The organism is Mucilaginibacter boryungensis (assembly GCF_015221995.1).
GTDB classification, from domain to species: Bacteria; Bacteroidota; Bacteroidia; order Sphingobacteriales; family Sphingobacteriaceae; genus Mucilaginibacter; species Mucilaginibacter boryungensis.
Genome location: NZ_JADFFM010000001.1, coordinates 1,038,088 through 1,095,758 on the forward strand (window position 1 = coordinate 1,038,088; position 57,671 = coordinate 1,095,758).

Annotated in this window: 45 protein-coding genes and 1 other RNA gene (2 of these 46 only partly in view); 24 read left to right on the forward strand and 22 right to left on the reverse strand. The window is 43.8% G+C overall.

The window, feature by feature from the left end:
* A protein-coding gene (locus IRJ18_RS04475; RefSeq protein WP_194105003.1) for a response regulator transcription factor crosses the window boundary here: on the forward strand, positions 1-361 show its 3' portion. Its footprint begins 11 nt before the window's first position; 361 of the gene's 372 nt are visible here — the last part of the coding sequence; the start codon falls outside the window, past its left edge; it ends in the stop codon at positions 359-361.
* 262 nt (positions 362-623) lie between these two features.
* Positions 624-989 (forward strand): response regulator, encoded by a 366-nt coding sequence (locus IRJ18_RS04480; RefSeq protein ID WP_194105004.1) that lies wholly within the window; start codon positions 624-626, stop codon positions 987-989.
* An 84-nt stretch (positions 990-1,073) separates the two neighbouring features.
* Here the strand turns inward: IRJ18_RS04480 and IRJ18_RS04485 are convergent, their stop codons facing one another.
* From IRJ18_RS04485 to IRJ18_RS04510, 6 genes are all read right to left on the reverse strand, one after another.
* Positions 1,074-2,033 carry a YpdA family putative bacillithiol disulfide reductase gene (locus IRJ18_RS04485; RefSeq protein WP_194105005.1) on the reverse strand — a complete coding sequence of 320 codons (960 nt, stop codon included), beginning with the start codon at positions 2,031-2,033 and terminating at the stop codon, positions 1,074-1,076.
* Positions 2,034-2,123: 90 nt separating this feature from the next.
* An RNA gene (gene ffs, locus IRJ18_RS04490) (signal recognition particle sRNA small type) lies at positions 2,124-2,222 on the reverse strand.
* 167 nt (positions 2,223-2,389) lie between these two features.
* Complete coding sequence (locus tag IRJ18_RS04495; protein ID WP_194105006.1) at positions 2,390-2,641, reverse strand: hypothetical protein; 252 nt, start codon at positions 2,639-2,641, stop codon at positions 2,390-2,392.
* A gap of 107 nt (positions 2,642-2,748) precedes the next feature.
* Positions 2,749-3,498: an ABC transporter ATP-binding protein gene (locus IRJ18_RS04500; RefSeq protein ID WP_194105007.1), complete on the reverse strand. Its 750-nt coding sequence runs from the start codon at positions 3,496-3,498 to the stop codon at positions 2,749-2,751.
* Complete coding sequence (locus IRJ18_RS04505; RefSeq protein ID WP_194105008.1) at positions 3,495-4,361, reverse strand: ABC transporter permease; 867 nt, start codon at positions 4,359-4,361, stop codon at positions 3,495-3,497. The genes IRJ18_RS04500 and IRJ18_RS04505 overlap by 4 nt, the downstream gene beginning before the upstream one ends.
* On the reverse strand, positions 4,361-5,323 hold the full coding sequence (locus IRJ18_RS04510) for an ABC transporter substrate-binding protein (RefSeq protein WP_194105009.1): 963 nt from the start codon (positions 5,321-5,323) through the stop codon (positions 4,361-4,363). The genes IRJ18_RS04505 and IRJ18_RS04510 overlap by 1 nt, the downstream gene beginning before the upstream one ends.
* A 126-nt stretch (positions 5,324-5,449) precedes the next feature.
* Here IRJ18_RS04510 and IRJ18_RS04515 point away from each other — a divergent pair, with 126 nt between their 5' ends.
* The 3 genes from IRJ18_RS04515 to IRJ18_RS04525 all read left to right on the forward strand — a co-directional run bounded on the left by IRJ18_RS04515 (position 5,450) and on the right by IRJ18_RS04525 (position 9,827).
* Positions 5,450-6,595, forward strand: a complete 1,146-nt coding sequence (locus IRJ18_RS04515) for a methionine aminotransferase (protein ID WP_194105010.1) — start codon at positions 5,450-5,452, stop codon at positions 6,593-6,595.
* Between the two features lie 56 nt (positions 6,596-6,651).
* The gene (locus IRJ18_RS04520; RefSeq protein WP_194105011.1) at positions 6,652-7,431 is read left to right on the forward strand and encodes an amidohydrolase; all 780 of its coding nucleotides are present in this window, start codon (positions 6,652-6,654) and stop codon (positions 7,429-7,431) included.
* Between the two features lie 212 nt (positions 7,432-7,643).
* Positions 7,644-9,827 (forward strand): penicillin acylase family protein, encoded by a 2,184-nt coding sequence (locus tag IRJ18_RS04525; protein ID WP_194105012.1) that lies wholly within the window; start codon positions 7,644-7,646, stop codon positions 9,825-9,827.
* A 47-nt stretch (positions 9,828-9,874) separates the two neighbouring features.
* Here IRJ18_RS04525 and IRJ18_RS04530 read toward each other — a convergent pair whose 3' ends face one another.
* Positions 9,875-10,303, reverse strand: a complete 429-nt coding sequence (locus tag IRJ18_RS04530; RefSeq protein WP_194105013.1) for an SRPBCC family protein — start codon at positions 10,301-10,303, stop codon at positions 9,875-9,877.
* A gap of 229 nt (positions 10,304-10,532) precedes the next feature.
* On the opposite strand from IRJ18_RS04530, the gene IRJ18_RS04535 reads away from it, so the two are divergent.
* Both IRJ18_RS04535 and IRJ18_RS04540 read left to right on the forward strand, forming a co-directional pair.
* Positions 10,533-11,390, forward strand: a complete 858-nt coding sequence (locus IRJ18_RS04535) for a DUF4349 domain-containing protein (protein ID WP_194105014.1) — start codon at positions 10,533-10,535, stop codon at positions 11,388-11,390.
* Positions 11,391-11,456: 66 nt separating this feature from the next.
* Positions 11,457-11,645, forward strand: coding sequence for a hypothetical protein (locus IRJ18_RS04540; protein WP_194105015.1), 189 nt, complete (start codon positions 11,457-11,459; stop codon positions 11,643-11,645).
* Between the two features lie 84 nt (positions 11,646-11,729).
* On the opposite strand, the gene IRJ18_RS04545 is transcribed toward IRJ18_RS04540, so the two are convergent.
* A complete protein-coding gene (locus IRJ18_RS04545; protein WP_194105016.1) occupies positions 11,730-14,183 on the reverse strand; it encodes a carboxypeptidase-like regulatory domain-containing protein in 2,454 nt (817 codons plus the stop codon).
* Between the two features lie 113 nt (positions 14,184-14,296).
* Positions 14,297-15,334, reverse strand: coding sequence for a gliding motility lipoprotein GldB (gene gldB / locus IRJ18_RS04550; RefSeq protein WP_194106642.1), 1,038 nt, complete (start codon positions 15,332-15,334; stop codon positions 14,297-14,299).
* Between the two features lie 72 nt (positions 15,335-15,406).
* On the opposite strand from gldB, the gene IRJ18_RS04555 reads away from it, so the two are divergent.
* The 3 genes from IRJ18_RS04555 to IRJ18_RS04565 all read left to right on the forward strand — a co-directional run bounded on the left by IRJ18_RS04555 (position 15,407) and on the right by IRJ18_RS04565 (position 22,682).
* Positions 15,407-17,056, forward strand: coding sequence for an NAD+ synthase (locus IRJ18_RS04555; protein WP_194105017.1), 1,650 nt, complete (start codon positions 15,407-15,409; stop codon positions 17,054-17,056).
* A 90-nt stretch (positions 17,057-17,146) separates the two neighbouring features.
* A complete protein-coding gene (locus IRJ18_RS04560) occupies positions 17,147-17,746 on the forward strand; it encodes a DUF4136 domain-containing protein (protein ID WP_194105018.1) in 600 nt (199 codons plus the stop codon).
* A 241-nt stretch (positions 17,747-17,987) separates the two neighbouring features.
* Positions 17,988-22,682 (forward strand): T9SS type A sorting domain-containing protein, encoded by a 4,695-nt coding sequence (locus tag IRJ18_RS04565; RefSeq protein WP_194105019.1) that lies wholly within the window; start codon positions 17,988-17,990, stop codon positions 22,680-22,682.
* Positions 22,683-22,994: 312 nt separating this feature from the next.
* Here the strand turns inward: IRJ18_RS04565 and IRJ18_RS04570 are convergent, their stop codons facing one another.
* The 3 genes from IRJ18_RS04570 to IRJ18_RS04580 all read right to left on the reverse strand — a co-directional run bounded on the left by IRJ18_RS04570 (position 22,995) and on the right by IRJ18_RS04580 (position 28,266).
* The gene (locus IRJ18_RS04570) at positions 22,995-23,231 is read right to left on the reverse strand and encodes a hypothetical protein (protein WP_194105020.1); all 237 of its coding nucleotides are present in this window, start codon (positions 23,229-23,231) and stop codon (positions 22,995-22,997) included.
* A complete protein-coding gene (locus IRJ18_RS21200; RefSeq protein ID WP_194105021.1) occupies positions 23,231-27,598 on the reverse strand; it encodes a T9SS type A sorting domain-containing protein in 4,368 nt (1,455 codons plus the stop codon). The genes IRJ18_RS04570 and IRJ18_RS21200 overlap by 1 nt, the downstream gene beginning before the upstream one ends.
* A 218-nt stretch (positions 27,599-27,816) precedes the next feature.
* A complete protein-coding gene (locus IRJ18_RS04580; RefSeq protein ID WP_194105022.1) occupies positions 27,817-28,266 on the reverse strand; it encodes a hypothetical protein in 450 nt (149 codons plus the stop codon).
* Between the two features lie 112 nt (positions 28,267-28,378).
* Between IRJ18_RS04580 and IRJ18_RS04585 the strand changes: the two genes are divergently transcribed.
* From IRJ18_RS04585 to IRJ18_RS04595, 3 genes are read left to right on the forward strand one after another with little or no spacing between them, the layout of a single operon-like run.
* Positions 28,379-32,131, forward strand: a complete 3,753-nt coding sequence (locus tag IRJ18_RS04585; RefSeq protein WP_194105023.1) for a S8 family serine peptidase — start codon at positions 28,379-28,381, stop codon at positions 32,129-32,131.
* Positions 32,132-32,174: 43 nt separating this feature from the next.
* Positions 32,175-33,089: a TIGR01777 family oxidoreductase gene (locus IRJ18_RS04590; RefSeq protein WP_194105024.1), complete on the forward strand. Its 915-nt coding sequence runs from the start codon at positions 32,175-32,177 to the stop codon at positions 33,087-33,089.
* Positions 33,082-34,392 carry a cryptochrome/photolyase family protein gene (locus IRJ18_RS04595; protein ID WP_194105025.1) on the forward strand — a complete coding sequence of 437 codons (1,311 nt, stop codon included), beginning with the start codon at positions 33,082-33,084 and terminating at the stop codon, positions 34,390-34,392. Before IRJ18_RS04590 ends, IRJ18_RS04595 begins: the two co-directional genes overlap by 8 nt.
* Here the strand turns inward: IRJ18_RS04595 and IRJ18_RS04600 are convergent, their stop codons facing one another.
* The 4 genes from IRJ18_RS04600 to ggt form a co-directional block, all read right to left on the reverse strand.
* Positions 34,393-35,361, reverse strand: a complete 969-nt coding sequence (locus IRJ18_RS04600) for an FKBP-type peptidyl-prolyl cis-trans isomerase (RefSeq protein WP_194105026.1) — start codon at positions 35,359-35,361, stop codon at positions 34,393-34,395. It lies immediately after the preceding gene.
* Between the two features lie 7 nt (positions 35,362-35,368).
* On the reverse strand, positions 35,369-35,875 hold the full coding sequence (locus IRJ18_RS04605; RefSeq protein ID WP_194105027.1) for an FKBP-type peptidyl-prolyl cis-trans isomerase: 507 nt from the start codon (positions 35,873-35,875) through the stop codon (positions 35,369-35,371).
* Between the two features lie 179 nt (positions 35,876-36,054).
* Complete coding sequence (locus IRJ18_RS04610) at positions 36,055-36,489, reverse strand: MarR family winged helix-turn-helix transcriptional regulator (protein WP_194106643.1); 435 nt, start codon at positions 36,487-36,489, stop codon at positions 36,055-36,057.
* Between the two features lie 63 nt (positions 36,490-36,552).
* Positions 36,553-38,268 carry a gamma-glutamyltransferase gene (gene ggt, locus IRJ18_RS04615; RefSeq protein ID WP_194105028.1) on the reverse strand — a complete coding sequence of 572 codons (1,716 nt, stop codon included), beginning with the start codon at positions 38,266-38,268 and terminating at the stop codon, positions 36,553-36,555.
* Between the two features lie 135 nt (positions 38,269-38,403).
* On the opposite strand from ggt, the gene IRJ18_RS04620 reads away from it, so the two are divergent.
* Positions 38,404-38,874, forward strand: coding sequence for a hypothetical protein (locus IRJ18_RS04620; protein ID WP_194105029.1), 471 nt, complete (start codon positions 38,404-38,406; stop codon positions 38,872-38,874).
* A 125-nt stretch (positions 38,875-38,999) separates the two neighbouring features.
* Here IRJ18_RS04620 and IRJ18_RS04625 read toward each other — a convergent pair whose 3' ends face one another.
* Positions 39,000-39,467, reverse strand: coding sequence for a DUF4293 domain-containing protein (locus tag IRJ18_RS04625; RefSeq protein WP_194105030.1), 468 nt, complete (start codon positions 39,465-39,467; stop codon positions 39,000-39,002).
* 97 nt (positions 39,468-39,564) lie between these two features.
* Here IRJ18_RS04625 and truA point away from each other — a divergent pair, with 97 nt between their 5' ends.
* Together truA and IRJ18_RS04635 are read left to right on the forward strand one after the other, a co-directional pair.
* Positions 39,565-40,344: a tRNA pseudouridine(38-40) synthase TruA gene (truA, locus tag IRJ18_RS04630; RefSeq protein ID WP_194105031.1), complete on the forward strand. Its 780-nt coding sequence runs from the start codon at positions 39,565-39,567 to the stop codon at positions 40,342-40,344.
* 97 nt (positions 40,345-40,441) lie between these two features.
* On the forward strand, positions 40,442-42,238 hold the full coding sequence (locus IRJ18_RS04635; protein WP_194105032.1) for an ABC transporter ATP-binding protein: 1,797 nt from the start codon (positions 40,442-40,444) through the stop codon (positions 42,236-42,238).
* A gap of 121 nt (positions 42,239-42,359) precedes the next feature.
* On the opposite strand, the gene IRJ18_RS04640 is transcribed toward IRJ18_RS04635, so the two are convergent.
* Entirely contained in the window at positions 42,360-42,566 is a 207-nt protein-coding gene (locus tag IRJ18_RS04640; protein ID WP_194105033.1) for a hypothetical protein, read from the reverse strand.
* A gap of 128 nt (positions 42,567-42,694) precedes the next feature.
* Between IRJ18_RS04640 and IRJ18_RS04645 the strand changes: the two genes are divergently transcribed.
* The 3 genes from IRJ18_RS04645 (at position 42,695) to IRJ18_RS04655 (ending at position 46,247) form a co-directional block, all read left to right on the forward strand.
* Positions 42,695-43,093, forward strand: coding sequence for a BlaI/MecI/CopY family transcriptional regulator (locus IRJ18_RS04645; RefSeq protein ID WP_228072553.1), 399 nt, complete (start codon positions 42,695-42,697; stop codon positions 43,091-43,093).
* Positions 43,094-43,112: 19 nt separating this feature from the next.
* On the forward strand, positions 43,113-44,855 hold the full coding sequence (locus tag IRJ18_RS04650; protein WP_194105034.1) for a M56 family metallopeptidase: 1,743 nt from the start codon (positions 43,113-43,115) through the stop codon (positions 44,853-44,855).
* Between the two features lie 93 nt (positions 44,856-44,948).
* Entirely contained in the window at positions 44,949-46,247 is a 1,299-nt protein-coding gene (locus IRJ18_RS04655) for an amidohydrolase family protein (RefSeq protein ID WP_194105035.1), read from the forward strand.
* A gap of 113 nt (positions 46,248-46,360) precedes the next feature.
* On the opposite strand, the gene IRJ18_RS04660 is transcribed toward IRJ18_RS04655, so the two are convergent.
* Positions 46,361-47,356: a fumarylacetoacetate hydrolase family protein gene (locus IRJ18_RS04660; protein ID WP_194105036.1), complete on the reverse strand. Its 996-nt coding sequence runs from the start codon at positions 47,354-47,356 to the stop codon at positions 46,361-46,363.
* A 647-nt stretch (positions 47,357-48,003) separates the two neighbouring features.
* Between IRJ18_RS04660 and IRJ18_RS04665 the strand changes: the two genes are divergently transcribed.
* From IRJ18_RS04665 to IRJ18_RS04680, 4 genes are all read left to right on the forward strand, one after another.
* Positions 48,004-49,212, forward strand: coding sequence for a homogentisate 1,2-dioxygenase (locus IRJ18_RS04665; RefSeq protein ID WP_194105037.1), 1,209 nt, complete (start codon positions 48,004-48,006; stop codon positions 49,210-49,212).
* Between the two features lie 40 nt (positions 49,213-49,252).
* Positions 49,253-50,377 carry a 4-hydroxyphenylpyruvate dioxygenase gene (gene hppD / locus IRJ18_RS04670; protein ID WP_194105038.1) on the forward strand — a complete coding sequence of 375 codons (1,125 nt, stop codon included), beginning with the start codon at positions 49,253-49,255 and terminating at the stop codon, positions 50,375-50,377.
* A 140-nt stretch (positions 50,378-50,517) separates the two neighbouring features.
* A complete protein-coding gene (locus IRJ18_RS04675) occupies positions 50,518-51,156 on the forward strand; it encodes a hypothetical protein (protein WP_194105039.1) in 639 nt (212 codons plus the stop codon).
* A 15-nt stretch (positions 51,157-51,171) separates the two neighbouring features.
* Positions 51,172-51,825, forward strand: a complete 654-nt coding sequence (locus tag IRJ18_RS04680; RefSeq protein ID WP_194105040.1) for a DNA alkylation repair protein — start codon at positions 51,172-51,174, stop codon at positions 51,823-51,825.
* 32 nt (positions 51,826-51,857) lie between these two features.
* Here IRJ18_RS04680 and IRJ18_RS04685 read toward each other — a convergent pair whose 3' ends face one another.
* Entirely contained in the window at positions 51,858-52,559 is a 702-nt protein-coding gene (locus tag IRJ18_RS04685; RefSeq protein WP_194105041.1) for a 2-C-methyl-D-erythritol 4-phosphate cytidylyltransferase, read from the reverse strand.
* Between the two features lie 150 nt (positions 52,560-52,709).
* Positions 52,710-53,759, reverse strand: a complete 1,050-nt coding sequence (gene queA, locus IRJ18_RS04690; RefSeq protein ID WP_194105042.1) for a tRNA preQ1(34) S-adenosylmethionine ribosyltransferase-isomerase QueA — start codon at positions 53,757-53,759, stop codon at positions 52,710-52,712.
* Between the two features lie 161 nt (positions 53,760-53,920).
* On the opposite strand from queA, the gene IRJ18_RS04695 reads away from it, so the two are divergent.
* Positions 53,921-55,168 carry an ABC transporter permease gene (locus IRJ18_RS04695; protein ID WP_194105043.1) on the forward strand — a complete coding sequence of 416 codons (1,248 nt, stop codon included), beginning with the start codon at positions 53,921-53,923 and terminating at the stop codon, positions 55,166-55,168.
* Here IRJ18_RS04695 and IRJ18_RS04700 read toward each other — a convergent pair.
* Positions 55,165-57,671 carry the 3' portion of a PAS domain S-box protein gene (locus tag IRJ18_RS04700; RefSeq protein ID WP_194105044.1) on the reverse strand. 511 nt of this gene lie beyond the right edge of the window, so 2,507 of the gene's 3,018 nt are visible here — the last part of the coding sequence; its start codon lies off the right edge, out of view — the gene reads right to left on this strand; it ends in the stop codon at positions 55,165-55,167. The genes IRJ18_RS04695 and IRJ18_RS04700 overlap by 4 nt on opposite strands.

Below are 57,671 nucleotides of genomic sequence, written 5' to 3' on the forward strand. Positions count from 1 at the left end.
AAAAAGGATATTAGTGGTGGATGATGATCCGGGTATTCTGGAGATGCTTGGCGAAGTGCTTTCCTATTATGGCTACAAAGTAAGTACGCTATCCCGTGGCGACAAAATATTTGATCGTATTAATGAATATCACCCCGATTTAATTTTAATGGATATTATGCTGGCCGGAATGGATGGCCGGACAATATGCCGTGATATTAAATCGGTTGAAAACAGCGGTAATATTCCTATTATCCTTATCTCTGCCTCAGAGAATGATGCATCGTGGTTAAACAGAGAAGGTGCGCCCAACGATTTTCTACCCAAACCATTCGATCTGGACTTCCTTATGAAAAAAATTGAGCATCAACTGGCAGCTTAATAATTAATTGTACCTCCTTCAATATAGCATTAACCATTTCAGCCTTGTTTATGCTATCCCGATATTATATTGTATATTATTACACGAGTTTTTATTATAAGTTAATAAAATAAATTATTTTAACTTGAAATTGCATGATAATAAAATTATAATTATTATTGCGTTGCATTTTAAACTACACGGTTAAATATATTAACGCAGTTTTCCGATACTTCAAATAGCAAATAATCATTCAACACCTGCCTGTAGGCCATTGCAATAAATGTTAAAACGTATTTTGGTACTGGACGATAACCAGGACATATTAGAGGTTGTAAACGAGGTTTTGGCCTACGAAAATTTTGACGTGCATGCCACATCAAACAGTGAGGGTATTATAGCAGTAACCGAAGCCTACAACCCCGACCTGATTATTTTAGATTATCGCCTAAACAATGCCAACGGCGGCGAAATTTGCCACGAGTTGAAATCGCACCCTAAATTTAAACACATCCCAGTTATTATTTTCTCCGCTTATATTAACCTTAGTATTGATTATGCTAAATACGGCTGTGATGCTGTGATCTCTAAACCGTTCGACCTGTCGCAATTGATAGAAACCGTTAACGGGTTAATTACTAAGGTATAATCAGCTACCTACCTTATGCCCGACTTGCTTCGGCATCTCCCTTGCCAAATACCCCGAAAAATCTGAATGACGTTTGACAGATAATTATTGCTTTTGTACAATATTGTTGATGATCATATCCGCATGTACGCGCGAATTCTCGATGAACCACAGATGCGTATCCATGCCCCCGCAAACAACACCAGCCAGGTAAACGCCTTTCCGATTGGTTTCCATCGTTTCAGGATTATAATGGGGGATGAACTTTTGATCTTCAGACAGACTTATTCCCAGGTTATGCAGAAACTGGAAATTCGGTTTATAACCCGTCATAGCCATTACAAAATCATTGGCAAGGGTAATATTACCATCAGGGGTTTTAATCTCAACTTCATGCGGGCGTATAGCAACCACGCTCGAATTAAAATAGGCTTTAATACTGCCTTCTTTTATCCGGTTTAAAATATCAGGGCGCACCCAATATTTAACACGCTTACTCACCTCATCGCTGCGTATCACCAGCGTCACTTCGGCGCCTTTACGGTAAGTTTCCAGCGCTACATCAATAGCCGAATTGCTGGAACCAACTACCAGCACTTTTTGTAATGCGTAATAATGCGGGTCCTGGTAGTAATGCTTCACCTTAGGTAGGTCTTCACCGGGGATATCCATTGTTACCGGGATATCATAAAACCCGGTAGATATAATTACATTTTTAGCCTGATAGGTGGCTTTAGATGTGGTAATATCATAATGCCTGCCTTTGTGCTCCATCTTAATCACTTCCTCAAACAAATTAACAGGCAGGTTATAAGAGAAGGCTACGCGACGGTAATATTCAAGCGCTTCGGTACGGTTAGGGCGTTTGTTAATAGTTATAAAGGGTACGCCGCCAATCTCCAGTTTCTCGGAAGTAGAAAAAAAGGTCATGGTAGCCGGATAATTGTATAGCGAGTTGACCAGACAGCCTTTCTCTACAATAATAAAGCTCAATCCCGCTTTTTGCGCGGTCAATCCGCAAGCCAGGCCAATAGGGCCACCACCGATGATTAATATATCCAGCATAAAGCAAATGTAATGAAAACAGCAAAGCCTTCAATTACTGAAGGCTTTGCTATATTATTTTTGTCCCTTTCGGGAGTTAATTCCATAAAAAATGGGTAAGCTACTTTTATCGCACCGCTCAACCTTCTACCCTTGCTGTGTTCCCACCCTGGGGGAGTTCAAAAGGAGCTGGTCGTAAAAGACTTACCCGGGGCAAATATAGCAAAAAAGCCCGCGCGGGGAATAGTTTTTATGCAAAAACTATTCAATGTGCAAATATGCAGATGTGCAGATATGCAAATGATTAATTGTCAGGGTACTAAAAATCGAGATAATTTCATCTGCACATTTGCATATACACGCATCTGCACATTCATTTATGCTGCCTTCTGGAATGGGCTGGTCTGTACCGGCTCTATCATATAGTTATTCATCAGTTCCTTTTCGGTGATGATCATTTTAAAATCGGTATAGATCATGCCATCCTCAAAAGGATAAACAACGTAGCCGCGTTTATTAGCGTCGTATTCGCCTAATTCAAAAAGTTCGTCCTGCGTTTTGCCTTTTATTTTAGCGCCCTGCACTAACTGGTAGGCATCTTTTATATCGTTAAAAGTGATGTTCTTCATGGTACGCATACCTATACAATTACTTTGCCAATAGGCGGAAAGCAGAAGGCAAAAAGCCTAAAGCAGCATATTTATAGCTTTTAGCTCTATGCTTTCAGCTTTTCGCTTTAAGAGAACCACTCAAACAGGTCATTCTGCGATAAGGCTGCTTTCTTTTCCGAACTCAGGTCGTGCAAAACAACACCTTCACTCATTTGGATGATGCGGTTGCCGTAAGTAAAAGCATCCTTAAGGTTATGGGTGACCAGAATTGCGGTCAGGTTGAAGTCTTTAATTAACGTATCGGCCGTTTGCATCACCACCTGTGCCGATCGCGGGTCTAATGCTGCCGATGGCTCATCCAGCAAAAGTATTTTGCAATCGTCCATTACGCTCATCAGCAAAGTAAGGGCCTGCCGCTGCCCGCCAGAGAGGGTGCCCATCAGCTGTTCGGTTTTGTTTTCAAGGCCCATGTTCAACAGGCTGATCTTTTCTTTTACCTGCTTTTTAAAAGCTTCGGTAACGCCAATGCCAAAACCTTTGGGCTTAGTGCGTAATGCGGCCAAACGGAAATTATCCAGTATGCTTAGATCAGGAGCGGTGCCGCTTAGCGGGTTTTGAAACACCCGGGCTATCCATTTACTGCGGTTGTATTCGGCCAGTTTGGTAACATTAGTGCCATCAATACTAATGATGCCACTTGTAGGTAAAATACTACCCGATACTAAATTTAATAAGGTTGACTTACCCGAGCCATTCGACCCTACAATAATAACATACTCGCCACTGGCAATAGTCAGATTGACGCCGCTAATGGCATGTACCTGGTTAGGCTGACCTTTGTTAAAGGTTTTGTGGAGGTCGGTCAATTGTATCATGCGGCCCTCCGGGTTAAACGTGGTAAACCTACAATTAACAGCACAAATGCGGCGGTAACCAGCTTCAGCAGGTTAGCATCAACACCGGCGCTTAGTGTAAAGGCCAATACTAATTGAAAAACAATAGCGCCGCCCAGCACCCAGGCCAAACTGGCCCAAACAGAGGTAATATGCAACCAATTGATCATAGTTTCGGCAATAATAACCGAGCCTAAACCCGTTATGACCACACCAATCCCCATGCTGATGTCGGCAAAGCCCTGGTATTGGGTAATCAGGTAACCACTTACTGCCGTCAGCGCGTTAGCCAGCGCCAAACCTATAACTTTCATCCGGTCTGTATTTACCCCCAGCGCGCGGATCATACTTTCGCTATTGCCCGTGGCGCGCATGGCTATGCCAAAATCGGTTTTCAGTACGTAGCCAATAAATAAAGTAACTAAAACCACAAATAGGAGTAATATCCACAACGCGTTATGGTTAGGATCTGAACTGAAATTGATCAAAGTAAATAACGACGGCAGGTTTATCAACGGCAAATTTGATCGCCCCATAATGGTTAGGTTGACAGAGTATAACGCTGTCATTACCAAAATGCCCGCCAACAGTGCATTAATTTTCAATTTAGTGTGTATCAGTCCCGTTAAAGCTCCTGCCAGTGCACCGGCAATAATTACGGCGGGTAATATAATGTAGGCTGGTTGATGTTGTGCCATTAACACAGCAGTAACTGCGCCGCCCAGGGTGTAACTCCCATCGGTAGTAATATCAGGGATGTTAAATATTTTCATGGAAATAAATATCCCCAGCGCAAGGGTGCCGAAACACAAGCCTAATAATAACGCGGTGAGGTAAAATTCCATTATTTTACAGCCTGGAAGTTTGTGGGCACAGTAATATGATATTTGGCCACCATAGCTGGGTTGTATACGCGGCGCCTAACTTTCACCATAGTAGGGTGCAGGCCGGTAGTATCGCGGGTTTTCAGGTATTGCACGGCCTGTTCGCCCGCCTGGTAGCCCCACTGGTACATATCGGCACCAAAGGCAACCACCGCGCCGCGCTTAACCAAACCGGCCTCGCTGGTAAAAATGGGGACAAATTTCGCATCGCAGCCTTTCAAAATAGTTTCAAAAGAGGCAAAAACAATATTATCGGGCAAGGCAAAAAAGGCGTCGATGTTCTTATTCAATATAGATTGGGTAACCAACTGCGCATCGGCCGAGGTATATACCGGTGCAATAACCAGGTCAACATTTGATGCCGCGGCCTGTTTCTTTATTACTTCCAGCGCGTCTTTCGATTGCGGCTCCGATTCGTTATATATAACGCCGACCGTCAGCTTGCCCATTTTAGGTTTCAGCAATTGCGGTATCAGTTTAAACGAGGTATCAATATATTTCAAGTCTTCTACAGCGCCAAACAGGTTGGGCGGGTTACGGCCATAGTTATCCAGTACTTTCATACGCTCGGGCGTTGGCGATACCATTGCAAAAATTGGGATGGTTTTGGTTTTTTGCACACAGGCTAAAGTTGAAAGCGTGGTATTAGTGGCCAGTATATCAACCGGTTTATTAATAAAATAATTGGCAATTTGTACTACGGTAGGAATGCTGCCCTGGCCGTTGCGGTATTCAATTTTAACGGTATGCTCAGCTTCGCTGTAGCCGCCTTTTTTAAGCGCGTCGGTAAAGCCAACGCGGGCTTGCCCAACGGTAGCATCTTCAAAAGCATCAACAAAACCTACCACAGGCACTTTGCTGCCATTGCAGCCAGCTACTAAGTAAATTATAAAAACTACGGCGATGTATCTAAGGGGTTTCATAAGGGGCTAAGTTAAATATTTTTGCTAATGAAGTGCAAGAGTATCAGGGCGCTTACGTTGGTTTTACGCATGGCTGACCGACGATGCTAAATGGGTAAAATAAAAAATCCTTATTTTAGACCCTGCATGATACCTGTTACTTCTAAACTGCCCCAAACGGGCACTACTATTTTTACTGTGATGTCGGCCCTTGCGGCTGAAACCGGCGCTATTAACCTGTCGCAAGGTTTCCCGGATTACGATTGCCCGCCCGAATTAGTTGATCTGGTAACCCGGGCTATGAAAGATGGTTTTAACCAATATGCCCCCATGGCCGGATTGATGATCCTGCGCGAGCAGATTAGCATAAAAACGGAAAAGCTATATGGCGCTACTTATAACCCGGATACCGAAATAACCGTTACTGCCGGTGGTACGCAGGCTATTTTTACGGCTATTAGCGCTGTGATACACCCTAACGATGAGGTGATCATTTTTGAGCCGGCTTATGATAGTTATGCCTCGGCTATCAAACTAATGGGCGGCATTGTTAAATCGCTGGAACTGGAACCGCCCGATTACCGCATCCCATGGGATATGGTTAAACGGTTGATCACCAGTAAAACCCGGATGATCATCCTCAACTCGCCGCAAAACCCAACCGGCAGTATTTTAAGCAAAACCGATATTGATGAATTGATAGCCATTGTAAAAGGCCAGGATATCTTTATACTAAGTGATGAGGTGTACGAACATCTGGTTTACGACGGGCAGGAACACCAAAGCATGGCCCGCTACCCCGAATTGCGCAAGCGCAGTTTTATAGCCGTGTCGTTTGGTAAATTGTTCCACAGTACCGGCTGGAAAATTGGCTATTGCCTGGCCCCGGCCAACCTGATGCAGGAGTTTAGAAAAGTACACCAGTTTTTGGTGTTCAGCGTTAATACGCCCATGCAAGCAGCTATTGCCGAATACCTGAAGGATGAAAACGTTTATGCGGGTTTGCCGGCATTCTTTCAGCAAAAGCGCGATTACTTTAGGAATGGGTTGAAAAACAGTCGTTTTAAGCTGCTGCCCTGCCAGGGATCGTACTTTCAATGTGTAAGTTATCAGGATATTACGGATGAAAAGGATGCCGACCTGGCTATACGTATCACCAGGGAATTTGGGGTGGCATCTATACCGGTTTCAGCTTTCTATAGTAAGGCGACAGATCATCATATTTTAAGATTTTGTTTCGCCAAAAGGCAAGAAACGCTGGATAAAGCCGTTGAAAGATTGATAAAGATTTAAAACATATACGAAGCTTTTACCGTAAAACATATAAGCCGGGCCTAAAAAATCAACCGATGGAAAACTTAAAGATCACTACTTATCAAGGCTATCTTTTTTGGGAAAATATTGATAAGAACCTGCAAAACATTACGTTGCGATTGGGCGGCATACGCGAAAAAACTGACCTCATTATTCTGCCGGAAATGTTTAACACCGGTTTTACTATGGATGCCGAACGCCTGGGCGAACCCATGGGTGGTAAAACCATGCAATGGATGAAAGCAACTGCCGAAAAATACAATTGCACCATTACCGGCAGCCTGATTATTAAAGAAAATAACAAATACTATAACCGCCTGATTTGGATGCGCGCCGACGGTACTTATGAGCATTATGATAAACGCCACCTGTTTGCCATGGGTAAAGAGCACCTGACCTACACTGCCGGAACTAAAAAACTGGTAGTAGAGTTAAAAGGCTGGAAAATTTGCCCGATGATATGTTACGACCTCCGTTTCCCCGTGTGGCTGCGTAATGTGAAAGAGCAATACGATATGCTGATCATTGTAGCCAACTGGCCCGAGAAACGCGCCTTGCATTGGCGCACCCTGATACCGGCCCGCGCTGTGGAGAACCAAAGTTATGTGATAGGCTTGAACCGTGTAGGCCACGATGGTAACGAGGTTTACCATTCGGGTGATAGTACCTGTATTAGCCCCAACGGCGATGTGGTTTATTACAAACGCGACGAGGAAGATGTATACACCTTCACTATTAACCCCGATGAATTAACACGGGTACGCCGTGCCATGCCGTTTTTGCGCGATGCAGATGAGTTTGTGATAAAAGATTAGTAGAACTCTTCACACAACGTCATCCCGAACTTGTTTCAGGACCTCGCATGTAAAGTGAAGCAGCTCCGCTATCGGGAAGAAAAAACATAATGTTTAAACTGCCGTAGTTTACACTTGCTTCACGGTGCTGTGAAACACTTGTGAAAAATGTTTGTGACCTTGAGTGTTTGATGAGGGCAAATACCTAAATTTCGTTTCTGTAATCCCATCGCATGAAAAAAATATTACTCCTGATATATGCTGTGTTGCCGTTAATGGTGTCGGCACAAAAATTTACCCCGCAGGAAATTAGCCGTTACAAACAGCAGGCAAAAGCAGTAACTATAATTCGCGACAACTGGGGCGTGCCGCATATTTATGCGCAGACCGATGCGCAGGTAGTTTTTGGGCTGATGTACAGCCAATGCGAGGATAACTTTAAGGGTATTGAACGTAATTATCTTTATCAGATAGGCCGCCAGGCCGAGGTTGACGGCGAAAGCAATCTCTATACCGATGTGCAGTTGCAAATGATTGCCGACAGCGCCGACGCGATAAAAGATTACAAAGCCAGTCCGCCATGGTTTAAAAAACTGATGGATGCCTTTGCCGATGGTATCAATTATTACCTGTATAAACATCCCGATGTTAAGCCGCTGGTGTTTAAACACTTTGAGCCCTGGTACGCGCTGATGTTTACCGATGGCAGCGTATCGGCTACCGTTACCGGCGGGTTAGGCTTAAGTGAGACAGCCCGCTTTTACGGTCAGCCGGGGATAGATTTGGGTAAGCTAAAGCAGCCCAAAACTTTGCAGGAAGAACTGGACGAGCGGGAGATCGGATCGAACGGGTTTGCCTTATCGCCTAAGTTAACGGCTTCGGGGCATGCCATGCTATATATCAACCCGCATGTGCCGTTCTATTTCCGCAGCGAAGTGCAACTGGTTAGTAATGAAGGTTTAAACGTTTATGGCGCGGTAACCTGGGGCCAGTTTTTTGTTTACCAGGGCTTTAACCAGCACTGCGGCTGGATGCACACCAGCAGTAACGCCGATGTAGGTGATCTGTATGCCGAAAAAGTAACTAAGAAGGACGGCAAATGGTATTACGAGTATAACGGCCAGCAAAAACCGGTAACCGAACGCAAACTGAACATAAATGTTAAGGAGGGTGATAAAGTGGTCTCAAAAACCTTCACGGGTTATTACACACACCATGGCCCGGTACTGGGTGCGCGCAATGGTAAATGGCTTTCGCTGAGGAACGATAACCGATCGTATCCGGCCTTACTGGAGTCATGGTTGATCACTAAAGCCAATACTTTTGCTGAGTATAAAAAAGCCATGGATATTGGGCATAATGCCACCAATAATACGGTATATGCTGATGACCAAGGCAACATCGCTTTCTGGTACGGCAACTTTACGCCAAAACGCGATCCTAAACTGGATTGGACACAGCCCGTAGACGGCACTACCCCAACTACCGAATGGCAGGGCCTGCACAAGCAGGATGAAATAGTACATGTATATAATCCATCAACCGGATGGATAGAGAACTGTAATTCTACCCCGTTTACTTCATCAGGCACGGCAAGTCCTGATAAAACGAAATACCCGGCCTATATGGCGCCCGACGGGCAGAATTATCGGGGTGTCAATGCTGTTAAATTATTCAATGGTGCTAAAAACATGACCATGGATGATCTAATAAAGAAGGGCTACGATAAATACCTGACGGCCTTTGATGTGATGCTGCCGCCGTTATTTAAAGCTTACGCCGATGCTCCGGATAGCATTAGAACATCGCTTAAGGAACCTATACAAGTATTACAGCAATGGGACAGACGGTCTGCGGTAAATTCGGTAGCTACTACCATAGCATTTGAGTGGGGCACGCGCATGATGCAATTGCTGCCACGGGCCAGATCGTCAGAGGAGGGCACTTATCAAACCAAACGTACAGAGGCCATGCTGGCCAATGCCCGGTCTGCTCAATTTTTAAATGAATTAACTAATACTATCCACAGCCTGCAAAGCCGTTACGGCGACTGGAAAGTACAATGGGGCGATATTAACCGCTACCAGCGACCGGCAAATGGTGTATTTGATGATAACGCGCCGAGCATCCCGGTAGGGCAGGTATCATCATTATTCGGGCAACTGCCATCATTTGTGAGCCGACCAATGAATGGCACCAAAAAGCGCTATGGCTACAGCGGCAATAGTTTTATTGCGGCTGTAGAGTTTGGGCCGAAGATAAAAGCTAAAAGTATTATGACCGGCGGGCAATCGTTCGATCCGCAATCGAAAAACTTTACCGATCAGGCCGAGGGGCATATTAACGGGCAATTTAAAGATGTGCTGTTTTACAAAGCTGATGTACTGAAGCATGCGGCAATGACGTATCATCCGTAATAACTACAACGGGATGTGTTACTGGTATGCATCCCGTTGCTACTGGTTTACGCTTCCAGCAGTTTCTTCATCGCATCCAGCACCATACCCCAGTTTTTCTTCATGTGTTCAACTCCATCTTCGTTCTCTATTCCCTCCTGGGTAATGGTAACTTTACTACCATCGCCATTGGGCTCAACTTCATAAAATACGTCTACGTAGTTTTCAGGTTTATCGGCTTTGCCGCTCATGCTGCTCCAATAGGTAGTGTGCAGGCGTTTAAAAGGGATCACATCCATAATCTGGCCCTTATCTTCATAGCTTTTACCTTCCCATTCGCCGGTATAAGTAATGCTGCTGCCCAGTTTCCAGTCGGATGTTACAGTAGTTCCAAACAGGTATTGTTTGATCATATCCGGATCGGTAAATGCCTGCCATACGCTGGCTACAGGGGCATTAATATTTTTAGTAACGGTAACTTTTAAGGGGCCTGCCATAATGTTGCGGTTTATAGTGAATTTATAGTATAACCACGATAGATGTTAATGGTTCTTGAAAACTGCAACTTAAAACCAGCAGTCAAACATTGTAACAACATATTTTACAATAGGGTAGGGTTACTATTATGCCTTGGCATGTATCAATTAAAAAAAGCAACCACATCCTCTGAATAAAGCCGGCCGGTATATTGAAAGGGTGACTTAGAAACCACTAAAAATTAACATCATGAAAACAAAAATTTTAATGGCGCTGCTGGCCGGCACCGTACTGCTTGCCGCATGCAAAGGCTCAGGATCATCTTCAAGCGCTGATAGTGCGAAGCGGGCTGCTGCACAAATGGATTCTGCTGAAAATACCAAGCTGGTAAAAACCGGAGAAATACGGTTTAAAGTAAAAGACGTAAGGCAGGCCACCCAACAGATATCAAAGCTAACTACACTTTGTGGGGGTATGGTGATGCATCACGATATGCATTCGAATATCATAAGCCAGCAAAGTATAGATATGCCTAACGATTCGGTAAAGAAACTAACCGTTTACAACAGCACGGCCGATATGACCATAAAAGTGCCGGTAGAATACGTAGAGGTCCTGATGGATTCGATAGCCCAAATGGGCGCTTATGTGGATAATAGAAAGATGGAGGTGGAAGACCGTTCGCTGGATTACCTTTCGGAAAAATTGAAGTCGCAAAACCGGATAGCCTCAGTCAACCAGAGGAGGCACATTAAATTAACCCAGCGTGGCGCGGATAGCATCTTACAACTAAAAGATGATGTGGTAGACCGTAAGATAAGCAACATGCGTACCGATGAAGCTGCGAAATTTAGTGTGCTGAATTTGAACCTTTACCAAAACAATACAATAGCAAAGGAAATTGTATTGAGCGATGACCTGTCGCATTACAACACACCCCTGGGCACGCGGGTGGGCATGGCATTTTCCAATGGCTGGCATTACTTCTCGGCCATGATAGTTGGTTTGCTTAATTTATGGGTGTTCCTGTTAATTGGCGCACTGATTTGGATAGGTATAGTTATTTACAAAAGGAAAAAGCAAAATAAGGCCGAAGCGACTACATAAAATATGAAATTGCTTACACTATTTTCATAAACATTTATATTTTTGCACAAACAAAACATCAATAAAATGAACACAGCAGAAAACGCAAATGCAACACACCATTATGTAATGTTAGTTATTGCCACAGTTATAGGCTTGGTAGGTGTATATCTGCGTTTCGCCGGTGATTCGGCTACACTAAGCGCTGTTTCAAACCTGATCATGGTTGTTGCAGTTATTTTATCGCTTAGAACGGTATTTGCCATAATGAAATAAGCAGAAGCGATTAGCATATAAAAAGAGCGGCCAGGTTTTCCGGCCGCTCTTTTTTTGTTATGTAGCTTTTTAATGTGTCATTTATTACTCCACGGTAAAACTCTTTACCACATGGGCGGGGCGGCCATCGGCCGTAATGCCCTCAATAGTTATTTGATAAGTCCCTTTATCATCAGTGGTATAAAACTTAAAGGTGGCGTTTCCGGCTTTATCGGTAACAATATCCGGTTTCCAATATATAGTAGTACGATGGTCGGGTATAGCGCTCGGGTTTACAGTATAGTTGGGGGCGTAAAATTCCCTGATAGCGTGGTAGCCGGTTATAATTAACGGTACAGTCCCCGGCGATGGTTTTGAAGGGTAATGCAGCTCACTCTTGCCGGTTTTTGTAGTGATAATAATAACCCCATTGTTACCACCGTATAAAGCACTGGTAGCGGCAGTGCGCAGTATTTCAATACTCGCTACATCTTCAACAGGTATCCAGTTTAATGGAGCATCACCATCTGAGTGTAATTCCACACCGTCCAGCATTATCGTCATTGGTTTAGGCGCGTTCTGTCCCGTTAAAAAATTATCTGCACGGTTAACAAACGCGCTATCATCAATAAACTTAACTCCCATAGCCCTGCCCTGTAAAAACTGTTTCAGCGTCATGCTGTATTTCATCTCATCGGCCAGGAAAATCTCGTCGGCATTACCCGCACCATTGCGGTTGGCCGAAAAAGCAGGCACCATTTTGCTTTTTGATCGGGTAGTGGTGATGTTAACTTCCTTTAAATTGATTGCGCCTAACCGCTGTTTTACCGAATCGGGCAATTGTTTGTAAGCAGTTTTCAGATACGCCTGGTAGGTAGCGTCATCTATAGGTTGCCCGTTATTCAAAGGTGTATAGCTGCTTACCCCGGGCTGAGGATCAACTTTTAAAATTAGGTTGCGCTTATCATCGTGCACGGTTACCGAGAAGCGGTTATTCTCGTTCAGCAACAAGTTATTAAACACATAACGCCCCTTAGCATCGGTAACCGTGTCAATACCCATGTACGATTTGACCGAAAGCAACGATACTTTCACATTTGCTGCGGGTGTACCGTTACGTGAAGTTACCGTACCGCTAATGGTAAACGATTTTTCGGGCTGGAAATTAACCATAGGCATTTTTCCGGCTTTTACATCTTCCCACACAATGCGCCGCCAGCCCTGGCACAAGATAAGGTTGTCCAGTTCGGTCATGCGGTCGTTATCAAACACCTCAAAATAATGATCGGGGTTTTCTACATAACCTTTCAATTCGGGGGTTAACAATAATCCCGGTAAAATGCCTGATTGGTTAGTTTTAAGCTGCGGCAAGCCGCCTAGGTTAACTACTGCTGCCGAAAAAGTACCGTTACGCAGGCTATCGGCATCCTCGCCGGCTTTAAGGGTTACCATAACTTGCTGACGGTTCTTATATTGCTGATTATCTAAACTGGCAGTAAGCGGTAGTGCGGTATGTGGGTTCAGGTTAAAGAACAGTCGCTCGCATAGTGGCTGCATATTTTCGTTAAACAAGGTTACCTGTATTATCCCCGACGGGAACTTATCCAGCGGCAGCCGGGTTAACGATTCAGGCGCATTAATAACTTTTTGCCCTGCATAAATAACTTTACCCTGCTTTTGCACCAGTATGGTTACATTTTGGTTTTTCACCAACGCCGGACTGGTCTTTATAGCCAGCAATACATTCACCGGCAGGTGGGGCAACAGCGTTAAAACAAAACCTTCGGGTAGTGCGGCAGGCAGGTTAGTAGTTTGGGTTGTTCCGTTGGTATAGGTCACTACAGCTTTGTAGGCCTTGCCAGCTTGCGGTGTCAGGAAAAAACTGCCCATGCCTGCATAACCTGCGGTAAATTCCGCCAGTTTTTCGCCCGTATCATCGGTAACATAACCACTTCCACCGGCTGCAAAACCATCTGGTTGCAACATTTTAAATGCTACCCGACTTTGCAGTCCCGCCACCATGTTACCGCCTTCGGGCATAAAACTAATGCTGTTGCTTTTTGCCTGTTTAGTGCCGTTAGTACCGGCAGGTTTATTTTGTGCCGTACCGGTAGCATCCTGTACACGGCCAATGGTAAATTCTTTATTAAAAAAAGTTTCCTCAGGCAGGTTACGCATCCAGTTGGTGTAAGCACGCAAATGGTAGGTGCCTTGTTTTAAGGTATCAACCAGGTGTAAATCGCCAATGGTCACACCGTGCAGTATCAGCAGTTTGGTTTGGTTTATTACTTTGTTAGATGGATCGATCAGATCGATATATAGTATTTTGCTTAAGGCCGATAACTGATTTTGAACGCCAAAGGTAACATAACCCTTAAGCCAAATATCATCGCCGGTAAGGTAATGGGGTTTATCTAAGTGCAGGTATACTTTTTCCTGCGGCATGGCCGCTCCGTATTGTTGCAGGTTATTTAAAAATTCAGTTTGCTGGGCAAGAATAGGTTTAGCAAATGCCAGTATGAGGCATAATAAAATGAAGGTTGTTTTTTTAGTGGCCATAGGTTAGGTAATAATTAAAGCAATATAACATTATTATCGCTATACAAATTACCTTAAATGAAATTGTTTATTGTCAGGAAAGTATGCGTATTCGCGTCTTCAAAAAATGAACATCATTTCGGCCGGTATTTCGATCCGTTCAGTATCTTCTGCGCATCATCGGTTGCCATTAATTGGGGCAGGGTAATATTGGGGTTCTTGTCCATATAGGCGCGTACTATTTGCCAACCGGTCCATACACCTAATTTTGGGGCCGATTCGTTATTTTCACCTAAACCCGGTGTGAATGGCGCTTCGCCCAAAAACTTTTGAATTTTTATCTCATCCGAATTATACAACAGGTTTTCTTCTAAAAAGTAACCCCATATATCAGCCTTGTATTGGTCGCACCATTTCATTTGTGCATTGGTAAAGCCAATTTTTGTACTATCGGGCACGTCCGGGATGATCTGATCCATAAAGTACATGATCTTGCCGGCGTATATCATCTTATCCAGCAGGTTTTTATCTTTATCCGGTTCGGGGAACATATCCTCGCGGGCAATGCCTTCAACCACCCGTGGTGTAATATTATCGGGTGTAAACCTGCGCGATACATAATGCGGTACAATTTGTATCAATGCGGGGTAAAAGCGGGAATTTTCACCTAAAAACATATCCAGACCGATAGCAAAATAGCCATCGCCAATACTTGTTTGCGCCTGGAAGCCAGATATATAGGCATATATTTTTGGCAGCTGTTTTTTAGGGAAATAATATTTGATATGTTTAAAAGCGTCGGTTAATTCGGCTTCCTGCTTATCAAGGTTAGGGTAAACGGAATCTACATCGTGTTTTACATCTTTATAGGCCTTGTTGGCCAGCATACCGCGCAGCGTTTTAAAATATGATGAATCGCGGATACTACCCATAGGTAAAATGCGTTCAATAAAGTCCTGATAAAAAGCGCCATATTTACGTTGAAGGAAAAGCGCCTGCGCAGCCATTGGTTTTTGGCGCATCTGGTCCAGGTCGTGGTCAAAGCGGTCTATCTTAACCTCAAGCTGTATATTACTTACGTCAATTTTTTTATGATTTGTACAGGATGCCAGCAGGATGCCGGTTATGAAAATTAAGTAAATTTGCTTTGCTTTGTTTTTAGCCGGTATCATATCAATGCTTTCGGCAAATTTATAGTTTTTGGACTGTATTTTGTGCAGTTCCAAATATCCATCAAACCAAATATGAAAATAGCATTAGCGCAACTGAACTACCATATTGGCAATTTTGAATCGAACACGGCCAAAATTATTGATAGTATAAAAAAAGCAAGACAAGAGGGCGCCGACCTGGTTGTGTTTGCCGAATTATGTGTATGCGGATACCCTTCGCGTGATTTTCTTGAATTTAAGGATTACATTAAAGCCGGGGAAGACGCCGCACTTAAAATTGCTGCCGAGTGTACCGATATTGCCTGTATTATTGGTATCCCGACTGAAAACAATAAGATTGAAGGAAAAGACCTGAACAATTCAGCCTATTTTATTGCCGACGGCAAGATAAGTGCCGTGGTAAACAAGGCGCTGCTGCCCAACTATGATGTGTTTGATGAATACCGCTATTTCGAGCCGTCCACCTCGTTTAAATGTATAGATTTTAAGGGGCACCGTATTGCGCTCACTATTTGCGAAGACTTATGGAACACTATTGAAAACCCGCTATACATTACCCGGCCAATGGACGAACTGATAAAGGAAAATCCGGATGTGATGATCAATATCGCTGCATCGCCGTTTGCTTACAACCACGATGAGGAGCGTATTGCTATATTGGGCGACAATGCCCGCCGCTATAATTTGCCACTGTTTTATGTGAACCATGTAGGGGCGCATACCGAGCTGATCTTTGACGGCGGATCGCTGGTGTTTGATAATAAAGGAGATGTGGTAGATGAGCTACCTTATTTTGAGGAAGCCATTACTTATTACAACCTGAAGGATAAGGCCGGGGTTGAGCTGTTGCAGCCGACCACCATGCGTGCCACCCGCCAAAGCGATATTGAACAGATACACGATGGCTTGATATTAGGTATCCGCGATTACTTTTATAAATCGGGCTTTAAAAGCGCTATCCTGGGCTTATCCGGGGGGATCGATTCGGCTGTGGTATGTGCGCTGGCCGCCGCGGCCCTGGGCCCGCAAAATGTGATGGCGGTGTTACTGCCATCGCGCTATTCAACAGATCACTCTATTACCGATGCCGAGATACTGGTGCGTAACCTGGGGTGTAAATCAGAGACCGTTCCTATCCGTCAAATTACCGATGCATTTGAATCGGCCCTGCAACCGCAATTTCAGGGGCTGCCATTTAACATCGCCGAAGAGAATATCCAATCGCGCAGCAGGGCAGTGGTGCTGATGGCTATGTGTAATAAGTTTGGCTATATCCTGTTGAATACATCAAACAAAAGTGAAGCAGCCGTGGGGTATGGCACCCTATATGGCGATATGTGCGGCGGGATATCCGTTTTAGGCGATGTTTATAAAACACAGGTATACCAGATGGCTAATTATATTAACCGCGATAAAGAGATCATCCCGGTAAACTCCATAATAAAACCACCATCGGCCGAGTTAAGGCCCGATCAAAAAGATAGCGATTCGCTGCCTGAATATGATATACTGGACAAGGTATTGAAGGAGTATCTTGAAAACAGGTTGTCGTCATCGCAAATTATTGAAAAAGGTTATGATGAAGCTGTTGTGCAGCGTGTAATTAAGCTGGTAAATATGGCCGAACATAAACGTTACCAAACGCCGCCTATTTTGCGGGTATCGCCAAAGGCATTTGGCATGGGGCGCAGGATGCCTATTGTTGGGAAGTACTTGTCGTAAGCTAAAAGCTTTATGCTTTGGTCTTTAGAAACTAAACCTTCTGCTTCTTGTTTAATCTAAGTATTAGATTTTTAGAGAGGAGTGGAGGATATGAAAAAATGGATCACCGGAGGGCTGTTAACTATAGTAACCCTCTTTTTCGTAGCTTGTTCAAGCTACACTTATTACTCGGTTGGCAACGCCAGCAAGGTAAGCAGATATAGTACCTTTGCCTGGTTGCCCCCAATAAATAATACCAAAAACCCTTATTTCGACAATGACCTGGCCGACCAAAAGATCAAAGACCAGGCTACGGCCGATCTGGAGAGTAAAGGTTTACGCCTGAAAGCCAACCGTCCCGATTTGCTGATACGTTATACCATTGTGGTTGATAACAGGATGAAAACCTATAACGAGCCGGTATATAGTTATAATTACGGTGGTTTTTATCCACGGTATGGTTATTATCGTGGCGGGCGTGCTTTTTATTATGGCTGGCGCGGTGCATACCCGGTATACCTGGGCGAGGAAATTTATCATGTACCTTATAAAGAGGGTACGCTAATATTAGATATTATTGATCGCACTACCCATAAGGTAATTTGGCGTGGGTATGGCGTTGGCGAAGTTACCAACCCCGAACGTGCCATAAACGATCTGCCACAAGTAGTTGACGGCATTTTAAACAAACTGCAGATCAATAAGATGTAACAATACTATTCCTAATATCAATAACAACCCTGTTGCTTAACTCATACGTAAGTAATAGGGTTGTTTTGTTTAAATATATTAATTAATATTATATTATTCATTATCATATCGGATTTAATAGCTGAAAACGCTAATAATATTTAAAAAAATATTATTTTTGGTAACCCTCCATATGAAAGACAGTAATAAAATTGTTTAAAATAATTTGCTGTTAGCTAATTAGCTAACTAACTGTATTTATATGAGTAAAACCCTGCTTATTAGATTTGCACTAAATTGCAGAAATATATTTAGCTGCATAGCGCTTTTGCTATCCATCTCTTTATGTTCAAGCGCTGCTACAAAAGCCTGGAAGGGTACAGGCACTACATCATGGACAACCGGATCAAATTGGGTAGGTGGTGTAGCACCGGCTGCGGGTGATGATGTAGTTATTGGCGATATTAATATGACTGGCAGTATCATGCCAACGCTTGCTTCAGCAATTTCCTTAACTTCATTAACATTAGGGCCTACCCAAAATGTTACGCTTACCATGTCTGCAAACCTTGTACTTACTATAACAGGTACTTTAACTATAAATTCAGGCAGTACTTTATCTTTTACATCTACCGGTACCACTGCTGCACTTGCAGGTGCATTTATCACAGGTGGTACAGGCCTGTTAAAAACCACCAGTACCAATACTACAGTTCCTTTACCTACAGGTAAAACCTGGAGTTTCGATGTAGAATATGCCGGTGCTACCCAGAAGGTTGTTGCCGGTACTTATAACGGCGATCTGACAATGTCTGGTACCAATAACAAAACTGCACTTGGCGATATTTCAGTTGGGGGTGTTTTAACCATAAACACAAGTCGTACTTTAGCAATGGGCACTAACCAGCTAATAACAGTAGGAAGTACAAGCGGGGCGGGTACCCTGACTACGGGAAGTACAGACACCGCACCAATACCTACCGGTGCAACATGGGCATTTAATGTAACTTATACTGGTACAACCCAAAATGTTTCGGGTGGCACTTATAATAACGATTTGACTTTATCTGCAGCATCAGGCACCAAAACCGTTGTTGGCGGCGATATAACCATAAGCTCAGGTAATTTATTAGCGCTTGGTGCCAATACACTTGATATGGGGGCCAATACATTATCCCTGGTTACTACACCAACAGGCACATCTGCAGCGGTATTAAAAACTGCCAGTACGGCCACTGCTCCAATTCCTGCCGGGATAACATGGCCATTTGAAATTGATTATACAGGCACAGGGCAAAATGTTGTTGCGGGTACGTATAGTGGCGACTTGAACATTGGCGGTAGTGGTACACAAACCGGCACAGGCACAATTGCCATGGGTACTACAGGTAATTTAACGGTTAATGGTACACTAAATATGGCAACATTTGCGTTGACAGGTACTTTACCAACTATTGCAGGTACGGGTTTATTACAAACCGCCAATACTTCAGCAACGCCTATTCCCACAGGTAAAACCTGGACCTTTGAGGTAGAATATAATGGCGCCGCGCAAACCGTTATGGCCGGCACTTATAATGGCGACCTGACAGTTTCTGGCACAGGTACGAGCGCAGCTTCGGGTGCAATAACCATGGGCACTGCTAAACTTACCATCAGCAGTACGCTAAATATGGGCACAAACCAGCTTATTGGCTCTGTCGGCATGACGACAGCTGGCAGTGGATTGCTTCAAACCTCAAACATATCAACTACTATTCCCATCCCCACAGCAATGACCTGGTCTTTTAATGTGGAATATAAGGGTGCTACTGTAGCTTTAGTAGCGGGTACATACAGCAGTGATCTGACTCTGAGCGGTACAGCTGCAATAACTATGAAAGGTGCGGTTACTGTAGGTGGCGATTTCCATTTTGGATTGAGCAATGCTGTCCTTTTTCATGTAAATAATGCAACTTCAAACGCACTAATCATAAACGGCGACCTTATCGCCACTGCAGGTGATTTTGATTTTAACGCTGGTGCGTCAGGAACATCAACGGTTACAGTTAAAGGTAATTTTTCAAATACTGCCGCTAAATTTGAAACAACGGGCAACGTTGCGAACGGAATTTTAAGTTTTGCCGGAACCGGTACAGTAGCCAGTCCGCAAACTTTTACCAATACTACCCCTGCAAATTTAGTGTTTGTAAACTACCAGGTACAAAGCGGCACGGTTTTGCAGCTAAATTCCGACCTTACGTTAGAGAGGGAAACCTCTGCAACCTTCCGGGGTACACTCACGGTTTTATTGGGCGGTACATTAAACGTGGTTAACCAAACGATAACGGCAACAGATTCCGACGCAAGCGGGGGGACATCTTCTGTAACTATCAGTTCAGGAGCTACGTTAATAACTTCGAATAGCTTAGGTATCCCCGGTTCAATCCCGGTAACCAATGCTACTATCTCCTATAATTCGGGCGCTAATTATGAGTTTGACGGAACTGCCGCATCTGTTACCGGTACTTTTACAACTACACCTACATTGTTAACTGTTAATAATTTAACCATTAATACTACAAATATAGTAACAGCAAGCCAGGCTTTTTCGGTGAGTAGTGCCTTAAATATAACAGGTACCTTAAATATGGGTACCAATTTGCTTAGTGGGGTTAGTAGTAACACTGGCACAGGTACGTTAGAAACGCAGGCCACTGCTACTGCCATCCCAACGGGCAAAGCCTGGACAGTAGGTTTACTATACGATGCTACAAGTACACAATCTATAGTAGCAACAACATCCTACAACGATATTTCATTTGCAGGTACAGGTAATAAAACCTTCCCTTCAGGTACAACAACAGTTAATGGCGATTGGAATTCAGCATCAGGTATTAAAATAGACCTTACCACCAATACCGCGACCGTTACATTTGGCGGCTCATCGGCACAAGCCCTGACCGATGTAGGCAGCGATAGTGGTACCGGTGTTGTATTTAAAAACGTAAATTTTTCAGGCGGCGGCACAAAAACCATGGGTGGTACGGGTAAGTTTTCGGTATCATCAACCGGTCTGTTAACCATGTCGGCCAGTACACAATTAGTTGCCGGTGGTTTGCTTTGGCTAAAATCAGACGCCAGCGGATCGGCAATGGTAGCAACCATGCCATCGGGGGCAAGTATAACAGGCGACGTGTATGCCGAGCGTTATTTGTATGGCAATAATGATAATACGCGTCGCGGCTACCGATTACTGTCGTCAACTACGCATGATGCCGCTACTTCTACTTATAATGTGTTTAACCTAAAGCAGAATATTTATATTACAGGTACAAGCGATGCATTGCCTTACGATGCTACTGATGCTACCAAGTTTGATAACTCGCCAAATCATGGCTCGACAATATACCATTACTACGAAGCAGCCCCTAAGTTTCAAACCAGTGCCGATTTTAAAGCTATCACCCTACCGCTTACAAACGATGAATTCCAGGTTGGCGAAGGCATATACCTGTTTTACCGTGGTTTAAGAACACTTACAGATTTAAGCGGCACCAGCAGGTTTGCCACCACAGTTAAGCCTGAAGATAATACACTTGTGTTTAAAGGTACGCTTAATCAGGGCACATATACTGTGCCGTTATCTTATACTTATTCAGGCGATTATAATGATGGCTACAATTTGGTCGGAAACCCGTATCCTGCAACATTAGATGTATCGAGCAGTATAACTTTTACCGGTACGGTCGATCCGTTTATTTATGAATTAGATCCTACTACAAAAGCGTTTTGTACCATCAACAAAAACTCGGTTACTACAAAAACCGGTAATGCATCGCAATATATTGCCAGCGGTCAGGGCTTTTTTGTGAAGGCGCAAGCTACCGGGGCCAGCATTACCTTTAACGAGAGCGGTAAAGTGATATCGCAGCAATTATCACAATTGAGTACTCCGCGCTTGTTAATGAGTACCGGGCCGGTAGCTGCTACACAAACACCACAGGTGTTAAAGCTAAAGATGATAAACCCGGCAGACAGTACCGCAGCCGACGATATTGCGATAGCTTTTGAAAGCAACGGCAAAACTACTTACGATGGGAGCGAGGATGCCTTTGATTTAGGCGGCAATGGTACAGTAGCCTTATCAAGTTTTTCGTCGGATAACATTAAACTGGCTATAAATACTTACCCTTCTATCACCCTGACTACTAAAATAAAACTGGGCGCTGTTAGCTTGTTAACCGGGAATTTTAATATGGTAGCCAGTAATTTAGCCAGCCTCGATTCGAAGTACCAGGCCAAACTAATTGATAATTATAAAACCGATACCATAAAATTATCAGCAAACAGTACCTATGCTTTTAGTGTAGACCGCACCATACCCGCCACCTATGCTGATGGCCGTTTTGAAATAGTATTCGCCGAAACACCGATAGCCATTAATCAGATATTAAGTTTCTCGGGCATCAGGGTTAAAAAGAATATTGATTTGACATGGAAAGTAAACGCAAACCCTGTCCCTGTTAAATTTACGCTTGAGAAATCGACCGACAATGTCAACTTTTCTGTTTTAACCAATATCCTTTCAGACAGTCGCGATACTTATTCTTTTAGCGATGACCAGCCTGTAAAAGGGGATAATTATTACAGGTTAGGGCAAACTGATATTAACAATCATTTTAAATATGCGGACACCATAAATGTTAAATATAAAGATGGTGATGATGACAACGATAAGCCGTTTAAAATATATCCGCAGCCTGTTTTAAGCACTTTGAATATTGCACTCGGTCAGAGTTACAATGGTGAGGTGAAGGTTAAAATAATGGATCTGTCGGGACAGATAATAAAGAAAGATGGTTTTAAAGGTACAACCTATAGTATGGACCTTAGCAAGCTGTACCTGGGCGCTTATATTATCGAATTAAGTAACGAAAATCAAATAATAGGACAGGCCAAGTTTATAAAACAATAAAAGCCTGTTTTATACCACCAACAAAAAAAGCACCTCGATAAGAAAATAGGCCATCAAAATATCGCACTGCAATTTCACCAAACGTTCTGATGGAACGTCCGATTTTGTACTAACTGCTACCCACCAAGCATCCCTATGGGATGAAAATGAGAACCGTTCCCATGGGAACGACTGGTTGGTAGTAATTTGAATAGATATTTATCACGTTCCATCGGAACGTTTGGTGTAGTCTGCTCTTTTGTGGGCTATTACCCGATTAGAAGTTTTTGTATGATCAGTGAAACACTATAAGACCGATCCTTTGCCCAATATCTATAGGTTTAGTTTCCTTTGTTTGCGCATTTGCCAAACGGCATAAGCCATTGTTAAAATAACCAAAGCAAATACCCAGGTATCCAGCGGACAATTTGCTGTTGAGGTGGGGTCATCAGGGTCGCCGGGTAAACCAGGGCTGCCATCGCATTGGCTAAAAGCACTACCACTGATCAGCAATAACGTAAAGAATGTAGAAATAACAAAAAATGCTTTTTTACCTGTCAACACCATCATCAAATTTTTATAAATTTCGAACTGCTTATTTTTTTATTGCTTACTTTATCGTAAACATCAACAACATACGTCCCTGTCATTAAACTGCCCACTTCCTCTTCAATATGCTGGGTGGCGCTAAATATTGATTTCTTTATCACTCTACCATTGGTATTAACCAGGTGCACTTCTAACGGGTTTACTATCGTTTGTGTAAAATCAATTTTTATTTTATCGCTTGTAGGGTTAGGGTAAACGTTTATAGATGTCCCTGCAACCTGCGGCGTATCGTAAGTAAGCTTAACAATATCCGAATAGGTGATGGCGTCGTTCACATCATCCTGTTTTAAACGATATAGGTTATCGCCATAAACTGGTTTAGTATCGGTAACCGAATATGTCCCTCTTCTGTCAGCCTGGATGGTGCCTATCGTACTATAAGTTTTACCGCCATCTGTGCTGCGCTCCAGGTCAAAAGTGTATACGTCGCTTTCATTTTGCACCGTCCATGTAAGTACAGATGTGCCTTGCTGTTTACTACCGGTAAAGCTTACCAGTTTATAAGCGGCATTATTGTCTTTATAAACCACCAGGGTAAACCTGTTTGCGCCATAGGTGGTTGTGTTGGCGCGGTCTATATTAAAACTGTAAGTAGTATTATTGGTAACGTCAAGCGAATCTTTCTTGAAGCTATCTTTCAGGAATATTCTATAACGGCTATCGATAGTATTAACGTTAGAGAATTCCATGGTATAAGTACCGGTGACAGCGCCCTCGGCATACAGCTTAATGGGTTTAATGTTTTCCAGGGCCGGTAAACGGTTAATAACGCACGATGTACCTTCATCGCTGCTACTGTACATAAACACCTGCTGGCTGGGGGCTGCTAAGTAAGCTACGTCCTCATCTTCCGTAAAGGTGCTTTTATTATCCTTATTAAAAGTTAGCAGTGTTTCATTGTAATAGGTAGCATCCTGTATCAGTTTTATCTTAACTGCCGGATTTTTTTCTTTCAATCCAAATACCGAAGGGGTATTGCCTGAGGATGGATAGGTGGTTTTAGATGCTTCGGTAAATTTAAAATAGGCGCTGGTGCTGGCGGCCTTCACAAAAAAGCCCTCGCCCGATAATACATACCTGCTGCCGCCATTCAGCGCTGTACCTGTAGCCCCTGTACCAGACCGTGTGTAGGTGCCAAAACCATTAGTATTGGCCGGGTTTAAAGTGTAAAAAGTAGCAGTCGAGTTTCCCGATAAACCTGCAAAATCGGTATTGTAAACCAATGCTTCCAGGTCAATTGTTGATGGATAGGGGTTGCCCAGCATATTAAAGCCGTCGGTGCCGGGTAAACTGGTGACGGTGTAGGATAGCGAGGTCGACGACCCCGTTATCTGCGGCCCGGGCGAACCTGCTGCAGTATTTTTAACGTTATAATAAGTAGAGCTTGCAGGGAATACCGGCCGGTTTACTGTAATAGTACCCGTAGGTATTGTACCTGTATTAATAAGTGTAGTGGCTTCAGGAGTAGGGTACGGCGAGGTAAAGGCATTGCCGCTGCCACCCGTTTTAGTTATGTTTTGATTCCCCCTATAGAAAAATAGCACACCATTGCCAATTGGCATATATTCGGATGTGCTGGCAAAACCTTTATAATCGCTGGTAGATATATTGTTTGTTACCGGGGTTGTTAATGTCTCGTTATAAGCAAAAACAGATGGGTTATTCAGCGTTGATGTAGTGAACCCATTACTGGCAGGTACGGGCCCTGTGATAAGGGTATACAGCTTCATATAGTTCAAATCGTAGCTTTTAAGGCCAGAATATGGTGATGAGCCAGTTATGCTCCATACCGGCGATGACAATATTCTGTACCCACGGTTTCCTGCGGGGATGTATCTTTCAGCGGTTACAGTACCGGTGATAGCTGCCGTGCCGGTGATCTTATCTAAAGAGGCAGTAGCTGTAGCATCCGATTTTAGCGTAAGTAAATTTGTACCACAGGCCAGTGTTACCGGCGAAGAAACTGTTAGCGTGCCAGTGCTTGCAATTTGAAACAGCCCGGTTCCTGTAGAGTTAAGGGTTTTTGTTCCCGAGCCGCTAAACGTCACATTTCCGAAGGCGATAGGAGTAGTGGTGTTTGCATTATTTATTGATTGTGCCGCGCCATCAAAATTCAAAGTACCGGTACCTGCCGTAAATGTAGCGGCGCTGCCCTGGTTAAACGTGGTTGATGCGATGGTAGTTGCCCCCCCGGCTAAGGTTAATGTGCCATTGTTAGTAAATGTTGGAGCATTAATATCAAGTGCACCGGCACCTGCTGTGATGGTGCCGCTGTTGGTATTTGTACCAGTCCCATTAAGCGTTGTTGAGCCCGAACCCAGGGTTAAAGTAGCGCCGGAGCTGTTGGTAAGGTCGCCTGTAAATATGATTGGGCCGGCAGCGGTTTGACTAATTGATCCGCCTGAATTATTGGTCACATTGCCGGTAAAGGTTATTCCGCCAGTGTTTGTTTGACTAACGGTACCAGTATTTGATAACGTATTACTAAACGTTAATAAGCCTGATGATCCGTTTTGAACGATTGAACCACCCGAACTATTAGTAACTGCTGCGTTAAACGTTACCGTGCCCGTATTGGTTTTGCTAATAGTACCTGTATTGCTTACTGCACCCGATACACTCATTGCGGCGGTAGAACCATTGGTTATCGTACCGCCTGTATTGGTTATAGCAGCGAAGGTCATCCCGCCGGTGCCGGTTTGCGAAATAGTGCCGGTGTTTGTTAATGTACCACCAACGGTGATACTGCCACTGCCGGTACCCGAAATACTATTAGAATTACTTAAAGTAGTGGAGCAGGTAATAGCCCCGGTACCCGAAAGATCAATAGTACCGGCATTGGTTGACGCAGCCAATACGCTAATTGTGCCGGCGTTGTCAATATCACCGCCAGAGGCGTTGGTTAATGCCGCGGTACCGGTTAAAGTTAACGTAGCGCCCGAGCCAACAGTCATATTGGTGCTATTAGAGATGGAGGCTGTGCTGCTTAAAGTAGTGCCGGCAGTAATTGTTGCCACAGCGCCTGATGGTATAGTGATGGTTTGAGCGGCGCCTATAATAGTTGGACTGCTTCCTGTTCCCACAGCTGATGTGCTAATGCCACTATTTAAACTAAAAAGGCCCATAGTCAATATTGGGCTGCCGTATTTCCCAAAAATAATTTGGCCTACTGTTGTGTTGCCGGTAAGCACAGGCTGGTTATATGAGGTGTAAGATGATGAAACGCCTATCTGTACCACATCATACGCGCCGATACTACTTGGTGCACCTCCACAGATAGTTGCAAAATTACTCATGTTGCTCCATAAGCCCCCTGCTTGCCCGCCAACCCAGTTCAATGTTTTTGCCACATTATAAACTGTACCTGTTACAGTGGTTGATGATGGATAATCTACACTGGAGGGTCCGATAATAAATGAGGTGCTTTGTCCGGGTGATATGGTGTAACCAATAGTGCTGGCCGTAGGGCATTGCCCCGAATAATCAACAGTTACAAAATAGTTAACCGTTGTTGCTGCGCCGGGGAAAGTTTCGGTATAGGTAAACTGGGTTTGACCAGAGTTGACCGTGCCTGTGGCTACCTGTGTAAAACCCGTTGGATAGGTGGTTGAAGTGGTAGACCGCCATAGTTTAGCATTACCAAATAAGCTTTGGGCGTTATTTGCGCTGGCTATAGTGAATTTATTTGCTGTTAACGCGCCGGTAACAGTAACCGAAAAGCCAAAAATGGCAATACCGGTTTGTCCGTAAACCAATGTGCCGGTGGTTAAACCGCCTGTTAAATTGGTTACCGTTACATCGGGTTTAACTAAACTGTAGGTGACGGCGCCTGTTGCCAAACCAGATTGTGTATAAGTAGGATAATATCCCGGGCCTTTTACAAACGCAGTTGCAAATTGGATAGTGCTTGGTAATGACCCATAGGTAATAGAAACATCAACATCCAGATAATATGTGTAGGTAGTACCCGTAACCATAGCTTGCGAGAAGCCTGTAACGGTTATATCGCTGCCATTTATAGCTATCGATGCCCCAGAAACCAATGTAGCAGTAGCCCTGGTGCCAGAAGTTGATACATACAGTTTTCCGTTGGAAAAATAGCCGTTAGCGCCGCCATTGGTATTGCTAAACTGCAAGGTACCCAGGGTAAGGTTAGCAGATACGGTCATATCTACCCCGTACAACGTTACGCCGGTTTGGCCGTTACGCAATGTTGAACTGGTGGTGAAACCGGTATTATTTGTACAGGTTATAGTTTGCCCGAAACTTTTAGAAACAAGGCCAATGACAAATAAAGAGAACAGGAAAATTAGTAAACCTTTTTTCACAGAGTTGGTGTTATTATATGTGGTATTACAAATACAATGCAATAGCTATAATAAACTATCGCAAAATTAATAAATATAAGCGAATTAACTCTGTATACGGAAATTGCAGTAAAATAGATGGGTTACAGGGTAAAATGCTGAAAATAAATTTGTTAAACAGCATTTACCAATGGGTGTGGATTCCCCGGTTTGGGGACAGTTTTTCACAATAATTAATATTAATAAGCTGCCCGGTAGTTAATGTTGAAGTCCTTTTTTAAGATATGATTCTGCGTTATTTCCACAGGGTTTAAAATGCCCTTATCGTCACTTTCTGATGCAAAGAACTTACCCTCTTCTTTAATAAAAACCGAATATTTTCCCGCAGGTAAATTAATGGAATAATGCCCTGTAGTATCACTTTTGGTTCGCATAATTAAACGGGTGCTGATATGATCGAACATCGGGCTTTGGCCTGTAGCTTGGATGATAGTGGTTGTTGCGTAAACAAATATTTCCCGGCTTACCCCGCGCCCCTTACCCGGAACCCGCCCTGGTGATGGCATTTGGTTACCCTGCTGCAAATAAATATATCCCGATAATCCCTGTCCGTTTTGCATGGCCTGTTTTAATCCCGAACAGGCAAATAAAAAAATAATAAGGCAAGGCATTGCGCTTTTAAAGTTCATATCGTATATATTTAAACTATTATCATAAACCAACGTAAAAGTGCGATAATAAATACCTTATTGCGTTATTTTTACTGCAATTTGATTTAATAACAGATAGATATAATTGAATATGACAAAACTTTACCGCGCGTGTATTGGTGGGCTTTTATTGTTGCTTGTAGGCACGGATATGGCCAATGCCCAGCAAATACTGGTAAGCGATGCGCAAAGGCGCGAGTTGCAAAACCTGTCTGTTCAATTAAATGAGACTTTTAAAACCAATCAGCAGGCGGCAATAGCCCTGGCCCCTAAATACGGCTGGCCTTTAAGTCATACCGGGCGTAACGGAGCGGTTGTTAAACTACAAGGTGTAAATGAACGCGGCTTCCCTATCTATTTAAAAACGCATAACAATACTACATCGGCGGCTACAACCGGGACAAACACTGTTCAGCCTGGTGGTTTATTGGGTTTGAACCTTTCAGGATCAAGCACGATAATGAATAATAAACTTGCTATTTGGGATGGCGGTTGGGTTTTAGGTAGCCACCAGGAATTTTCAGGAAAAACTATTAGTATCAAAGATGCTAATGCTTCGGTTATAGAGCATGCTACGCACGTAGCGGGTACCATGGTAGCAAAAGGGGTGTATGCCCCCGCCAAAGGGATGGCTTTTGGCGCAGCTACTTTATCATCTTACGATTTTAATAACGATGTGGCCGAAATGACCGCCGCGGCCAGTACTTTGTTGCTGTCAAATCATTCTTACGGCGGTATATCCGGCTGGAGTTTTAACAGTTCTGATAACCGCTGGGAATGGTATGGCTTACCCGGCGATACGGAAGATTATACATTTGGGTTTTATGACGCGCGCACGCAATCATGGGATAAGATAGCCTACAACGCCCCTTATTATCTTATTGTGGAATCATCGGGTAACAGCCACGATGAAACTGGCCCGGCAGTAGGTTCAGATTATTGGGGTTATCGCAGCCGTACAGATCAAACCCTTGTGGACAAAGGCCCCCGCCCGGCAGGTATCAGCAGCAACGATGCTTACGATGTATTAAATTCTACAGCTAACGCTAAAAATATTTTAACTGTTGGTGCAGTTAACCAGATACCTTATGGCCCTACAAACCGCAGCGAAGTACAGGTAGCCTCGTTCAGCAGTTGGGGTCCAACCGATGACGGGCGTATAAAACCCGATATTGTTGGAGCGGGTGTTAATGTTTTATCAACCAATAATACCAGCAATACGTCGTATGTCACCTTGTCTGGGACATCAATGGCTGCGCCAAATGTTACCGGCTCGATATACCTTTTGCAGGAATACTATGCACAGAAAAACGCAGGGGCGTTTATGCGCGCTGCTACCTTAAAAGGCCTGGTTTGCCATACCGCTTTTGATGGTGGCAATATAGGCCCGGATTATATTTACGGTTGGGGCCTGCTGGATATGAAGAAGGCCGCACAGGCCATTACCGATAATGGCGCTAAGAGCCTGATCAAAGAGAATACGCTGGCGCAGGGACAATCTCAAGTGGTTAATGTTATCGCATCTGGCAATGGTGTATTATCGGCAACCATATCCTGGACGGATGTGCAAGGCACCCCTACGGCCGGCACAATCATTAACGACCGCACGCCTAAACTGGTGAACGACCTGGATATCCGCATTAGCGATGGCACTACCACTTTTAAACCATGGGTACTGGATCCGGCTAACCCATCGGTGGCGGCTACTACCGGCGATAATATCAGGGATAACGTGGAACAGGTGTATATCCCAAATACTATTCCCGGTAAGGCTTATACCATTACCATATCGCATAAGGGTACCCTGGTATCGGGCCCGCAGGCTTATTCTTTAATTGTTACCGGCGTTGGCGGCGCGGTGTATTGCGCATCGGCACCGGCATCAAGCGCGGACTCAAGAATTGATAATATCACACTTTCAAACTTAAATAATACCCCTGCAGCAGGCTGCACAAGTTATAGTGATTATACCAACCTTACGGTGAACCTTGAGCAGGGTAAAACTTATCCTGTTAGCATCACTGCCGGTACCTGCGGCGCTAATTTTAATAAAATAGCTAAGGTTTATATTGATTATAATGGCGATGGTACTTTTGACCCGGTTACCGAACTGGCCGCCACTACCACCGTTATTGCCGGGACTGGGACCTATACCGGGAATATTAGCATACCCGGTACGGTAATTGCCGATAATTACACCCGCATGCGTGTTGTATTAAGCGAAACAAGCGATGCGACCACCATTACGCCCTGTGGTGCTTATGCCAAAGGTGAAACGCAGGATTATCGTGTACTATTCACCAAAACCAGTTCTGATGCTGGTGTAGTATCGGTTAACAGTAGTACGCCTGGCGGGGCCTGTGCGGGGAAAACCAATATAACAGTCCATCTGAAAAATTTTGGTAGTGCAGCTATTAGTAATATCCCGGTAACAGTAACCATTACCAACCCCGATAATTCGGTTATCACATTAAATGAAACTTATACCTTCACTTTACCGCCATCGGCCGAGGATGATTTTATCTTGCAAGGTACATTTAATACCATATCGGGTGCTACTTACAAAATTACGGCAACCACCAATTTAAGCGGTGACCCGGTTACAGCCAATAATTCGGTAACTACAAACATTACTACCGGTACCCCTGCTGCTGCAACAGGCTTGCAAGCTTACTTTTGTGCCGATACCAAAAAATATATACTTAGCGGTAATACGGATGGGGGCCTGTTATGGTATAAAAACGCCACCGATCCGTTGCCATTCGCTGCGGGTTCGCCAGCCTACACTTTGCAGCCGCCGGTAAATAATACCTATTATGCCGGTGTGAACGATTTAAGCGGCCCGGTTGGCCCGGCCTCTAAAAGCGCATTTTCGGCGGGAGGGTATAACCAGTTTACCCCATCTATATTAGTTAGTACAGCGGTTCCGGTTATTATAGAAAGCGCCAAACTGTATATTGGTAATTCCGGTAAGATCACCTTCTCGGTAACGGATGCAAGCGGACAGGTGGTGTCCTCTACAACCATTAACGCGGTAGCCACCCGAACCACACCCGGCGCTGGTGCCCAGGCCGATGACCCTAACGATCAGGGCAAAGTTTATATCCTGAACCTGTTGTTCCCAACCGCGGGCAATTATTCCATTAATACATCGTATGATAATACGGCCACGTTATTCCGCAGTAACGGAGGTGTAACAGGTTATCCATTCAATTTAGGCGGGGCGTTCCGCATTACAGGGAATAACGCCACATCGCCAACTAACCCAAGCGATACCAGTTATTACAAAAACTTTTACTATTATTTATATAACATGCAGGTAAAAAGCGCGGGCTGTGCGGGTACAACCCGTCAAGCTGTAACGCTAACCAAGCCTGTTATTACTCAAAAAGACACGGTACTTACCTCAAGTTTTGCAAACGGTAACCAATGGTATTATAACGATAGTATTATAGTTGCGGCTACCGGCCAAAGTTATATAGCAACGCGTAGCGGCGACTATAAGGTTGGGGTAACCATTAATGGCGGTTGCACGGTTTTCTCAGACCCTTATCATTATGCGCTGGTACCATTACACCCCGATAATTCGGCTATTGGCCTGGCGGTTTTCCCTGTACCGGCATCCACCAAAATAAATGTAGCCTTTAAGGCACCTGATAGTGGTACTTTAACGCTATCGCTGGTTAATAACGCGGGGAAAATAATGTTTACGCAGAAGCAAGCCATCACATCGGGCGATTTTAGTACCACGTTGGATATTAGCGAACAAATGACGGGTACATACGTTTTAGAAGTCATCCTCGGCGGGAAAGTTTATGGGCGCAAAATATTGATCGTAAGGTAATCCGCCATAATAAATCCGCATTGTTTAAAGCGCGAATAGCTGCATGAAGCATCAAAATAAAGGTATTTTAATAACAGGTGGCACTGGCGTACTGGGCAGGCAATTAACCCGGCTACTGTTGGATAAAGGCTATACCGTAAATCATTTAAGCCGCAGACCGGGTAATGATCCTAAGGTGAAAACCTTTTTATGGGATGTGGATAAAGGTAAAATAGATAAGCAATGTGTGGATGGGATAGCTATAATTATCCATTTGGCAGGTGCCGGTATTGCCGAAAAACGCTGGACAGATGAACGCAAGAAAGAAATTATAGAAAGCCGTACAAAATCCATCGGGTTGATATACGATTTGCTGAAAGGAAAGGAACACACCGTAAAAAAGGTCATTTCAGCATCGGGCATAGGTTATTACAGTGATAGGGGGGATGAACTAATGACCGAAGATTGCCCGCCAGCGCACGATTTTATGGGCGAATGCTGTATTGCCTGGGAAAACGCTGTTAACGAAGGAAAGGCCCTGGGACTGGATGTTTTGATCTTTCGTACCGGGGTAGTTTTGGTTAAGGGCGAGGGTGCATTGGCCAAAATAGATATCCCCGTAAAACTTGGTATAGGTTCGGCGCTGGGTAATGGGAAACAATGGCTATCATGGATACACCATCAGGATGTAGCTGATATGTATATGTTTGGTATGGAACATGAAACCTTAACTGGAGTTTATAATATGGCGGCCCCCGCGCCTGTTACCAATGCCCGGCTGACCAGCGCCATTGCAAGGCAACTAAAGCGCCCGCTGTGGGCGCCAAATGTACCGGCATTCGTTTTGAAATTACTGTTAGGGGAAATGGCCACCATAATTTTAGGCAGTACACGTGTTGATGCGCAAAAGATCATCTCGGCAGGGTTTGAGTTCAAGTATCCGGAAATAGAGGGCGCGCTGAAAGAGATTTATGGCTAAACAACTCATCAGTATTTTCTGGTTCCGTCGTGATCTGCGGCTTGACGATAACGCGGGCCTTTATCATGCCTTAAAAGGGGAACACCCCGTCCTATGTGTTTTTATATTTGATAAAGATATCCTTGACAAACTGGAAGATAAAGACGATGCACGGGTAACTTTTATTTACCAGGCTATTGAAGATCTGCACAACAAACTACAAAAACTTGGCAGCACATTACTGGTACTTTATGGCAAGCCGCTACAAGCCTGGGAAAGTATTTTAAACGACTACAATATTGCCGCCGTTTACACCAACCACGATTATGAACCATATGCAAAACAACGTGATGAAAAAATCGCTAAAATTTTAAAAGAAAAGGCAATTCCGTTTAATACTTATAAGGATCAGGTAATATTCGATAAAAATGAAGTTGTTAAAGATGATGGCCTGCCTTATACCGTTTATACCCCTTATATGCGTAGATGGTATAGCAAATTGGCCTCATTTTATTTCAAGGCTTATCCCGTAAATGGGTATCTGCAGCATTTGTATAAAGCCGCCCCAACAGCTTTACCCGGTCTTAAGGAAATGGGTTTTATAAAAAGTGAATGCAAGTTCCCGGGTAAACATTATGAGGAAGTTATAACCGATTATCATGAAAAGCGCGACTTACCCGCCATCAAAGGCACATCGCATGTAGGTTTGCATTTACGTTTTGGTACAGTTAGTATCCGTCAGTTAGTCCAAACAGCATTCGGATACAAAGATAAAACCTGGTTAAATGAGCTGATTTGGCGCGAGTTTTACATGATGATACTGGATCATTTCCCTCAAACTATAGATCATGCTTTTCGCCCCGCGTACGATCGCATTAAATGGGAAAATAATGAAGCGCAATTTGAAGCCTGGTGCGAAGGGAAAACCGGCTACCCAATAGTTGATGCCGGTATGCGCGAATTGAATGCGACAGGCTTTATGCACAACCGCGTACGCATGATAAGCGCCAGCTTTTTAAGTAAGGATCTGTTAATAGACTGGCGCTGGGGCGAACGGTATTTTGCGCGTAAACTACTTGATTATGAAGCTGCCAGTAATGTTGGCGGCTGGCAATGGGCCGCCGGAAGCGGTACCGATGCTGCGCCATATTTCAGAATATTTAACCCTGACGCGCAAACAAAAAAGTTTGATCCCAAACTAGAATATATAAAAAAATGGGTTCCGGAATATGCCGATTTTAGCAAATATCCTAAACCCATTGTCGATCATGCATTTGCGCGCGACCGGTGTTTGAAAGCTTTTAAAGCAGCATTGGCTAAATAGTTATTGTACTGATAATACGTTGATATCGTAGCGCATACAGCTAAAAATAGGTATGGTATTATCTGTATACGATTGACCGCCGAATGCTAATCGGGATGGCATTATTAATGATAATTTAGCACCTGGTTTTACTAACTGTATACCTTCAACAAGGCCAAACCTGGTATCGTTGGCTAAATCGATGTTAACGCCTGTACCATCGCTGTTGTTATATTGTTCGGATGTAAGAAGGCCATTAAACAATGTGCCGGTATATTGTATAGTTACAATTGATGTAGGGGTAATGGCTGCACCTGAACCCGCCTGTGTTTCTTTATACCATAAACCCGAAGCTGTTTTAGTATAGCCGGTTAGATTATTAGCAGTTATATAGTTTTTTACCGATATATCGTCGTAAGCATCCTGACGGCCAACAAAAGTGCCAAAGCGGGGGTCGTATTTTTGGGTGTTGTTAACCAGATTAATGTAGTAATCCAATCCCTGGTTGCCCTTAATGCGGTTATTACCATCGCTGCTTCCTGTTCCAAAGCCAGATGTGCCATAGCCTAAACGCGATGGGACCAGCAGGCGCATGCGCCCACCTTTGTTTTTCAAGATATTTAATATACCCAAGCGTACGCCTTGTGGCAAATTATTTGCGCCAATATGCCCCAGGTAGTTATAAACATGATTAACAATAGTGTCTTCAGCAATAAACTGGCCGTCAAAACTTCTTAAGGTAAATACAAGTGATACCAGGCTCGAATCTTTAACCACTGCTCCTGTTCCGGGGGTAAGTATTTTGTAATACATGCCGGTTGTATCCCCGCTTGAAAGGTCACGGTTCATACCTGTAATGCCGTTAGCGCTGATGTAAGTCTGAATTTGCTGCTCATCATACTGTTTTATATTTACATCGGTAACCTTACGGCACGAGTACATAGCAACAGTAACACAAAATAATGACAGCGTAAAAAGTATTTTTCTCATTTAAAATTTAATTCGTTACATCAAAAAGTTCAATATCAAAATCAAGTATGGCGTTTGCTGATAACCCTAACGATCGCTGTTCGTAAGGGCCGTAAGCATACCTTGAAGCCACTAATAAGCGTATTTTGCCCCCTTTTCTTATTTTAGAACCAAGGATACCATATTGCCAGCCCCTTATCATATCGCCAAAATGAAATGCCGGGTGAAAAGTATTTGTTTGCGCGAAAACAGTTGAGCTACCCATCTGGCGGCCTGCATAACCCAATGTTAACAATGATGAACTATTGATCAGCGCGTTTTCGGTACCTGTGGTAGTGTTTATATACCAAATACCGGTAGTATCAGCATTGCCACGCATTACTTTAGTGGCGTTTAAATTATTTTTGCTGATGTAATCCTGTATCAATTGATCATCAATTTTAGCCTGGGCTTGTGCCTCTGCTATGGCACTATCGGATTTTTTACACCCAACAAAAACCAGTACGCATAAACAAATAATAAATACCCTATTCATTTATATTTCAAACGGCAAATTTATTGTTTTAAATGGCAAAACCAGCAGCTTAACATATTTTAACATATAAAGCGTTGAAATTTAATTTACAGCGATGGTTTATCCGCATTAAAACGCTGGCAGGGGGGGATATATTTTCAATTTGATATATAAAATATTGAAAATTTTAACCGTGTTTGCTATTCGGGTTTGTAATTCAGTGTAAGTGTGTTGATCTTTTTTAACGTGTTGATCAGTTGGTCTTTATCTTTTTCGCTGATATGGGCATTGAGGTAGTTATTGAACTGGCGTACCAATGCGCGGGCTAGATGACGTTTCTCTTTACCTAATTCGGTCAAAAATATTTTAACCGAGCGTTTATCGCCTTTGTTAGATTCGCGGTAGATGAGGTCCATTTGTTCCATCTGGCTTAGCATACGCGAAAGACTGGTCGATTTCAGGCCCAGTAACGCCGCTACTTCAGATACGGTACTCCCTTCCTTTTCGTCAATATTAATAAGCAAATAGCCAATAGATTGGGTAATGCCAAAATCGGCCACTAACTGGTTATAGCGGTTAGCAACCGTTTGCCACACTACTTTCAAAAAGTAGTCGATAGTTTCCTGGTGTTTAATGTTAGCAGGCATGCCTGTCAAAATTAGGAATTATTTTTATACACACGTGTAATTAATGTCATCTTACCAGCCTAATTTGGTATCATCGCCCCGCGGATCGGCGCCGCCCTGGTAATAACCCCATTTGGTTACTAATATGGCATCAACCCGGCCTATACCGCCCCCTACTTTTATTTTATATCCTTTTTTAGTTAGCTTGTCAATGGTCAGGCTATCCAGCGCGTCTTTTTCGGCCTCAATTACATCGGGCAGCCATTGGTGATGGAAGCGCTTAGCGTTTACCGCGCTTTGCATGCTTTTATTAAAGTCAATAACATCCAAAATTGTTTGGAAAACCGAGGTGATGATGGTCGAGCCGCCTGGTGTGCCCACTACCATAAACAATTTGCCGTCTTTTTCAACAATAGTAGGCGTCATAGATGATAGCATGCGCTTACCCGGTTGTATGCTGTTGGCTTTGCCGCCAATTAATCCAAACATATTGGGTACACCGGGTTTGGCGCTGAAATCGTCCATTTCATTGTTCAGCAAAAAGCCCGCGCCGCCTACAAATATTTTTGAACCAAACGAGCCGTTTAGTGTAGTAGTAACAGCTACTGCATTGCCTTCTTTATCAACAATAGAATAATGCGTGGTTTGGTCGCTTTCGTAACCCGCAAAACTACCTGGTTGAATGGTGTTGCTTGGCGTAGCCGCGTCCCAGCTAAAGTTTTTAATGCGCGATGCTATGTAAGCAGGCTTCAATAAACTATCTACCGGTACCTTATAAAAATCGGGGTCGCCCAGGTATTTAGAGCGGTCGGCATAAACCCGGCGTTCGGCTTCAACCATTACCTGCACTGTTGAATCCTTATTAAAGCCCCATTGTTTTAACGGATAAGGTTCTACCGAATGTAATAGTTGCAGCAATGCTACCCCTCCGCTTGATGGGGGCGGCATGGTGATTATTTTATAGCCTTTGTAAGCGCCTGTTAGTGGTTTGCGCCACACGGAATGATAGTTCTTTAAGTCCTGTCTAGTTATCATCCCTTTGCCGGTTTGCATTTCGGCTACAATTTTATCTGCTATATCTCCATCATAAAATCCATCCCGCCCTTTATCACTGATAAGCTGCAGCGTATTGGCCAGGTCATCCTGTACCAGGATATCGCCTTCTTGCCAGCGGGTATCTTTTAAAAGATATTTTTTATTAGGGTTGCGGGCTTTAAAATCGTTGGCGTTCCTGTTAAGGTCATTGGCAAGCCTTTTGGTTATTTTAAAGCCATCACGGGCCAGTTTTATAGCGGGCTCAACCAACTCGGCCCATTTTAGTTTGCCATATTTTTTGTGGGCTTCAATCATGCCATCCACACTGCCGGGCACACCCGATGCCTGGTGGGTAGCCAAGCTCATATTGGGGATCACGTTCCCGGCCGAATCCAAATACATGTTTATGCTGGCAGCAGCCGGGGCCTTTTCTCTAAAATCAAGCGTATTAGTCTGTCCTTTAGCCGACCGGTAAACCATAAACCCGCCGCCGCCAATGTTACCGGCTTCGGGCAGGGTTACGGCTAAGGCAAAGTGCACGGCCACCGCAGCATCAACCGCGTTGCCGCCCTTTTTCAGAATATCCAGCCCTGCTTTAGCCGCATCGGGGTAGGCACAAACTACCATGCCGTTGTAATACTGTTCGCTGTTATCCTTACCCAACTGACCGCGTACACACCCGGGCAAAACAATCCCGGATAATAATAATACACCAATTGTTAAATAGTATTTATGCTGGAAAAATCGTTGCATGGAGAGATATAATTTGGTACTAATTTAATCTATTTCTATTAAACTTTATATGGTAAAAATCCGTTCTAAACATCATAAAACGTAAAAAATAACGTTAATGCTGCCATAAGGAATATTTTATTCAACCACATAACTATGAAAAAAAGCACGATACTATTAGTACTATTAACATCCTTTTTATTGTTTAGCAAACATACGCACGCGCAGGATTATCCTTACGCCGTGGGCTTAAAATTTAGTGACGAAAGCGGCCCTTCCTTTAAATATTTCATTGACAAAACCGACGCGCTGGAAGCTATTCTGGGGTTCCGGTCGCATGGCGCGGTATTTACCGGCCTGTGGGAAAGGCATGTACCTATTTTAGATGTAGATAAACTGAAAATTTATTACGGATTTGGCGCGCATATAGGCGCGGTGGGTGATAACCCCAACCCCAAGTATGACAATACCTTATTGTTGGGTGCCGATGGTGTTGTTGGCGTAGAATATGTAATACCGGAAGCCCCGATAGCTATCAGTCTGGATCTTGACCCCCGGTTGGAATTTGGCCACGGCCCGCGGTTTTTATTAGCGCCGGGCTTGGGATTGAAGTATACGTTTAAGTAGGCCTCACCCAACCCTCTCCAAAGGAGAGGGAGAGTCTCACATAATAATAAAAAACAAAAGCCATCGAATTACCCGATGGCTTTTGTTTTCACTCCCTCTCCTTTGGAGAGGGCCGGGTGAGGCCCCTACCTCAACCTATCAGCCGATTTTACCAGCTTCTCATCTTTTTGAATGGATTTTACGGCCAGTATCAATAATACAATGCTTAGGCTTGACAGGAATATGCCGATGCCAAAATTACTGGTGCTCATTTGAAAGCCACCTGTAGCAGTTTTAACAGCTTGCGACAACCAAAAACTATATGCAATGATAGCCAGGATAGCAACGTAACAGTAGGTGATCTGCTTTTTACGGTTGTTATAGGCAAAAATTACCGCCAGGGGTATCAGTCCAACTATGGCTGTAACTACGGCAAGTGTGGTAAAAGCGGTAGTTTGTTGCTGCTGCCCGTTTACATCATGATAAATGCCGGTAACTTTTATGGTTGATGGCACACCATCAAGATAAACGTTATGCGCCAGCGGGAACAAGAAAAGTGCGAATATTACCAGTGCTGCGAAAAGTAAATAAATGCTTTGTATTCTTTGTAACATATAATTATGGTTCTGTATTTAAATTTTTTTGAACAAAGATAGGATTACTTTGACAATTACGGATAGGCAATAGCCAGCGGAATGTTAACTTTACACCGTGGCAAACCTGCAGCGTTATTTTATTGAACTGGCTTACAACGGCACTAATTACCACGGCTGGCAAATACAGCCCAACGCGGTTACCGTGCAGGAAATGCTGAACAAGGCCCTGTCTACATTACTGCGCCAGCCTATAGAAACTACCGGTTGCGGAAGGACGGATACCGGCGTGCATGCGACAACTTTTTATGCACACCTAACCCCCCAACCCCCTGAAGGGGGCGCAGTGGTTGATTATGCCAAAATAATTGCTCCCCCTTCAGGGGGCGGGGGGGCAAATTCATTATTGCCTTACGATATCGCCATCAAAAGGATTATACCGGTACACGCCGAAGCACATGCGCGGTTTGATGCAACTTTAAGGTCGTACGAATACCATATCCATTTTCATAAGGATCCGTTTAAGCTGGACAGGTCGTGGTTGCTGCGCGATGTGCCTGATATTGCATTGATGAACCAGGCGGCGGCCATTTTGATGGAATATACCGACTTTAGTTGTTTCAGTAAATCGAACACGCAGGTATTCACCAATAATTGTAAGATCAGTCGCGCCGAGTGGGTTAAAACCGGCGATGGCCTGGTATTCCATATCAGCGCTGATAGGTTTTTGCGCAACATGGTGCGGGCCATAGTAGGCACCCTGATACTGGTTGGCAGGGGAGAAATGGAACCCGAGGGCATCCGGGCGATTATAGAAAGCAAAAACCGAAGCAACGCCGGAACATCGGTACCGGCTTGTGGGTTATATTTAACGGAGGTGAAGTATCCGTACATATAGGAATGCGAAATTCGAAATGTCAATTTCGAAATAAAAAAAGTATAATCGTATTATTGCACTATTCGCATTTGGCATTCCGAATTTCGAAATTTAAAACATGTCTCAAGTAACAGGAAAAGCGATAGATTGGCGACTGCTGAAGCGGGTGATGCATTATGTAACACCTTACCGCGGGATATTTATTATCTCGGGTTTCCTGACGGTTTTTTTGGCGGTGATAGCATTGGTGCAACCTATCCTGATGGAAAAGGCGGTTGATAATTACATTGTGGTAAGCAATTATAACGGACTTGTATTTATTGTTTGTTTGATGCTTGCGCAACTGGTTGTACAAACTATAGCCCAGTATTATCAAACCTATCTCACTAACTCACTGGGCGAATCGGTTATCCGCGATCTGCGTATCCATATTTTTAACCATGTTACCAGCATGCGCCTGCGTTACTTTGATAAAACGCCGATAGGGGTATTGATCACCCGTACCGTATCCGATCTGGAAACCATTGCCGATATATTTTCAGAGGGGCTGATCTCTATCATCGGTGATCTGCTGTTGGTGATTGCCATTATTGTATGTATGCTGGTGAAAGACTGGAAACTGGCGCTGATCACGCTCATCCCCATGCCATTGTTGCTGCTGGCTACTTATATATTTAAGGAAGCTATCAAATCGTCCTTTCAGGATGTGCGTACGCATGTAGCACAGCTAAATACATTTTTGGCCGAGCACATTTCGGGTATCAGCATTATACAACTGTTTGCCCGCGAAGACCAGGAGATGCGCAAGTTTATGAGCGTAAACCAAAAGTATCGCGATGCAAATATCCGCTCAAACTGGTATTATTCTATATTCTTCCCGGTGGTGGAAATCCTTTTCTCCATCTGTATCGGGTTGCTGGTGTGGTATGGCTGTAAGCGCATCCTTTCCGATCAGCAGCTAAACAGCCTTTCGGCATCCGGGCATGTTACAGCGGGTATGTTGCTGGCATTTATCAGCTTACTGAATTACCTGTTCCGCCCGATACGCCAACTGGCAGATAAATTCAACACCCTGCAAATGGGTATGGTGGGCGCCGACCGTATTTTTAAAGTATTGGATACAGATGATGTAGCACCCAATAAAGGCACCCTGCGCGCTGAAATAAAAGGCGATATCCAATTTAAAGATGTTTGGTTTGCTTATAATGATGAGAATTGGGTACTGAAGAATATCAACTTCCATATTCGCCCGGGCGAAACTTTGGCGCTGGTGGGGGCAACAGGCGCGGGCAAATCATCAACCATCAATATCCTGAACCGTTTTTATGAAATTGGCAAAGGCGAGATAACTGTTGATGGCGTTAATATTGATGATTACGAAGTAGGCTACCTGCGTTCGCGGATTGCTACGGTGATACAGGATGTGTTCCTGTTCTCGGATACTATTGCCAATAACATCAGTCTGAATAACCCCGCTATTACGCGCGAGGAAATTATTGCCGCCGCCAAAGACGTTGGGGCACACGATTTTATTATGCGCTTACCCGACGGATATGATTACAATGTGATGGAACGCGGCGCAACACTTTCTGCCGGACAAGCACAGTTGATCTCATTCATCCGTGCACTGGTTTATAACCCGGCTATCCTGGTGCTCGACGAGGCTACTTCATCGGTTGATACCGAAACCGAATTACTGATACAAAATGCGATCAATAAACTAATGGAAGGCCGCACGGCTATTGTTATTGCCCACCGCCTTTCTACCATCCAAAGCGCCGACCGTATTATCGTGCTTGATCATGGTGAGATTATGGAAATGGGTACCCACCAGGAACTATTGCGCATTGAAGATGGTTACTACCGTAAACTGTACGATTTGCAGTTTAATTCGGCAGGAATTGTGAAGTCTTAAGCCGGTAGCCTAAAGTATTAAATAGCCTCACGTCATGCTGAACTTGTTTCAGCATCCCACATGCAAGGCTAAATCTACAAATCAAATGCAATGCCGAAACAAGTTCGGCATGACGTAAGGATTACACGTCCTTCGGCGGGTTCTTTATTGGTTTAACCGGCTGCTCCTCGTTCTCATATCGCCTGGCAATGTTTTCCTGTTCAGGTTCGTCGGCATGATATTGTTTATCCCGGCGTTTTACTACGCTTTTGTGGCCTTCATCAGTAGGCCTGTCGGTAGGTGTATCTGCTGGCGATGGTTTGTCGTGATCGTTTGCTGGCTTTGTCATGGTGAAATAACAGCTGCATTTTAGAAAAGGTTTTCGGATAGTGGGATACTAATAAATTTTTAGAAATATTTGGAAGTTACGATTTGTATCGTATCTTTGATTTAACCTACGTTGTTTATCGTATCTTAATGATGGAAAAAGAAAACAAAACTGAAGATAACGTGCCTACCAGGGCCGAACTGGAAGCACTAAAAATATTATGGGCACATGGCCCCTCAACTGTACGTTTTGTACACGATATGCTTACCCGTGACACAAAAACTGTACGTTACACATCAACTTTAAAAATGATGCAGTTAATGACCGAGAAAGGTATGGTAAAACGTGACGAGAGCAGGATGACGCATGTGTACTATCCTTTGCTGGAAGAAAAGCAAACCATGGGTACCATAGCCGAGCGCTTTGTACAAAGTATGTATAATGGTTCTATCAGCAATTTGCTGGTAGCTTTTATGAATAACAAACCGTCGTCAGCAAAAGAACTGGAGCAGGTGAAAGAGCTGTTGAAAAAATTAGACCAGGAGTAAACTACTAATCAGGATTATTATGGAGATCATCAACTTAAAACAATTATTTGCCGGCCCGGTAGTGAATGCGCTGTGCCATACGTTATTCCATTCGTTATGGCAGGGGGTAATATTTGCCGCTGTTGCGGGTTTGGTGGTAATATTCACGCGTCAATCGGGCCCGATTTTAAGGTACAGGCTACTAATTATATTGTTCCTGCTGATGATAGGCACATCGGTGATCACCTTTATTTACCAGTTGCAATGGTTCAGGCAATTAACTTTAGCAGATGTGCATAATTCCGGCAACATCACACAAGCAAGCTATCCGGTTTATCACACTTCACCGGTCGGCACTTACCCTGTAGCCACACGGCAATTTAGTGTTTGGCTGTCGGCATTTCTTTCCAGGTATGCTTTTCAGATAACCGTGCTGTGGCTGATAGTTTTAATGGCAAAAACCGTGCGGATGGTTAGTGTTTTAACGTATACCCGTTATTGTGTTAAGCGCGATTCAAAACTGGTTTCAGCTTATTGGAGTAACCGGATACAGTGGTTTTGCCGCCAGCTGCAAATTAATCGTAAGGTTAAAGTAATGGAATCGGCGTTTATAAAAGTACCGGTTGTGTTTGGGCATTTGAAACCGGTGATATTTATTCCGCTTGGCTTGCTGGGCCAATTGCCGCCCGGTCAGATAGAAGCTATTTTATTGCACGAACTGGCCCATATCCGCCGCGCTGATTACCTGGTTAACCTGCTGCAAAACATAGCCGAAAGCATCTTCTTCTTTAGTCCCGCCGTGCTTTGGTTATCGGCGCTGATAAGGGACGAGCGCGAAAATTGCTGCGACGATGCCGCCGTAGCCCAAACCAGCAACAAAAAGCAATATATAGAAGCGCTGATCAGTTTTCGTGAGTTTTCACTCAACAGTCGGCCACGGTACGTTGTAGCATTCGCAGGGAAAAAAGGTAGTTTGCTTAGCCGCGTAACCCGAATGGTGCACAACAATAACCACGGCTTGAATACTACCGAAAAAAGTTCGCTGGTAGGCGCATGTATTATTGCCTTACTGTTGGCCATATTTGCCACACCTGCAAGCAGCCTGGCGGTAAAACGTTTTACTAAGCACTTGAAAGAGGAAGTAATAGCTGTTAAACAACCTGTAAAAACATCAGCCACCAGGGTTATTAATAAAATTGATAAACCGATAGCACCAAGTCACGCTGATAGTAAAATGCCGGTAGATACCTTGCAAAAGCAGGAAGATGCACCGGCCATACAAGTAGCTGAAAATGACGAGCCAGTACCTAATAATGATGTTTTGGTACAACAGCCGGATACTACTCCTGTAAACCCGTATTATAAAAAACATAAAGCGCTGTCGTTAAACAACGGCGAGCTGGTGGCGACCACGTATAAGAAAGGGAAAGGAGAGGGGAATATAACACAATTAGAGCTTGGCCGTCGTAAAAAATCGCCGCCAAAAGGTTTTCCGCTACCGGAAGTTATCGCCCACATATCCGATTATTTGTTTGATCACGGTATTATTACCGACAGGGAAAACTTGTCTTTCAAATTAACCAACGCCGGGCTAACAGTAAATGGTGTAAAACAATCCGATGAACTGGCTCAAACCATGGCTAACCGGTATTTTAATGAGTTCCCTTCTCCGGTAGGCGAGCAAGGCAGAAGCGACCCTAATTTTGGAATAGTTTATAACGCCCAAACAGGAAGCATGGGTTTCGGAATAATGCGTCATGAAAAGAAGCCGGTAGCGCAGTAATAGTCATCGTACATATTAAAAACCAATATTTAAAAATGCCTGTCGCATTTTTCAGGAACCCTTTTGTCTAAAATTTAAAAAAACCTATAACTCATGATAAAGAAAACATTGTTAATAGCAGCCCTGACGGTGCCTTTTATGGCCTTAGCCCAGCAGGGGAAATTATGGCTTATTAAAACTGGTAAGCTGTTTGATAGCGAAACCGCGCAGTTTAAACCCAGTATGGATATTCTTGTAAAGAACGGCCGTATAGAAGATGTAAAGCCTGACGTGCTGGTAACAGCGGCCGAAAAGAAACAATATGCACTTATCGATCTGACAAAATATACGGTTTTGCCCGGCCTGATAGACGTGCATACGCATTTACTCTATAAAGAAACGCTGGAGAACACGGTTGACCTGGTAAGGCATTTAACTATGGAGGGTGACGTTTATCGGGCTTTGTATGGGGCAGCACGTGCTAAAGGCTACCTGGAAGCGGGCATCACATCAGTTCAGGATTTGGGCAACTCGGGCCAATATGCAGATATGGCCCTTAGGCAAGCTATTGGCGAAGGTTTGTTACCCGGACCCCGCATGAATTGCTCCGGACCAGGGCTGGCTGCCGCGGGGGCGCAAATGCCGGGTGTAAACTTTCAGTCGCAGCGTATTATTGATGGTGAATATCGTATCGTATCGGGGGTGGATGATGCCGTGCAAGCCGTGCGCGAACATGTAAACCAGGGTGTCAACGTAATTAAACTTTATGCCGATAATGCCCCTAATAAAACAATGCTGAGCATTGAAGAAATGCGTGCTGTAGTAAACGAAGCCCACCGCTATAAGATAAGGGTTACGGCCCATGCCACTTTCGATCTGTCTATACATAATGCTGTAATAGCGGGGGTAGACTGTATTGAACATGGATATAGCGTATCAGACAGTACCTTGCAATTAATGGCCAAAAAACATGTGATGTTAGTACCTACCGACGGCGATAGGTACGGCTTGGCCAGCTTATTGAAATCGCCTACTGGCGATACTACAGGTGTGGGGGCACGAATAGCCCTGATACAGAGAAGGAAGACCGATCGCTTGCAACGAGCAATAAAGGCAGGCGTTACTATAGCCTACGGGTCTGATGACTATGCAGATACAAAAATGTCCTACGGCGAACCGTCAAAACGCAACCTGATCGGACTTTATGAAAAAGGAGTGCCTATCCCGCAGGTTTTACAAATAGCTACCCTTAATTCGGCCAAAGAGCTTAACCGCGGTAACCAAATTGGCATATTGAAAAAAGGTTACCTGGCAGATATTATTGCAGTTGATAATAACGTTGACAAAGACATCAGCGCCGTGCTAAAAGTGCCGTTTGTGATGAAAAATGGTGAAGTGTATGTAAATAAATAAAGCCCCAGCGGTAGGGGCACTATAACCATGTCATTTCGAACGAGGTACAAAGAGAAATCTTCTACGTGCAGCCAATCGCTTGTATAAGATTTCTCATTACGTTCGAAATGACATCATTTTTTCAAGCTTAAAATCGAAAAATCGCTTTTACTTTTCACAATAACATTGCTCAACACGCCTAAGCCGGTAATATCAATTTCTACCAGGTCGCCGGGTTGTAGCCATTGGCATTGGTAGTTAGGGTCGTTCAGTAATCCTGTGCCGTTTAGTTCCAGGAAGCAACCCGTGCCAACCGTGCCCGAGCCTATTACATCGCCCGGCAAAATATCACAGCCATAGGCGCAACGCTCAATAATCTCGGCAAAGGTCCAATCCATATCTGCCATATTTCCTGCCGATACTCTTTTGCCATTTATAGAGCAGTGCATTTCTAAGTTGTAACTATTGCCGGTGTGGCCATTTTTAGCCGGTACTTTATATTGTTCCAGTTCATCGGGTGTAACCAGCCACGGGCCAATTGCCGTACTAAAATCCTTACCTTTAGCCGGGCCAAGGTTTAGCAGCATTTCTTCCATTTGCAGGGTGCGGGCGCTCATATCGTTCATAATCATGTAGCCGGCAATGTAGCTGTCTGCCTCGGCCGCGGTAATGTTGCGTCCCTTTTTGCCTATCACTACAGCTACTTCCAGTTCAAAATCCAGCTTCTGGAAATGATCGGGCATGCATTCAATTTCGCCAACGCCTTGTATAGCGTTGTGGTTGGTAAAGTAAAAGATAGGGTACTGGTCAAACTCGGCAATCATATCTACCTTACGGTTGCGCCTGGCCGCCGCCACATGCTGACGAAAAGCATAGCCGTCCCTGCACGATGTTGGGTGGGGTACGGGTGCCAGCAGTTCAAAAAATAGTTCCTCTTTAGCCTGTAACTTGCCTGAAATAATATCCGCGTTAATTTTTTTAGCGCGTTCCATTAACTCATCACCACCCTGTAAAAAAGCGTTCATTTCGTCGGGGATCAACTTATCGCACGAGTTTAGGTTATAGATGTGCTTATTGGCGTAAATGCCTAAATGTTCGCGGTCTTCGGTTTTATAGGATACTAATTTCATAGTTTCAATGGTTTTTATCAGTAGTTGAAAAATATCGTTTCGTGTACATCAGATAGAGAATTGAAGTGAACAGTGTAGCAATAACCAAGTCTAATATTAGATAAAGGAATGAAAAATAATGACTAATTGGATGTGTTGGGAGTTTAACGCTATATGATTCGTAAAAATGAAACGGCACCCCCATTACGGTATGTCCAATGGGTTCGTATCGGGTTTGGGCCCCATAAACATTTATAAAAAAGATACCAATTATTGTAAAAAGCATTAGGCTAATTTTGTTTTTCATTGTATTGGGGGTATTGAGTGGTTGATCAAAGCTAAACATTTTATAATACAGCACATCAAATTATTATGCTTGCATATTAAATTTATATAGTTTAATTTTGAATATGATCACTCGCATTGTACAAGGTTTTTATACGTCTATGGGGTTAACCTCCATGAGCGGCGCAGCCTTGTTCCGTCACGCCATGCTTTCCAAGATCATCCTTGCGCAGTATTAAGTTTTCTGTTGGAAGTTTTTAATGCTGGAAGGTTGTAATGTATGCAACCGCCGGCATCAAAACCAATACTTCCCCCGCTTGTTTACCTGTTACCAATCAGAGCTTTACAACGTTCAAAACTTTACAACATTAAAACTAAACACCATGCCAATCTACCATACATTAGGCCAAATTCCGCATAAAAGGCACACGGTTTTCCGTAAGCCCGATGGCGGTTTATATGCCGAAGAACTGGTATCAACCGAGGGCTTTTCCAGTCTGTATTCGCTGGTTTACCATTGCTATCCGCCCACTATTGTAAAGACACTGGGTGAGCCATATTCGGTAGAGCCCAAAATTGCCCGGGCCAAACACCTGAAGCATACCAGCCTGATAGGGTTCAACATAAAACCTGCGGATGATTATCTGGAAAGCCGCAAAGCGGTACTGGTAAATAACGACCTGCATATCTCGCTGGCGGCCCCGCGCAAAAGCATGACTGATTACTTTTTCAAAAATGCCCAGGCCGATGAGGTGATCTTTATCCATGTTGGTTCCGGGACTTTGAAAACCGGGTTTGGCGAAATCAAATTTGCCTACGGCGATTACCTGGTGATACCGCGCGGTACTATTTATCAGCTGGAATTTGATACCGAGGATAACCGCTTGTTTATTGTAGAAAGCTTTGGGCCTATACGCACACCAAAACGCTACCGTAACCAATTTGGTCAGCTGATGGAGCATTCCCCGTATTGCGAGCGCGATATAAAACGCCCAACCAACCTGCAAACGCACGATGAAAAAGGCGATTTTAAAATACTGATAAAAAAACAAGGCTTAATTTATCCCTACATATACGGTACCCACCCGTTCGATTTCATCGGCTGGGATGGCTTCCATTATCCATGGGGATTTTCCATACACGATTTTGAACCAATAACCGGGCGTTTGCATCAACCGCCACCAGTGCACCAAACCTTCGACGGGCACAATTTTGTGCTTTGCAGCTTTGTGCCACGCAAGTTTGATTATCACCCCGATTCTATCCCGGCACCATACAACCATAGCAATGTGGATAGCGACGAAGTGTTGTATTATGTAGATGGCGATTTTATGAGCCGTAAAAACGTAGTGAAAGGACAAATCACCCTGCATCCGGCCGGCATACCACATGGTCCGCATCCAGGGTCGGTAGAAAAATCGATAGGTAAAGAAGCGACGGAGGAATTGGCCGTAATGATAGACCCGTTCCATCCGCTGCAGCTAACGGAAGACGCGGTGAATATAGAGGATGGTAACTACTACCATTCGTGGGCAGAAGATATCTTCCCGAATTCGGGGCTGGAGGGTAAACTTCCCGAAACAACGGAATAACCTTTTACATCTTAGATGGAAGGACTTAAAAAACTAAAAAATGGACACACTGATAGCAGAAAAAAAAACACAAACCACCGATTTTTTACCGTTGAACGGTACTGATTATGTGGAATTTTATGTTGGTAATGCCAAGCAGGCGGCCCACTTTTATAAAACAGCATTCGGCTTCCAAAACCTCGCTTATGCCGGGCCGGAAACCGGGGTGCGCGATAGGGCATCGTACGTGCTGCAGCAAGGCAAAATAAGGCTGGTGTTAACTACGCCTTTGCACTCAGACCACCCAATTGCCGAGCATATTAAAAAGCATGGCGATGGCGTAAAAGTACTGGCAATTTGGGTTGATGATGCGTATAGCGCTTTTGAGCAAACCACCATCAGGGGGGCAATCCCATACCAGCAGCCGCAAACGCTGACCGACGAATACGGTGAAGTGCGCACCAGCGGCATAAAATTATACGGCGAAACCGTGCACCTGTTCATCGAACGGAAAAAGTATAATGGCGTGTTCCTACCCGGATATCAAAAACTGGAAAATAACTATAACCCTACAGATACCGGTTTGCTTTATGTTGACCATTGCGTAGGCAACGTAGGCTGGCACAAAATGAACGAGTGGGTAAATTTTTATGAAGAAGTGATGGGTTTTAAAAACATCCTGACCTTTGATGATAAGATGATATCGACCGAATATTCGGCGCTGATGAGCAAGGTTATGAGCAACGGCAACGGTTACGTAAAGTTCCCGATAAATGAACCTGCTGAAGGCAAAAAGAAAAGCCAGATTGAAGAATACCTGGAGTTTTACGAGGGTGAAGGCGTGCAGCACCTGGCGTTAGCTACGCATGATATAGTAAAAACGGTAACCGATCTGCAAAACCGCGGGGTTGAGTTTTTAACCGTTCCAACTACTTATTATGATGAACTGGAAGGCCGCGTAGGTAAGATAGATGAGGACATTGAGCCGCTTAAACAATTAGGCATTTTAGTTGATCGCGACGACGAAGGTTACCTGCTGCAGATATTCACTAAGCCGGTAGAAGACAGGCCGACGGTTTTCTTCGAGATCATACAGCGCAAAGGCGCCCGTTCATTCGGTGCGGGTAATTTTAAGGCGCTGTTTGAAGCTATTGAACGCGAACAGGAACTAAGGGGCAACCTTTAAAAAGAAACTATTAACTGATCTATATCTTAAGCTGGGCGGCGACGCCCAGCTTTTACACTGGAATTATTAACTGATCAAATATATCTGAAGAGCCGGGCTTGCCCGGCTTTTTTTTATATTTGAATATCACAGTTATGAATATGAAAAACTTTACCCTTTGTTTAATACTTATCGCTATTGTTAGCGTGGGCTGCAAAAAATCAACCTTTGTACCCGATCCTTTAGATGGCGATTTGCCTGCATATACAGAAAGTGGCAACAACACTGCCGGGGCCTACGTTAATGGCGATCCATGGGTAGATAAAGCATCGGTAGGTATGGAATTTCATACTAATGAAGCCTTATACATAGCAAATGTCAATACCGCCGGTGTCGACTCTACAGTGTTTTATTTTAACGGCACTATTGACAAAGGGGCATTGATCAATACATCCGTATACATTAATGTTGTAGTAAAAGGGTTATCTCTTTCCACCCCCGACGATCTTATCAGGTTAAATGATAAAAAGATAGTGCTTGATGGTATTAGAAATTATGTGATTATTAACGCAAGTACAATTTCCACTTATTACACCGTCCCTAAATTGGAAATGAATAAAAAGGGGACAGGTGAATTCTATATTAAGCGCACACAAGTTGAGTCCCATGCTACCTTGGGAGGTAACGGCCCAACGCACCCAATAATATTATCCGGAACGTTTAATTTTGATATTGGCACTACAAAAATTACATCGGGAAGGTTTGATATTTATTTCATGCGACCTTTCGGGCAATATTAAATCTAACATGTTCAAATGACCCTCGCCGAAACCCTCGATCATCTTAAACAAAAAGCCTCTGCCCGGCACCATGAAGGTATGGCCCGTTTTGGCATAGATAGCAGCAAGGCCCTTGGTGTTAAAATGCCTGATGTAAGGGCGTTAGGAAAGACGATTAAAAAAGATCACCAGTTGGCTATACAGTTATGGGATTCGGAAGTACACGAGGCGCGAATATTAGCCTCGCTTATTGCCGACCCGGCGCAGGTTACCCCACAGTTAATTGATAAATGGGTGCACCAGTTCACCACCTGGGATATTTGCGACCAGGCTTGCGGCAACTTGTTCGACAGGACGCCATTTGCGCTGGAGAAATCACTGGAGTATTGCGAGTCGGAACAGGAGTTTGTAAAACGTGCAGGCTTTGTGCTGATGGCCGAATATGCCGTTCATCATAAAAAAGCTACAGACGACGTTTTTCTAAAGATGCTACCTATTATAGAGCGTGAAGCCTGGGACGACCGTAACTTTGTAAAAAAGGCCATAAACTGGGCATTGCGGCAGATTGGTAAGCGCAACACATTGCTGCGCCGCGCCGCTATACAATGTGCCGAAAGGATATTAGCGCAAGACACCAAAGCTGCTAAATGGATAGCTAAAGATGCCTTAAAGGAATTAGAGAGGAAATAATGCTTTGGACGATAAGTAATTAGAAAATAGAGTTATTGCCTCATTTTCAGCAACATTTCTGCAATGGCAATATCTTCAGGAAAAGTTATCTTGATGTTTTGATAATTTCCCTCTACCAGATGGATGACATTACCGTCAGCTTCGGCTACGCTGGCGTCATCAGTGAAACCATTATTAAATGGCTGTAGGTAGGCTTTCTTTAACAAATTGGCCTTAAATGTTTGCGGGGTTTGTACCAGGTAAATTTCATCGCGCAGCAAACTTTCAGATTTTCCGTTGCGCAGGCTGCGGACGGAATCCCTGCTTTTTACGGCCACAATAGCGTTGCTGTACTCATTGGCTTGCTTATAAGCATTGTCAATAATTTCAACACTTGTTAATGGTCTCACCGCGTCTTGCACGGCCACCAGGCTATCGTCATTAACCAAAGCCAGGCCATTCTTTACTGACTGGAAACGGGTTTCGCCGCCATCGGTTAACCTATGCGGTATGTTGAAGTTATGTGTATCGCAAAGTTCTTTCCAGTAGGTATGAAAATTAGGATGCATCACCACAATAATTTCCGGCTGATAAGATGATGCCCTAAAAGCCTCAACCGTATACATTAACACCGGTTTGCCATTCAGCAACAAGAACTGCTTGGGTACGATGGCTTGCATGCGCGTACCAGACCCGCCGGCGACGATGATGGCGTATGATTTCGGATTTCGGATGTTCGATTTCGGATTCTCCATGTTTATTGTGCCGAATTTACATCAAAAAAAATGTCATTTCGAACGTAGTGAGAAATCTTATACATTTTGCTTATCGCATGCAGAAGATCTCTCTCGTTGGTCGAAATGACAAACTTTATAAATCCGAAATCGAAAATTCGATATCCGAAATTAGATGATCAGCATGGCATCGCCATAGCTGTAAAAACGATATTTCTCCTTAATAGCTACTTCGTAAGCGTTCATTACATTCTCATAACCGCCAAAAGCACTGATCATCATCAACAGGGTCGATTCCGGTGTGTGGAAGTTAGTGATCATCGAGTTAGCGATACTGAAATCATACGGCGGGAAAATGAACTTGCTTGTCCAGTCGTTAACTGGCTTCAAGGTTTTATTGGCCGATACTGCAGATTCTATAGCGCGCATGGATGTTGTACCCACAGCGCAAATGCGTCGTTTATTTTCAATGGCACGGTTAACAATATCCGCTTGTTTTTGCTCGATAATGATTTGCTCCGAATCCATTTTGTGCTTGGTCAAATCCTCCACTTCAACCGGGCGGAAGGTACCTAAACCAACATGCAGGGTAACCTCGGCAAACTCAATGCCTTTCAGTTCAAGGCGTTTCATTAGTTCGCGGCTAAAGTGCAGCCCGGCAGTAGGTGCAGCCACGGCGCCTTCATGCTTGGCAAAAATAGTTTGGTAGCGCTCTTTATCTTCGGCAGTAGCTTTACGTTTAATGTATTTTGGCAGTGGTGTCTCGCCCAATATTTCAATATTACGGCGAAACTCTTCGTCGGTGCCATCAAATAAGAAACGGATGGTGCGGCCGCGTGAAGTAGTGTTATCTACCACCTCTGCAATCAGCAGGTCGTCATCACCAAAATACAGCTTATTACCAACACGTATTTTACGGGCCGGGTCAACCAGTACATCCCATAAGCGTAATTCCTTGTTTAGTTCGCGCAGCAAAAATACTTCAATGGTAGCACCTGTTTTTTCTTTATTACCGTACATACGGGCCGGGAAAACCTTGGTGTTGTTAAGGATCATTACATCCTTGTCATCAAAATAATCCAAAACATCTCTGAATATTTTATGCTCAATTTTACCCGAGTCTTTGTGCAAAACCATTAACCGTGCTTCATCACGCGCACCGGCCGGACTATGTGCTATAAGCGATTCTGGTAAGTTGAATTTAAATTGAGATAATTTCATGTGTGTTATTTAAATATAAAAAATTTAGCGGGCAAATGTATGAATTTTTCACTAATATTAAACGGATAAACCCCGTGTTTGTGTGGCATTTAGGGCATAATAAATAAAATTAAAAAAAGCTGTAACCAAACCAACCATTTAGTGTCTAAATTAAACACAGCATGATATTTTTAAAACTCTTTAGGGAAAGCTTTTTGTTTGCGTACGACGCGTTACGGCAAAATAAGCTGCGCACCATGTTATCCCTGTTAGGGGTAACCATTGGTATTTTCACCATTATAGCTGTTTTTTCGGCTGTTGATACTTTGCACGCCAACTTAAACAGCAGTGTAGATAAACTGGGAAGTAACAGTATTTACATACAAAAAATGCCGTGGATAATGAATGGCGATTACCCCTGGTGGAAATACATGCAGCGCCCTATGCCCAACCTGCGCGATTATGATAAACTTAAAGACCGCACGCAAACTGCCGTTGGGGTAACTTACCAGATATATATTGATAACCGCACCGTTAAGTATGGAAGCAACTTTGTAGAGAACGTACGCATTAGCGCCGCATCATACGATTATTATTTAACCCGTAATTTTGACTTACAAGCCGGACGTTATTTTACCGAAAATGAATCGCGCACGGGGGCGGCTGTGGTGATTATAGGGGCTGATGTGGCTACGGGTTTATTCCCTAATCTTGATCCGGTGGGCAAGCGTATAAAAGTGATGGGCCGTTATGAAACCGTAATTGGTGTTTTTGCTAAAGAGGGTGAGAATATGTTAGGGGTGACCAGCGACCAACTAATAGTGATGCCGGTAAACTTTGCCCGCAATATTATAGACATCCAGGGTGATAGGTACAATGCGCAAATTGTGGTGAAAGGCCGTGAAGGCATAAGCGAGAGCGGCGTAGAAAGCGAATTGAAAGGCGTAATGCGTTCTATACGGATGCTGAAGCCGGGCCAGGATGATAATTTTGCCCTAAATAAATCGACCATATTAACCGATGGCTTTAACCAGCTATTCGGCATTGTTGACATTGCCGGTTGGATCATAGGTGGCTTTTCTATATTGGTAGGCGGCTTTGGTATTGCCAACATTATGTTTGTATCGGTAAAAGAACGTACAAATATTATCGGTATCCAAAAATCATTGGGTGCAAAAAACTATTTTATATTACTGCAATTTTTAATTGAGGCTATTGTACTTTGCTTAATGGGCGGGCTCATTGGGCTGGGGACGGTTTACCTGGGTACCTATCTGGTAAAATGGATATGGGATATTGCCATTGTGCTTGATATACACAACATTATTGTCGGTATCAGCATATCGGTTATTATTGGTATGATATCGGGCATAATACCCGCCTGGTTTGCCAGCAAGCTTGACCCGGTAGAAGCGATAAGGACTAATTAATTCAGCATCGCTTTGTAATGCTTTGAAACTTTTTCAAAAAGGATCTCAGGCATAAAGGGTTTGGTCAGGTAATCGTCCATTCCGCAGTTGCGGGCTTTGGCGAAGGTTTCGGGCATTGCATCGGCCGTAAGGGCTATAATAGGAAGCTTCGGGCGTTTTTGTTTAATCACCTTTGTGGCTTCAAAGCCATCCATCACAGGCATTTGAAGGTCCATAATAATCAGGTCATAATCGTTATCGGCTGCTAATTCCGTAGCCACCAGGCCATTGTTGGCCTCGGTAATGGTCACATTCCATCTATTAAGGAAACGGCTGGCTATCAAAATATTCATTTTGTTATCGTCAACCACTAAAACACGCATTCCGGCCAGGTTACCTTCCTGCATTTTCTGGGCAGGGTTAAGTGCAGGGGCACTAATGGGCGCAGCAGTATATTCAAACTCAATTGTAAAATTAAACTGGGTGCCTTTACCCAAAATACTGCTTGCGTTTATCTGGCTGCCGTGCAATTCAACCAACCGCTTAATAATAGCTAAGCCTAAGCCTGTACCGCCATAATTTTGGCGCTGGGTTTCCTGTACAAACGGCTCAAACATTTTTTCAAGATTTTTTGGATCGATACCAATACCTGTATCAGCCACGGTAAAGTTTAGTTTAATGCGTTTGCTATCGCGTGTTTCCTCGCGTATCAATACAGTAATATTACCCTTATGGGTAAACTTAATGGCATTACTTAGCAGGTTATTCAATATTTGGCTAATACGTATCGGGTCGCCAATTAATTGTTTTGGAATAAGTTCATCAACCTCAACAATAATTTCCAGTTTCTTCTCCATCGCTTTTGCCTGGAACGATTGCCTGATATTATTGGCTAAATCACGAATGTTTAATGGCGCTTTATTCAGTTCCAGCTTACCTGCTTCGATCTTATTATAGTCGAGTATATCATCTATGATCCCGAGCAGGTTCTCGCCCGAGAATTTTAGATTGTTCAGGTAAACAAGCTGATCAGGCCGCGGATTTTCCTCAAGTAGTAAATTGGTAGTTCCAATAACCGCGTTCATGGGCGTCCGTATCTCGTGACTCATGGTGGATAGGAAATCCGATTTAAACGATGATGCTTTTTCCGCTTCTTCTTTGGCGGTTATCAGTTTTTGTCTGTCTTTTTGCTGGTCTGTTACATCTTCGCCAATACTGGTGGTTTGTTTAACATGCCCTGCCTCGTCGTATATAATTGTATTTTGCCAGCTAATTACGCGCTGATCGCCGTTACGGCAAATTACAGGGTTAACATAACTCGATTTAATATGACGATCTTGATACCAGCTTTTAAATACATTTTTCAGGTCCGATGGCACAAATCTATCATACCAGTTAAGTCCGATAAGTTGGTCCTGATGATAGCCTAGCAAGTTGGCCAGATATTTATTGCAAAAAATAATATTACCGTTTTTGTCTAATGATAGGGCTGCAAGTTTAATGGTTTCCAGCACCAGTTTATAGTTGTCTTCGGTTTGCCTGATATTTAGTTCGGCTAATTTGCGGTCGCTAATATCCTGCAAGGTTCCAATAACACTGCGGGGCTTTCCGTTTTCGTCCTCTATTATTTTGGTAATGATCAGGTTAAGATATTTTATTTTGCCTTTTGGCGTAATTATCCGGTATTCATAGGATGTGCGGCGCATATTAACCGGGTTTTTTAGGAACCCAATTAAAATAGCCTTATCATCCGGGTGAACATATTTTAGCAACAGCCTGAAATGGCTGTTATTGGTTTCTATAGATTTTGGATCAACTTCGAAAATGTGGAATACTTCGTCAGACCATGAAATAGTTGGGCGGCCCAGGTACCATTTCCAGTTGCCAATTTTGGCTATGGTTTGAGCCTCCAGTAGTTCGGCCTGGCTTTTTTTAATGCTACGCTCAATCGTCCTGCTTTCGGTAATATCCTGTATGATGCCGGTAACTTTTACAATATTACCTTTCTCATCTCTAATAGGTTCGCCCCTTACAATACGGAAATAGCGGCTGTTGCCATTACTTGTTAAAATCCTGTGGTGATTGTCATGATGATTAATGCCGGCGATATCCGAAAAAAATTGATAGACCGACCGCCGGTCTTCAGCCTGTACCTGCGAAACATAATACTCAAAATGACTGGTTCCCTTAGGTAAAGCGGTTATGCCAAGCAGGTTATATAAGTTATCAGACCACGTGGTTTGTTTCGATCGCAAATCGTACATCCAACTACCCATACATGCCAGCTTTTGCGCATTTAGCAGCAGTTGCTGTTTTTCTTTTAATATGAGGGACTGTTTTTTCTTTTCACTAATATCAGTAACCAATAAGGTAGTGCGCCGTGTAAAATTTCCCCGTTCATCAAGCACGGGACTAATATGTGCCTGAAGCCATTTGCCCGACCCCAAAGGCAGTTGAAATTCAATAATGGTAGATTTCCTGTTGGCGGCCACAAAATCAAAGGCTTCGTTTATAACTTTAGCAT

What these genes read in the sequence shown, in the direction of transcription:
- IRJ18_RS04480 (WP_194105004.1), top strand. Translation starts at nt 624, where the DNA reads ATGTTAAAACGTATTTTGGTACTGGACGATAACCAGGACATATTAGAG.
- IRJ18_RS04485 (WP_194105005.1), bottom strand. Translation starts at nt 2,033, where the DNA reads ATGCTGGATATATTAATCATCGGTGGTGGCCCTATTGGCCTGGCTTGC.
- IRJ18_RS04495 (WP_194105006.1), bottom strand. Translation starts at nt 2,641, where the DNA reads ATGAAGAACATCACTTTTAACGATATAAAAGATGCCTACCAGTTAGTG.
- IRJ18_RS04500 (WP_194105007.1), bottom strand. Translation starts at nt 3,498, where the DNA reads ATGATACAATTGACCGACCTCCACAAAACCTTTAACAAAGGTCAGCCT.
- IRJ18_RS04505 (WP_194105008.1), bottom strand. Translation starts at nt 4,361, where the DNA reads ATGGAATTTTACCTCACCGCGTTATTATTAGGCTTGTGTTTCGGCACC.
- IRJ18_RS04510 (WP_194105009.1), bottom strand. Translation starts at nt 5,323, where the DNA reads ATGAAACCCCTTAGATACATCGCCGTAGTTTTTATAATTTACTTAGTA.
- IRJ18_RS04515 (WP_194105010.1), top strand. Translation starts at nt 5,450, where the DNA reads ATGATACCTGTTACTTCTAAACTGCCCCAAACGGGCACTACTATTTTT.
- IRJ18_RS04520 (WP_194105011.1), top strand. Translation starts at nt 6,652, where the DNA reads ATGGAAAACTTAAAGATCACTACTTATCAAGGCTATCTTTTTTGGGAA.
- IRJ18_RS04525 (WP_194105012.1), top strand. Translation starts at nt 7,644, where the DNA reads ATGAAAAAAATATTACTCCTGATATATGCTGTGTTGCCGTTAATGGTG.
- IRJ18_RS04530 (WP_194105013.1), bottom strand. Translation starts at nt 10,303, where the DNA reads ATGGCAGGCCCCTTAAAAGTTACCGTTACTAAAAATATTAATGCCCCT.
- IRJ18_RS04535 (WP_194105014.1), top strand. Translation starts at nt 10,533, where the DNA reads ATGAAAACAAAAATTTTAATGGCGCTGCTGGCCGGCACCGTACTGCTT.
- IRJ18_RS04540 (WP_194105015.1), top strand. Translation starts at nt 11,457, where the DNA reads ATGAACACAGCAGAAAACGCAAATGCAACACACCATTATGTAATGTTA.
- IRJ18_RS04545 (WP_194105016.1), bottom strand. Translation starts at nt 14,183, where the DNA reads ATGGCCACTAAAAAAACAACCTTCATTTTATTATGCCTCATACTGGCA.
- gldB (WP_194106642.1), bottom strand. Translation starts at nt 15,334, where the DNA reads ATGATACCGGCTAAAAACAAAGCAAAGCAAATTTACTTAATTTTCATA.
- IRJ18_RS04555 (WP_194105017.1), top strand. Translation starts at nt 15,407, where the DNA reads ATGAAAATAGCATTAGCGCAACTGAACTACCATATTGGCAATTTTGAA.
- IRJ18_RS04560 (WP_194105018.1), top strand. Translation starts at nt 17,147, where the DNA reads ATGAAAAAATGGATCACCGGAGGGCTGTTAACTATAGTAACCCTCTTT.
- IRJ18_RS04565 (WP_194105019.1), top strand. Translation starts at nt 17,988, where the DNA reads ATGAGTAAAACCCTGCTTATTAGATTTGCACTAAATTGCAGAAATATA.
- IRJ18_RS04570 (WP_194105020.1), bottom strand. Translation starts at nt 23,231, where the DNA reads ATGATGGTGTTGACAGGTAAAAAAGCATTTTTTGTTATTTCTACATTC.
- IRJ18_RS04580 (WP_194105022.1), bottom strand. Translation starts at nt 28,266, where the DNA reads ATGAACTTTAAAAGCGCAATGCCTTGCCTTATTATTTTTTTATTTGCC.
- IRJ18_RS04585 (WP_194105023.1), top strand. Translation starts at nt 28,379, where the DNA reads ATGACAAAACTTTACCGCGCGTGTATTGGTGGGCTTTTATTGTTGCTT.
- IRJ18_RS04590 (WP_194105024.1), top strand. Translation starts at nt 32,175, where the DNA reads ATGAAGCATCAAAATAAAGGTATTTTAATAACAGGTGGCACTGGCGTA.
- IRJ18_RS04595 (WP_194105025.1), top strand. Translation starts at nt 33,082, where the DNA reads ATGGCTAAACAACTCATCAGTATTTTCTGGTTCCGTCGTGATCTGCGG.
- IRJ18_RS04600 (WP_194105026.1), bottom strand. Translation starts at nt 35,361, where the DNA reads ATGAGAAAAATACTTTTTACGCTGTCATTATTTTGTGTTACTGTTGCT.
- IRJ18_RS04605 (WP_194105027.1), bottom strand. Translation starts at nt 35,875, where the DNA reads ATGAATAGGGTATTTATTATTTGTTTATGCGTACTGGTTTTTGTTGGG.
- ggt (WP_194105028.1), bottom strand. Translation starts at nt 38,268, where the DNA reads ATGCAACGATTTTTCCAGCATAAATACTATTTAACAATTGGTGTATTA.
- IRJ18_RS04620 (WP_194105029.1), top strand. Translation starts at nt 38,404, where the DNA reads ATGAAAAAAAGCACGATACTATTAGTACTATTAACATCCTTTTTATTG.
- IRJ18_RS04625 (WP_194105030.1), bottom strand. Translation starts at nt 39,467, where the DNA reads ATGTTACAAAGAATACAAAGCATTTATTTACTTTTCGCAGCACTGGTA.
- IRJ18_RS04635 (WP_194105032.1), top strand. Translation starts at nt 40,442, where the DNA reads ATGTCTCAAGTAACAGGAAAAGCGATAGATTGGCGACTGCTGAAGCGG.
- IRJ18_RS04640 (WP_194105033.1), bottom strand. Translation starts at nt 42,566, where the DNA reads ATGACAAAGCCAGCAAACGATCACGACAAACCATCGCCAGCAGATACA.
- IRJ18_RS04645 (WP_228072553.1), top strand. Translation starts at nt 42,695, where the DNA reads ATGATGGAAAAAGAAAACAAAACTGAAGATAACGTGCCTACCAGGGCC.
- IRJ18_RS04650 (WP_194105034.1), top strand. Translation starts at nt 43,113, where the DNA reads ATGGAGATCATCAACTTAAAACAATTATTTGCCGGCCCGGTAGTGAAT.
- IRJ18_RS04655 (WP_194105035.1), top strand. Translation starts at nt 44,949, where the DNA reads ATGATAAAGAAAACATTGTTAATAGCAGCCCTGACGGTGCCTTTTATG.
- IRJ18_RS04660 (WP_194105036.1), bottom strand. Translation starts at nt 47,356, where the DNA reads ATGAAATTAGTATCCTATAAAACCGAAGACCGCGAACATTTAGGCATT.
- IRJ18_RS04665 (WP_194105037.1), top strand. Translation starts at nt 48,004, where the DNA reads ATGCCAATCTACCATACATTAGGCCAAATTCCGCATAAAAGGCACACG.
- hppD (WP_194105038.1), top strand. Translation starts at nt 49,253, where the DNA reads ATGGACACACTGATAGCAGAAAAAAAAACACAAACCACCGATTTTTTA.
- IRJ18_RS04675 (WP_194105039.1), top strand. Translation starts at nt 50,518, where the DNA reads ATGAAAAACTTTACCCTTTGTTTAATACTTATCGCTATTGTTAGCGTG.
- IRJ18_RS04680 (WP_194105040.1), top strand. Translation starts at nt 51,172, where the DNA reads ATGACCCTCGCCGAAACCCTCGATCATCTTAAACAAAAAGCCTCTGCC.
- IRJ18_RS04685 (WP_194105041.1), bottom strand. Translation starts at nt 52,559, where the DNA reads ATGGAGAATCCGAAATCGAACATCCGAAATCCGAAATCATACGCCATC.
- queA (WP_194105042.1), bottom strand. Translation starts at nt 53,759, where the DNA reads ATGAAATTATCTCAATTTAAATTCAACTTACCAGAATCGCTTATAGCA.
- IRJ18_RS04695 (WP_194105043.1), top strand. Translation starts at nt 53,921, where the DNA reads ATGATATTTTTAAAACTCTTTAGGGAAAGCTTTTTGTTTGCGTACGAC.